Source organism: Shewanella sp. MTB7 (genome assembly GCF_027571385.1).
GTDB lineage: Bacteria > Pseudomonadota > Gammaproteobacteria > Enterobacterales > Shewanellaceae > Shewanella.
In genome coordinates, this window is sequence record NZ_CP085636.1 from 2,594,790 (window position 1) to 2,652,460 (window position 57,671).

Genomic DNA, 57,671 nt, shown 5'->3' on the forward strand with positions numbered 1-57,671 from the left:
CATGGGTATATGCTCGCGCTCTTGATCCTGTAACATTACTACCAGTTGCTGATGGTGAACAAGGATTATTGAGTTACATGGATGCATCATCAACAGGATATCCAGCTTTTATTGTAACAGATGATATTGGCATCATTCATCATGTTAAAAGCCCTGATCCTTACCCTGGAACAAAAGTTGAAATAGTGAGGAGATTAAATACACGTGCACAGAAGGGATGTGCACTCTCTATGACGAAGGCTATTAAAGTAAATGGTTAATGCGATATGGTGGATATATGAAGATGAAATGTAACATATCAAGGATAGAGTCAACAAATAACAATATATATAAAATATATATTAAACTTCAACAACCTATTAGTTTTAAAGCTGGACAGTATATATATGTTTATTTAAATGATAGCAAGAAACAACCATTCTCGATTGCTAGCTGTCCTACAGACAATAGTATGATTGAATTACATATTGGTAGTTCTAATAAAAACTGCTCTTTAGATACGATGGAATTCTTCGTTGATGCTTTAATGCACAATAGTACTATTGTAATTGATGCTCCACATGGAGAAGCATGGCTACGTGATGACAGTAACAAACCAATATTATTAATTGCTGGTGGCACTGGCTTATCTTATATCAACAGTATTCTTAGAAACTGTTTAAATCGAAGCTTCACTCAACCTATTTATGTTTATTGGGGGGTAAAAAATAGTGGTTTTCTGTATGCTGACGATGAACTGCAAGCATTATCTTACAAATACAGTAACTTAAAATATGTACCTGTGGTTTTAGAAGATGATGAAGATACGTGGTTAGGCAAGAAAGGAACCGTCATTGATGCCGTAATGGATGATTTTACCGTTCTTACTCTTTTTGATATATATGTCTGTGGGCCTAATCTGATGACAAAGGCGGCAAAAGAGCAATTAGTTGCAAAAAGAAATGCGAATTTAGATCAAATGTTTTCCGATGCTTTTGCATATATGTAGTATTTTTGAACTGAGTATAGCGTCATTAAATCGCGGATTATATCCTAAGAAAAATAGATTTAATCAATGTGAATCTTAGAACTTAAGGATTTGCTAAATACAAACTCCTCTTCATTATCGAGCCAGAGTGGATATTTCATCATTATGTTGATAAAAGAGGTACTTGATAGATGTTTGGCAAGCCACCTTCGCACATTTGGGCAAGGAGATGCGTCGAACCAGGTTTTATCCACATGGGCAAACTGTCGTACGAATGGGTAGATAGCATAGTCGGCGATACACGCTGTATGACTAAGTAAGTTATTGTGTTTCGTCAAAAAGTTTTCCAGTTGGGAGATAAACATCATGCCCTGATCGCGATAATGAGTTTGAGTGAATTCAGGGTATCTGTCAGCATATTTGTACCTGTCTAACCAAGGCTTAAACTCATGATCATTATTGCTGATTAAGCTCATGGCCACCGCTTGTAACTCCGGCTGCTTGGCGAGTAATAGGTCCCTAGGGTCGTTTTGCATTAAAGCCCAACGCATAATATCGATACTCTCATCAATCACTTGGTTATCTGCAGTGATGAGTATCGGCACGGTCCCCTTTGGAGATGCATTTAACAGGTGTGGAGGTTTATTTTTAAGCATAATCTCCCTTAACATGACTTGAGTGCTGGATAGATAAATAGCAAGTCGAGCACGCATGGCATAGGGACAGCGTCTAAAAGAGTAGAGAGTGGCTAAAGACATGGTTTTCTCTGGTGAGCAGCTTGAATTCGATACTATGTTGTGGTTTTTTTTATCAAAAAACAATTAAGATTTAATAACCTTACTTTTTATCTCTGTTTATTTTATGGTGACCCATGTAAGATTCTCGCTGTTTTTTGCGAGCCAGCTCACTATTTGGGTTGGTTTACCATTGAGTCAATATGCACTGGAGATTAAGCTCCAGCAAGCAGTAGAGGTTAGTATGTCCCAAGTTGTTGTTTGTGCCCTTTATAAGTTTGTTTCCCTTCCTGGTTTTGAATTGATCCAGAAGCCCCTATTAACCGAAATGGAAAAATCAGGCATTAAAGGCACCTTGTTGTTGGCTAACGAAGGGATAAATGGTACGGTTGCAGGCTCACAAAAGGCAATTGATAACTTGCTTAGTTGGCTGGCCGAACAACCAAGTCTTGATAATATAGTGCATAAGTTTTCGTTTGATGCAACCATGCCTTTTTACCGTACTAAGGTAAAACTAAAAAAAGAGATCGTGACCATGGGAGTAGAGGGAATTGATCCCCTGAAAGTGGTTGGCACTTATGTTAAGCCCAAAGATTGGAATGCGCTCATTTCAGATCCAGAGGTGTTACTGGTCGACACCCGTAATGAATATGAAGTGAAGATAGGGACCTTTAAAAATGCTGTCGATCCTAAGACCGACACATTTCGTGAATTTCCAGCTTATGTAAAAGAACATCTCGATCCTGCGAAACATAAAAAAGTGGCCATGTTTTGTACTGGCGGGATCCGCTGTGAAAAATCCACCGCTTACCTTAAGGAGCAGGGTTTTGATGAGGTTTATCACCTTGAAGGTGGCGTGCTTAAGTATCTTGAAGAGGTTAAGCAGGAAGAGAGCTTGTGGCAAGGTGAGTGTTTCGTGTTTGATAATAGGGTTGCCGTTAACCATAATCTGGAAAAAGGTCAATATGATCAATGTAACGCGTGTCGTATGCCGATAACAGAGATTGAGCAAACCAGTGAGGCATTTGTTCAGGGTGTGAGTTGTCCTTATTGTATCGATACTATTTCAGATAAACAGCGTCAACGCTTTGAAGAACGCGAGCGCCAAATGCAACTGGCAGATATACGTGGTGAGGCTCATATCGGTAGCGATGTCGGTGTGGTGATTCAAAACCGCCGAGAGTACAAAGAAAACCTTAAGAAAGCACAGCTTAAGGTTAATATAAAAAATAGAAATTAGTGAGTTGGATGTTGAAATGGCGTCTATACTCATTTGGTAATAAGAGATTTATTGATCCTGTATCGGGCGATTAATACTTCAATGCTGTTGAAAAAGCCGTCTTTGACGGCTTTTTTTTGTTTCTGTCATTGAATAATTTTCTCTTTATTTTATCCATTTTCAAGCTCATCAATTTACTTCCCAATTGAGTATTCTTAGTTATTAATATTTAACTATTTATATTTTTGTCATGGGTATCTTTTTTATTTTTACTCTTTGCGTTCTATTTTTCAGAATATTCTAAATAGTATTTGTGAATTTACAAATTTAATAATGGATGTAGTTTTGTTCAAAGAAACAACAAAAATAATTAAATAGGAATAGATAATGAAACAGTGCAAAGAAAAGTTAATAGTATCAATATTATTTGGATGTTCTGCTGGTATCGCCAGTTATGGCGCACAAGCGATAGAAATACAAGTCGATCCATGGACGTTAAATATAAATGGCAATGTTAATGGCCATCTGTCTTATGTGCAGTGTGATGACAGTACTAATGTCGTCGCGGGTAACCCATTATTATGTACAGGCGATGATGCAACCTCTGTTGCAAATGGATATTTACCAACAGGTATCGATTTCGGAATTTCCAGAACGGTTAATGATTATCATGTTGCCGTGCACTTTGCTTATGAAGGAGGAACAGTGACAAATGGACCATTTAATTCTGGGGGCACAACAGAGTCTTTTAGAGGATATTTAACCATTGAAAATGAACATTATGGTGAGGTTAAAATTGGACGAGATTACGGTGTATTCGGAATAGACGTCATTTTGTCTGATATGTCTTTATTGGGCGTAGGAGCCTCAGCCATCATAAAATCCCCATTAAATACCACATTGGGTAGTTCAGGATATGGTTACATATTTGTCGACCGTTTAGCACAAATTAACTATTCGTTTCCTACCAAAAATAGTGTGAGTGCAACTGTCGGTGTATATCAACCGCTTGATCCATCAACCCTTGGAGCTGAAAATACCTATGTAGGAGACTCTGGCTCTAAAACACCAGGTTTCCATGGAAGATTAAAGTATGAGTTTGATCAAGGCTTTATATCTAGCACCTGGTTAGTTCAGAAGGTTGATAACGAAGATATTAGTGAGACGGCTTTTGCGTGGGATGTCACGGGTAAAATGAATTTTGGGGCGCTTTCTCTTGTGGCATCTTACCATGATGCGAAAGGTGTTGGTCACTCTGGGTTGTTTTTCGATGGCATCGATGCTCAAGGTAATGCGAGAAATTCTAATGGTTACTTTGTGCAAGCCATGTATAGCTTTACAGATACTCGTTTAGGTATTAATTATGGAATATCAACATTAGACAGAAATGCCAACGACCCGTTGATTAATCTTAAACAAAGTGAAAAAGTGACATTTGGTGCCTATCATAGCTTGTTTGAAGGCCTAACTTTGGTGGCTGAGGTTTCTCTGTATGAATCTGAAAATAATAAAAATCAAAGCATTGATAACCTAGGGGTAAATTTAGGCGCTGTGTATTTTTTCTAATATAGAACATTAAACTAAATGTAATATTATTAATAACCACTTAGTGATATCAATCAATGTGACTAAGTGGTTCTTTGTGAGGTTTTTATGGATTCAATTAGAGGTAGAGCTATTTCAAACGTTCAAATTGATAATGACAGAGTATTGGTCACAAAGTGGTGTTTTTCTGCTGGTGCAGAAACTCGTTGGCATCATCACCGTTTAGATTATATTGTGGTTCCTGGTATGGATGGGCGTTTGTTATTAGAAACAAGTAGTGGCAATGATATTATTGAATTAGAAGCGGGTAAAGCATACTCACGGCTATCAGGTGTTGAGCATAATGTGGTTAACATTAATGATTTTGACTTTTCATTTGTAGAGATAGAACTTAAATAAACATCGCTTATATTTAACCGTTGTTTATCTTGCTTGTCCTGAATTATATTCCATCCTACAGAACTCGATAAAGGCTTGAGTTAACTCAGGAAGCTCTTTTTGTGTCAGCCACATAAGACCAACATCCATACTTGGTATATCATCGATAATACTACGTGATTCTATTCTTTCACCTTCTAAAGACCAAGGTCGATAAACCATATCAGACAGAATGGTTATACCTTCACCGGTTGCAACCATGCTTCTTACTGCTTCTATCACACTGGTTTCAAATACTATATTGGGTTTTAAGTTAAACATATCCCAATAATTCATATGGCTCTTAGCGGCTTCATCAATGGTTAATTGTATATAGGGATATGACGCTATATCGTTGAGGGTGATTGATTTTTTTTGTAGTAAAGGGTGATCGGTTGCTGTCCATACCTTGCGCTTAGAACTGACTAATATTTCTCTGGACAACTGGTCACTAGCTTGAGCATTGGAGACTAATAATATTGCAATATCAATTTGATTATTCGTTATTTTGGATTCTGCTACTTGTCGTTTTAATTCTAATATTTCGACATCCACATTAGGAAATGCGCGTCCAAACCGAGAGAGAAGCGGGGTTAAAAAGTAACCAGAAACCGTCGGACTTACACCGAGCTTTAGCTTTCCTGAATATTGTTTTCGATCTTTGAATGTGTGCATCGCGGTAGAGACGGCAGAGAGAATGTTTTGGCAATGCTGTAAAAAGTGGTAGCCGTTATAAGTCAGTTTTAAGCCTTTATGATGTCGATCAAATAGAGAAACACCTAACATAGATTCAAGTTCTTGAATTGCGCTAGTGACTGCTGATGCCGAAATCCCAATTGAGGCTGCAGCTTCGGTGACTTTGCCGCTTTCTGCTGCCGCAACAAAATACCTTATTTGTCTCAGTGTGATGGACACGAATATTCTCCTGTTAATTTACAAAATAATTTCACTTATTAATCAGTCTATTAAAAGCATAGTTTTTATATTTTTATGATTCTGAAAATCAGAATTTAATGAGCTGAAATTCTAAATTTACAAATGTTTGCGTAGGGTTAAAGATAAAACAAGTTTTTAACAAAGTCAGTTTTATTTTGGATTAATTCAATACCACTACAAATTTTAATAACAATAATGATGGAGATTAAAATGAAATTTACACATTTAATATTTATTTTCATGGCCTTAGTTTTATCGACTAACCCAAGTTATGGATCTGAAAGTAAAGATGTAAATTGGTACCCCTATGAAGTCGATGTACTCAACCCACCTTTTGATATGAAAAGTGAAAAAACCAGTTTGAACTACGTTCCTCTTAAAAGAGCGAAACAAAAATGGCAGTTATGTGTGTCATTTCCACACATGAAAGACGCTTATTGGACCGCGGTTAATTACGGAATTATTGATGAAGCTAAACGTTTAGGCGTCAACATAAATTTAGTTGAGGCAGGAGGGTATACCAATCTGAGTAAGCAGATTTCACAGATTGAAGATTGTATCTCCTCCGGTGCTAATGCAGTCATTGTCGGTGCTATCTCTTACCAAGGATTGAATAACGTTATAAGTGAGGCGCGTAATAAAAACATTCCTGTCATTGATGTTATTAACGGTGTCTCATCAACGGATATTGTCGCTAAATCATTGGTCTCTTTTGGCGAAATGGGTGGAAAAACCGGCGAGTACCTAGTGTCGATGCATCCAAAAGGATCGAAAAAAATGAAGGTTGCTTGGTTTCCCGGACCTTCAGGTGCTGGTTGGGTAGAGGCGGGTCATAAAGGCTTTTCAGCAGCCGTTGCCAATGGCGCTATTGAGCTGCTTGAAACCAAATACGGTGATACTGGAAAAGAGGTTCAAACTAAATTGGTTGAAGACACCTTACAGGCTCACCCTGATGTCGACTACATCGTTGGAACCGCGGTTACAGCTGAAGCGGCTGCGAGTATTTTACGAAGCCGAGGGCTTGATAAGAAAATAAAAGTCATCTCTTACTATTTTACCCCCGGTGTTGAAAGTGGCATTAAGTCTGGAAGGATCATGGCGGCTCCCACTGACTCAACGGTGATACAGGGCCGAATAGCGGTTGATCAGGCTGTTCGCGTTCTAGAGGGGATTCCATATCGTATGCATGTAGGGCCACAGCTTTTTATGGTCGATAAAAGCAACATCAACACGTTCAATCGTGATGGTGCATTAGCGCCTGTGAATTTTAAACCTACTTTTAATCTTGATTAAAAGGTGGAGTCAATCATGAATTTAGCGTTGAACAAGGATAATGACATTGTTATGTCATTATCTAATATAGGCAAGAATTATGGACAAAACACAGCTCTTCATCCTATTAATTTTGAATTAAAAAGAGGTGAAGTGCATGTTTTGTTTGGTGAGAATGGTGCGGGGAAATCAACGTTAATCTCATTAATAGCCGGTGCGAATAAACCAAGTTCAGGTCAGATTAATTACGATGGCAAGAATGTGGCTTTTTCGTCAGTGAAAGAAGCGAGGTTATTAGGAATATGTGCTGTGTTTCAAGAGTTTTCTTTAGTTCCGCAATTAACTGTCGCGGACAACATGTTTCTCGGTAATGAGTTATCTAGTGGTTATATGTTAGATAAAGCGGCAATGAACAATAAAGCCAATGCAGTGCTTAATGAGTTGGAATTCGATTTAACAGCGAATAAAATCGTTGGTGAGTTACCTCGTGCAGGCCAACAGATGGTGGAAATTGCAAAAGCATTTTGTGCCAACGTTTCAGTGCTTATTTTAGATGAACCTACAGCGTCGTTAACTGAACATGAAACGGCGCAGTTATTTAGGTTAGTGAATAAGCTTAAGTCACAAGGCGTTGGGATTATCTATATTACCCACCGCATGGCTGAAATTCGCCAAATATCAGATCGAGTCACAGTGCTAAGGGATGGGCATTTAATTGGACGTTTAAACACCCGAGATCTTGATGAAAACAGTTTAGTCGAGATGATGACCGGAGGTTCTGCATCTGATGTGTTTCCTCATGTTGAGTCCACTGCCGGAAACATCATGTTTGAAGTGACCAATTTATCCTCAAATCTTGGGATTAATGACATAAGTCTGCATGTAAAGCAGGGGGAAATTGTGGGTTTAGCCGGACTTATTGGTTCTGGCAAGTCGGAGTTTGCCCAAGTCTGCTATGGGTTAGCACCTAAAACCCATGGTCAAATCAAGGTTTGTGCTAAAGATATTTCAGCTGCTAGCCCTAGCGTGTTGATTGAGGCTGGATTGTATTACTGCTCACCCGATCGCCATGACTCAGGTTTAGTGCTTGATGCCAGTATTGGCCATAACTTGACCCTGAGCGCCTTAAAAACCGCTGAGTTCAGTTTTGATTATAGCTATGTTTTAAAAACAAATAATGAACGACAACGTATCAACAAATTAATGAAAAGGCTGGGTATTAAAGCGGATGATTCTCATCATCTGGTTAACAGTTTAAGTGGCGGGAATCAGCAGAAAGTTATGCTAGCTAAAGCGCTTTCTCGACAATTTGAGGTGTTTATTTTTGATGAACCAACGGTAGGTGTTGATGTTGCGACTCGAAAAGTCATCTACCAATTTATAGCTGAGCTATGTCAACAAGGGGCTGCAATTTTACTTATCTCCTCAGATCTTCCTGAAATAATCCATTTAACACACAGAGCCTATGTTTTTTGTGAAGGGCAAATAGCTGTGCATTTAGAGCAAGAACACATTACTGAGCAAAAAGTACTTAGCCACTTTTTTGCTAAAGGAGAGGCCGCATGATTTCTAACCTGCACAGCAACATTCGCCATATTGGTTTAGGAGGAATAAATAAGGCGATGAAAGTCATTAGTCATATATTTTATCGGTTGGGTGTTTTGCCATTTTTGTTATTAATTGCGGTGGTGACGTTTAGTTTACTTTCTGGAAACTTCTTAACCACAGACAATTTGCTCAATGTTGCAAGGCAATCAACGTATTTAATGTTAGTCGCGATGGGACAAATGTTTGCCTTGCTCACCGGAGGTTTTGATTTGTCTGTCGGCGTTATTATTGCGTTGACATCCGTTATCGCTGCAATGGTGATGGCTTGGGCTCACTTACAATGGCCTGAACAAGTGGGGTTATCCATTTCTGTTGGTTCTGTTGCTGGGCTACTAGCAGGCATGATGATAGGTGTGGTTAATGGACTTGGGGTGGCTTATGGTCGAGTCTCTCCGTTTATGATGACCTTAGGTATGTCCTCAATCGGTTTAGGCCTTGCTTTATATTTAACAGGAGGAACGCCGGTTTATGGCATGCCAGAAAGTTTTAGTGATCTGTTTGGTTTTGGTCAGATATTGGGGATACCAACACCTGTTGTTATCACATTAATTATCGCTATTTTCTTATGGTTCTTTCTCAATTATACCGTGGGTGGTCGTTACTTTTATGCTGTTGGCGGTAATGTTAAAGCCGCAAGACTTTCAGGCATCAATACCAAGTTGGTGTTATTTAGCACTTATGTTTTGTGTGCACTATTAGCCGCCATCAGTGGTTTGTTATTAACCGCGCGTTTAGAAACGGGTGAGGCCAATATTGGTGCTTCGTTGCCACTTGAATCTATTGCTGCTTGTGTCATTGCTGGAGTGTCATTGCGTGGTGGTGTTGGACGACTTCCTAGTGTGGTGATGGGCGCTTTGTTTATTGGTTTGATTCAAAACGGCATGAACTTGGCTAAGGTTGGATCATACTTTCAAATTGTCGTCATTGGCGCACTGTTAATTATTGCCGTGCTCGCGGATCAATTTAGACAAAGAATGGGGAATTGATGATGACTGTTGAAATTAATTGCGACATGGGTGAAGGCTTTGGCTTATATAAGTTAGCCAATGACGAAGAGTTAATGGATTTGATTACTGCGGCGAATGTTGCTTGTGGCTTTCATGCATCAGATCCTGTGATTATGCATAAAACCGTTTTATTGGCTAAAGCACATGGTGTAAAAGTTGGTGCTCATCCCTCTTATCCAGATAAACAAGGTTTCGGTCGTCGTTTTATTGAGTTGAGCTGTGAGGAGTTACGTTCAGATCTCATCTACCAAATAGGGGCGCTAAAAGGATTTTTAGAAACGTTAAACATGCCGTTAAACCACATTAAACCCCACGGTGCCTTATATGGTCGAGCAGCGGTTGATGAGGATACAGCTGGTGTACTATGTGATGTAGCACAAAAATTTAATGTTCCCATTTACGGCATGTCAGGCACCGTTTTAGAACGAGCTTGCCGCCAGCATAAAGTTGAGTTTGTTGCTGAGTTCTATGCTGATCTCGATTATGGCGATAAGGGCCAATTAATTATTACTCGAGAACATCATCATATCGATCCAGAACAGGTAAGAGAAAAGATGGAACGGGTTTTACATGATGGGACCGTTAGTTCAATTAACGGCATTGTAATACCGATCAAAATTCAGAGTGTTTGTATTCATTCAGATACCCCAAATGCGAAAGAGATCGGACAGGTGGTTAGTCAGACTGTTAAACATTTTCAATATAATAAGAGTGTCTTATGAAAACAAAAATAAATAAATTACTCGTGGCTAACCGTGGTGAGATTGCTTGTAGAGTCATACGCGCCGCGAAATCAATGGGTATATTGACCGTTGCAATATACTCAGAAGCAGATCTTGGTTCTTTACATTGTGAACTTGCAGATGAAGCCTTTTGTGTTGGACCAGCATCCCCTAAAGAGAGTTACCTGCACCAACAAACGATATTGGATGTGGCGTTGTCGGCAAATGTAGATGCTATTCATCCAGGCTACGGCTTTTTAGCAGAAAACAGTGGCTTTGCTCGTAAAGTTGTCGGCGAGAACATGTTGTGGATTGGTCCGAGCCCTGATTGTATAGATGCGATGGGTGATAAAGACAGCGCACGTCAGTTAGCCAAAGCGGCTAATGTTCCGGTGCTGCCAGGTACCGATAGATTCACCATTGATGAGCATCCCGATTTACTTGGGCTTGCGAGTGAGATTGGCTTTCCATTACTTGTCAAAGCAACGGCTGGGGGGGGAGGGATTGGAATGAAGCTAGTGACCGATCCTACCAAGTTAACAGAAGTGGTCGAATCAACGGCTAATCTAGCAGAACAAGCATTCGGAGATGGAACCTTGTACCTTGAACGCTATGTGGCTAATGCAAGGCATATAGAGATTCAAATATTCGGTTTCGGTCATGGTAAAGCAATTCATCTACATGAACGAGAGTGCAGCATTCAGAGACGATTTCAAAAAATTATCGAAGAGTCTCCAGCCCCAAATCTAAGGGTTGATGTTGTTGCGAATATGGCTATTGCGGCAGTAAGTTTAGCTCAGCATCAAAACTATCAAGGGGCTGGCACGGTTGAATTTGTACTGGATGCTGATACGCAAAAGTTTTATTTCTTGGAGATGAATACACGTATTCAAGTCGAACACCCTGTGACTGAAATGGTGACCGGTCGTGATTTAGTCAAAATGCAGATCAGCCAATCAGAGGGAACACAAGTCGTTATCACACAAGATGAGATAATCACCACTGGGGCTGCAATTGAATGCCGTTTGTATGCCGAAGACCCAAGCTTTCATTTTATCCCCTCACCAGGAGAACTGTGTGAATTTACTATTGGCGTGAATGAAAATGCCCGTATTGATACCGGTTATAGGGTCGGTGATAGCGTCACGATTCATTATGATCCTATGTTAGCTAAATTGGTTGTCTGGGGAGTAGATCGTAGTCAAGCCATTAATGAAATGAAGAGCTTGCTTAAACAATCTACTGTTAAGGGAGTTAAAAATAATATTGCTTTTCTACTGGCAACACTGAAACACCCCCAGTTTATTGATGGCATGATTTCAACTCACTTTGTAGATGAACATTTAAATGATCTTATTTAGGAGATGAAGATGATATACCCAGAAGCAAAATTTTCTCCAGGTGGAGATCGCTATATTCTTGTGGAATTTGGCAATGAAATGAATTTAGAGTTGAATTTTTTAGGCCAAGGCTTGGGTGCCGTGATCAAGCAATCTACTATCAAGGGGGTCATAGAAACAGCGCCAGCATTCGCTTCAATTCTAGTGTACTACGATCCAGATTTGATTGGTTATCACGATTTAGTCAGAGAATTATCATCACTGATTAATGGGCTCGGCTCAATTGAAGAGATAGAACTGCCCAGTCGGCTGTTTTATTTGCCTTGCTGTTATCTAGACCCTTGGACTCGTGAGTGTGTTGAAGACTACCAAGAAAAAATTCATGCTAAGCAATTAGATCCAGAGTTGGTGGCAGAGTTAAATGGCCTGAGTGACGTGGATGAACTGGTGCGGGTTCATTCAGGTACTGAATATTGGGTAGCCTCTTTAGGTTTCTGGCCAGGACTGCCCTTTATGATGCCTCTGGATCCAAGATGTCGCTTAACGGCGCCTAAGTACAATCCTCCACGGACTTGGACACCGCAAGGAGCGGTTGGAATGGGAGGGGCATCGACAGCCATTTATCCCGTTTCAACCCCTGGCGGCTATCAAATTTTTGGACGAACTCCTGTGCCTATTTGGGACACACAAGCTAGTTTCCCTGAGTTTGAACAGAGTATCTGTTTATTTAAGCCTGGAGATCGAGTCAAGTTTGTGCCAATTAGTGAGCAAGAGTTTATTGATATAGAGAAAAGAGTGGCTGATAAAAGTTATGTATACAACGTAGTGGATTATCAAAAATTTTCTGTGAGTCAGTATAAAAATTGGTTGAACTCCATTGATACAGATAAACGATTCTAGGGGCGAATGATGATTGAAGTTATAAAAGGTGGTTTAGAAACGTCTATTCAAGATTATCCTGGGCGAATTGGTTTTTGGAACCAAGGATTTCCACAGTCTGGTCCGATGGATTCCTGGTCGTTTAGGTTAGCCAATTTATTGGTGGGTAATGATGTTGGGGTTGCAGGGTTAGAGTGTCAATTGATTGGGCCAAGCTTAAAGTTTACAGATGACCGGGTTATCGCTGTGACGGGAGCCAATATGTCACCAACGGTTAATGGTGTTGCGGTTGCAATGTGGCAAAGCATTCAAGTTAAGTCTGGCGATGTGCTTACTTTGCCATTTGCCTCTAGTGGAGCACGCAGCTATATCGCCATTTCAGGAGGCATCGACAGTAAACCTTGGTTGGGATCTCAATCTACGTTCACTAAAGCAGGAGTGGGTGGCATTACTGGTTATGCGATAAAGGATGGAGACTGCTTGCCTTTGGCTGACAAAGCAGAAGTGATCCCTTGTCAGGTTAAACCAGAATGTATGCCAGCGTTATCGAAAGATAAAACATGGGAGATAGAGGTGGTAGCGGGCCCTAATGATGATTGGATTGATCAAGCGGGCCAGCAACGATTTTTAGACATTGAATGGGTGCTTTCAGCTAAAAGCGATCGCACTGGCTTTCGCTTAGATGGACCTGATTGGACCTTTACGAATAAAGCACATAACAAAGCCCCTGAACATGGTAGTGAACCGTCCAATATTATTGATCATGGTTATCCTTTAGGGGCGATAAACCTTGCAGGGCAAACACCGATAATTCTAGTGAGTGATGGCCCAAGTATGGGAGGATTTATTAATCCTTATACGGTTATTTCGGCGGCATTCTGGAAGTTGGCGCAATCGCGACCAGGTGATCGATATCGATTCAAACAGGTGAGTGTCGAAGAAGCGCAAGATTTACGTCGAGTATTAGATAAGAAGTGCCAAATGAGCAGTTTAACCCATTTAATATAAAACGATCCGTTAACGGCTTAAAATATTGGTAAGTCTGTAAATTTAAGGAGATAAATAATGGCACAACAAGTTGAAGTTAAGATCCCTGGCAGTGTATGGAAAGTGCTGGTGGAAGTTGGAGATAAAGTCGAGGCGGGAGATGTACTGTTTATTCTCGAGGTGATGAAAACTGAAGTGCCTCATGAGGCGCCTATTGCTGGCGAAATAACCAAAATATTTATTGGGGAAGGCAGTATTGTTGATGCTCAAGATCCAGCTATAGAGATCAGTTAGCGCTAGTGTAGAGCATATTTTTGTAAGCCTTATTAATCTTCTAAAAGTGAATATAATAAAAATCGTTAACAGATGAAAGAGCAAGCCGTCGCCTAAGTGTTCAGACTAACAAATAGGCATTTGTTCTTTGATTGATTAACCTCTTCAGTCTCTTCCCCCTAGAACCTATCAGGTCTGATGCCATTTTGTACATTAAAGAGCTTAAATTTGCCTGTTTGTTATATAGATCTGTATTACTCTGTTTACTCATTTGAATGTGTGTTATTTTTCACGGCTTTTTATTTGGCTATTTCACTTTGAGGCACTTTAATGTTTGTTGGTTTTGATTATGGTAGTGCAAATTGCGCCATTGGTGTCATGGAAGATAATGAGGTGAGATTACTGCCCTTGGCAGCTGGCTCTAACTATTTAACGTCGACTCTCTATGCCTTAGACAGGGAGTTGATCGCTGAGGCTGTGTATCAACAGATGCCAAGCGAGCTAAAAGCGGATTACGCAAAGGCTCGTGCAGCACAGCTTACGCGCGCTCGAAATGCCCGTAGGGAATTAGATTTAGAGCCAAACGAACAAGTGGTCTTTGTTGGAGAACAGGCGGTTAACGCGTATTTGGAGATGCCGGAAGAGGGGTTTTATGTCCGTTCACCTAAATCTTTTTTAGGGGCGACAGGACTTAGAGCTGAGCAAGTTGCCCTGTTTGAAGATATTGTCACCATGATGATGTTGCATATCAAGCAGCAGGCTGAATCTATTGATGGTTTAAACCGTAAAGGAGCTATCACGCATGCAGTGATTGGTCGTCCGGTCAACTTTCAAGGGATCGGCGGTGAAGAGAGTAATCAACAGGCCGAAACGATATTGCGACTCGCTGCCAAGCGTGCGGGTTTTATTGATGTCGATTTTCTGTTTGAACCGTTAGCTGCAGGTATGGATTTTGAGTCAAGCTTGACCGAAGACAAGATTGTGTTGGTGGTCGATGTCGGCGGTGGTACAACGGATTGCTCTGTGGTTAAAATGGGACCATCCCATGTAGCATCAAAGGATAGAAGCCAAGATTTTCTCGGCCATAGCGGTCAACGGGTCGGTGGTAACGATCTTGATATCGCTTTATCGATGAAGGCTTTTATGTCACATTTAGGCCTAGGTTGTCATATGCTCAATGGATTGCCGGTTCCGAGTAAACCTTTCTGGAACGCGGTGGCAGTCAATGATATCAGTGCACAACGTGATTTTTCATCACTCAATTCTCGCAGGACAATTGAAGCGCTAATTAAAGAGGCTAAGCGTCCAGAGTTGCTCGAACGTCTGCTAAAAGTGCAGAAAGAGCAATTGGGTTACCGTATTGTACGCAGTGCTGAGCAGATAAAAATTAGCTTATCAGAGGTGGAGTCAGTGACGACAAACCTAGATTATGTTTGTCCACATCTTGATGCTGAAGTTACTCAAGCGCTATTTAAAGAGGCGATTGAATTGCCGAGCGCCAAAATAGAGGCTTTGATGAAACAGGCATTGGCAACAGCTGGCGTGATGCCTGATGTTATTTATGTCACTGGCGGCACAGCAAGAAGCCCTGCTATATACGATAAGATTGCCGCTATGCATCCCGAAACGCCTATTGTCGTCGGAGATCACTTTGGTAGTGTTACAGCAGGACTAACGCGTTGGGCACAAAAGGTGTTTGCTTAGCCTTTGTTTGAACAGGATGTTAGCTCGCTTTTGGGCTAAATGATAACAATTCACTTTATTAAGGACGAGAGATGAAAGGTCTTAAATGGGTAACAAAGCTGTCGCTAGCCGTTTTAGTGTTAATGGGCCTTAGTGCCTGCGGTGGCGACGATGTGGGTAAAATCAGCCTAGGTCTGTTCACCACTAAAGATGTGATTATCGATGCCAAACACGATCCTAAAATCCCGGGGGTAACCTGCCATATTAGTCGCATTGAAGCCAATCTAAGCTTGGCAGATCCTTCTGACATGAGTATCTCTTGTCGTCAAACAGCTCCTATTACCGCTGCTGAAATTGCCAATATTGATAAAAGTAAGAATGGTGAGATAGTCTTTAAGCAGTCACTGAGTGTGCTATTTAAAAGCTTAAAAGTTCGCCGTATTTATGATGCAGAAAATCAAACCTTACTTTATCTTTCTTACTCGACCAAAGAGACTAATGGCAGTCATAAACACGCGTTATCAACTGTTCCTCTTTATGGAACTGGAGCTTGGATAAAAGGAGGAGTGCCTGAAGGCGTTAACTAATCTTTTAGAATCACTCTTTTTGTCACTCATCAACATCGAGTTTTATATGAATAATAAAATAAGGTGAGTCGATGAAGCGTATTTTGATCATAGGTTAAAGTTGCAGCAGAGCGTTGGATTATCGATGGCAACGACTCTATTGCTTGAGATATATTTTAGCCTCGTACTACGATCATTATTTAGCAGAGCTACTCGTTTTTTCTTGTACTGTACTGCGCTTTTACTCGATTAACTTATCGAGCATTGACGATAAAATTTTGTTTGCGAGAAACATTGCACCAATAAGTATCGTTATAGAATTCCCATTCATTTTTTTAATGGTCATATAAATCCCTAAATAATATATTAGGGAAGTATGAATGACTATTCATTCATTACTTTATCCATATTATCTACTAACCAAAGAGCAAATTCAGGTTCGTGAGGACATATTACAACGATACTTTTCATAAATTCATTTTGTGATATTTCATTCTGTATAAAACGATGAACTACTCGATCAATTGAGGTTTTTCTCTGTTCGTTTTTAATACAGTCTATGTCGTATTTAGCATCTACAGCTGAATAATCAATATCTGCAGTAGGTAATATCGTCGAACAACCTAGCACTGTCATGCTTGAAAAAAGTACAGCTATTGCTTTCATTAACACTATTCCTAATCATTGCTCACAATGTTAAACAGGCGACAGTTTTCATTTTTTCTAAAATGTATATACATACATTCAGTATTTAGAATAAAGAAAACAGATAGACTGTTTCAATCCATTAATGAATTTCCTTATTTTTACATAAAAATATACTTCAGACTAGAAAATTAAATATTTATTACAAGTTGACATCTTTGTTGGCTATTTGTCGCGCCTTATCTCGATGCTGTCAATTCATTAACATTGTTGGTGTTGTGTCAGTAAGTGGTTGAGGTAAATAAAAATACAATCAGTGATATATTTATAATAGATGTCGAGTTTTAGAAGAGATAAATACTAGTAATAGATATGTTGGTGGTCATTAAGTTTAAATATGAAAAAGCCAGTAGTTTTTCGTTACTGGCTTTAGACTATTAATCAGATGTAATTAAATAGTGATTTATTTTACTCGCATACCAGGTTGTGCACCTTCATGTGGCTCTAAGATCCATAGATCTTTATTACCAGGTCCAGCAGCAAGTACCATGCCTTCAGACATACCAAAACGCATCTTACGTGGGGCAAGGTTTGCCACCATGACGGTCAGTTTGCCTTCTAGATCTTCTGGAGCATAAGCAGACTTAATGCCAGCAAAGACCTGTTTGGTCTCGCCGCCTAAATCCAGCTGAAGTTTAAGCAGCTTGTTGGCTTCTGGTACATGTTCAGCTTTGGCGATACGCGCGATACGAAGATCGATTTTTGCGAAATCTTCAAAGCTTATCTCTGCTGAGATAGGATCGCTCTCAAGCGGGCTACGAGTATCAACCGGTGTGTCAGTTTGCACTGATGCACTGTCAGCTTTTACCGTTTTCTTGCCGTCAACTTGATGGGTATCTGTGGTGACAAGTAAGTTGTCTTTCGAGGCTTCGATGATCGCTTCAATGTTCTTCATATCGACGCGTTGCATCAAGGCCTTGAACTTGGCAATTCCGTGACCCGCTAGATCTGCATCCAAATTGTCCCAAGTTAATGGGAATTGCAGGAATGCTTCAACATCGTCAGCAAGCTTAGGAAGAACAGGTTTTAGGTAAGTGACTAAAATGCGGAACAGGTTAAGCGCATTAGAGCAAACCTGATGCGCTTCCTCTTGCTTAGCTTCGTCTTTGATCAACTGCCATGGCGCTGCGTCAGCAACATAAGCGTTGGCCAAATCGGCAAGCGCCATGATTTCACGCATCGCTTTACCAAACTCTCGATTTTCATATAACTCTTCGATCAAGACCTTTTTACCCAAGAATGTCTGTTCAAGCGTGGTATCGGCAACCTTAGCGAGCTTGCCATCGAAACGCTTGCTGATAAAGCCTGCGGTACGTGACGCTAGGTTAACCAATTTTCCGACGAGATCAGAGTTCACACGTTGGGCAAAATCTTCAAGGTTAAGATCAAGATCGTCAATACGATTACTGAGCTTAGCCGCATAGTAATAACGGAGATATTCAGGGTCCAGATTATCCAGGTAAGTACGTGCCTTAATAAAGGTGCCTTTAGATTTTGACATCTTAGCGCCGTTCACTGTCACATAACCGTGAGCGAAAACACTGGTAGGCTTGCGGTAACCCGCGCCTTCAAGCATAGCTGGCCAGAATAAACTGTGGAAGTTAACGATATCTTTACCGATAAAGTGATACACCTCAGCGGTTGAATCTTTGGCCCAGAAATCGTCAAAATTAAGATCTTCACGTCTGTCGCATAGGTTTTTAAATGACCCCATGTATCCGATAGGCGCATCTAGCCACACATAGAAATATTTACCAGGTGCATCAGGGATCTCAAAACCGAAGTAAGGCGCATCACGACTGATGTCCCACTGTTGTAAGCCTTGATCGAACCATTCTGCAAGTTTGTTGGCGATCTCTTCTTGAATCGCACCAGAGCGAGTCCACTCACTTAGCATGGTTTCAAATGCTGGTAGGTCAAAGAAGAAGTGTTCAGAATCCTTCATCACTGGCGTTGCGCCCGACACGGCCGATTTTGGGTTAATCAGATCCGTTGGGTTATAGGTTGCGCCACAGTTGTCGCAGTTATCGCCGTACTGATCTTCACTCTTACATTTAGGGCAAGTGCCTTTAACAAAGCGATCTGGAAGAAACATTGATTTTTCTGGATCAAATAGCTGCGAGATAATACGAGTCTTGATAAAGCCTGCATCACGTAACTTGAGGTAGATTTCACTCGAAAGTTCGCGGTTCTCTACACTGTGTGTGCTGTGAAAGTTATCAAACTGAATATTGAAATCAGCAAAATCCTGCTGATGCTCTTTATTCACTTGAGCAATCATCTCTTCAGGCTCAATACCCATCTGTTGAGCTTTCAACATGATCGGTGTGCCATGGGCATCATCTGCACAGATATAGTGACATTCATGTCCACGAAGCTTTTGGAATCGTGACCAAATATCAGTTTGAATATATTCCAGCATGTGGCCTAAATGGATAGGTCCGTTAGCGTATGGAAGTGCGCTTGTCACTAAGATTTTACGTTGTGAATTTGCCATCTTGTCTCAAAATCAGTTAGGTGCCCAAAAAGATTGGCGTAGATACTAACCGATCCCTGTAAGAGTTTCATTAAAATAGGCGTTAAGTGAGTTAAATGTACGCGAATATTATTGGCTTTTTCTGGTACACTTGGGCAAATTATTTATAGGGGGTTGCACCTTTGTCTTCAGCTTCTCAGAATTATCATCTTAGTGACGAACTTCTCGGGCCTGTTTTGGCCATTTTGGACGCGTATCAAGATCCGTATTTAGCACAAGGATTGGTCAGTGCTGGTTGTGTTAGTAAATTATCAATCGATGGTAAGCGCCTCCAATTAGGACTGTGTTACCCCTATCCCTGTATGACGCAGTATCGCGACACTGTGATGGCAATAACCAAGAAATTGGCCGTTCTTGATGCGATTGATGAAGTTGAATGTGAAATTGATTTCCAGCCTGCCAGTTTCTCTGCTATCGGCAGTGTTAAGCCGCTTGCTAACGTTAAGCAAGTGATTGCCGTTGCGTCTGGTAAAGGCGGCGTGGGTAAATCGACAACGGCGGTTAACTTGGCACTCGCTTTGGCTGCTGAAGGGGCCAAAGTGGGGATCTTGGATGCGGATATTTACGGCCCGTCTATTCCCATTATGTTAGGTGTAACCGATTTTAAACCGGTATCAGCAGATGGTAAGATGATGTCTGCGGCAACCGCCCATGGAATCTCCGCTCAATCTATTGGTTTTATGTTAGCCGATGACGAAGCAGCTGTATGGCGTGGTCCTATGGCGGCAGGTGCTTTGGCTCAGCTGTTAAATGAGACATTGTGGCCAGAGCTAGATTATTTGGTTATTGATATGCCACCGGGAACCGGTGACATTCAGTTAACCCTATCTCAAAAAGTGCCTGTGACAGGCGCTGTGGTGGTTACTACTCCTCAGGATATCGCGCTTGCTGATGCCAAGAAGGGGATCAGTATGTTCCAGAAGGTCAATATTCCAGTATTAGGCATTGTTGAAAACATGAGTTTTCATATGTGCAGTGAATGTGGACATAAAGAACATCCATTTGGTAGTCATGGTGGCAGCAAGATGGCTGAGCGTTATCAAGTTCCGCTGTTAGGGGAGCTACCACTTAAACTTAATATTCGTGAAGATGTCGACAAAGGTATTCCTACCGTTGTAGCTTCACCAGATAGTGAAGTGGCTGCTCTTTATCGTGAGATCGCGAGAAAAGTAGGCGCGCAACTTGCGTTAACACAAGTACAATCCAGTGTATCAATCAGCATTTCAGAAGACGAATAAGGTAACATCAGCATGAACTCTCAGTGTGTCATTATCGGTATCGCAGGTGCATCTGCATCAGGTAAAAGTTTAATTGCAAAGACGATATTCGAGGAGTTGTGCCGTGATTTAGGTACCGATCAGATTGGTGTTATCGCTGAAGATGCCTATTACAAAGATCAGAGTCATTTGTCGATGAAAGAGCGAGTGCTAACCAATTATGATCATCCAAGCGCGCTAGATCATAAGTTGTTATGTCGTCATCTTCAAGCACTTAAAACCGGCGAAGCCGTTGAGATCCCAACATATAGCTATAACGAACATACGCGTATGACAGATACCATTAAGATGACGCCTAAGAAAGTGATCATCTTAGAGGGGATTTTGTTGTTGACGGATCCTTCCCTTAGGGGGTTGATGGATGCAAGTGTGTTTATGGATACCCCGCTGGATATCTGCTTTATGCGTCGCCTGACTCGTGATGTTGCAGAGCGCGGTCGTACAATGGAGTCAGTTATGGCTCAATACACTGAAACTGTCCGTCCTATGTTCCTTCAGTTTATCGACCCATCAAAGCAATATGCGGATATTATCGTGCCTCGCGGTGGTAAAAATCGTATTGCGACGGATATTTTAAAAGCGCGAATTCAGCACCTCTTAGCCAAGTAATATTGATTAGGTCTCTTAATTTTGTGCTGTCTATTTACTTAACGAGTTAAGCAAATAGACAGCCACTTAGTTCGAATAGACTCTGGAGAGTAAGCGTAATGCGTTTGAAGCATGTTTAGGTGATGGCAAGATAGTTAATCACGGGACTATATGTGATAGACATGATAAAAGTGCCGATGGATAAGGAACTTGAGAATTAATGACACAAGTCTGGGTTAATGGCGTTCTCGCCACAAAGATAGATCCCATGGATAGGGGACTCGCTTACGGTGATGGTTTATTCGCCACTATGCGGATCGTGAAAGGCGAGGTACAGTTTTTACCCGCTCATTTTGCCAGATTGACTCAAGGTGCTAAACGGCTAGGTTTTGCATGGAGCGCATCACCAACATTAGCTGAACAACTGAAGCAACTGGCGTTAACTCAAAGGAACGCATGCGTTAAACTACTGCTCAGCCGTGGTGTCGGTGGCCGTGGTTATGCGGCGCCGAGTCCTTGTTTAGTTAATGAAGTCGTCTTCCTTTCTGCTTTCCCGCAGCACTATTGTCTGTGGCAACGAGAGGGGATCTCACTGGCTTTAAGTGATATTTTGTTGGCTAAGCAACCTAGACTTGCTGGCATTAAACATCTTAATCGTCTCGAACAAGTGCTGATAAAGTCCATTCAACTACCAGAGGGATTTGATGATTGGTTAGTACTTGATAATGACGGTAGTATCATTGAGTCATCGATAGCTAATCTGTTTTTCATCAAAGAGAGAACGATTTTCACACCTGCTATTACTCATTGTGGTGTCGCTGGGATGATGAGGGAACAAGTGATCTATGCCCTTATTGATTTAGGCTACAACCTTGATATTAAACCGATCCACCATAATGATTTAGCTCAGTTTGAACACTGCTTTATGACCAATAGTCTACTTGGGCTGGTGGATATAAAGCAAATCGATAGCATTGCCTATTCCAAATCGTCTTTTTCAGACACATTGAGACAAACTCTACACCTTAGCTTATGAAAAAATTAATTATTACCTTTTTCGTCACTCTATTTACCTTGTTAACGCTTGCTGCAGGGGTTAGTTTATGGACTTATAATACTGTGGTCGATTTTAGTCAGTCGACACTGCACCTTGAACAAACTCAAGATCTTGAGTTGAAAAGAGGGACCTCTTTTTACCAATTAATAACCCTACTAGAGCAGCGGCAGTTAATTACCGATGGTTGGAAACTGAAAATACTCGTTAAAATTCACCCTGAACTGGCTAAGATCCGCACCGGTCTCTATGAGTTGACTCCAGGTGAGACGGTGGCTGGCTTACTGGATAAATTAACTCAAGGTAAAGAGAAAGTTTTTGTTGTCACATTAGTCGAAGGCCAGAGTATTAAAGAGTGGACAGCTGTACTTAATGCCCTTCCTCACAGTGAGTTTTCTGCTGATGTGTTTAATTCGGTGTTAATTGAACAAGGTGATGACTCTGGTTTACCGGAAGGTAAGTTTTATCCGGATACTTACCATTATCAGGCTGGGGATAACATCAGGTTATTAGTTACTCAAAGTTACAAGAAGATGCAGCAAGAACTTGAGGCTGCTTGGGCGAGTCGTGCTGATAATTTGCCACTCAAGTCTCCCTATGAATTACTGATAATGGCATCTATTATCGAAAAGGAGACGGGCAAAGCCAGCGAGCGTCCTTGGATCTCGGCAGTTTTTATGAATCGTCTTAATAAAAGAATGCGTTTGCAAACTGATCCTACTGTTATCTACGGGATGGGGGATTCCTATAAAGGGGATATTACCTACAAAGCGCTGCGAGAAAAGACACCATTTAATACCTATAGAATAAATGGACTCACGCCAACGCCTATTGCAGCTCCCAGTGGTGCGGCTCTGTTAGCAGCAGCGCATCCTGCAGATGTGAACTACCTTTATTTTGTATCAAAGAATGATGGTAGTCATATATTTTCCAGAACATTAGTCGAGCACAATCGTGCCGTGAACAAATATCAGAGAAATTGATGAACAAGCAAGTAAAGAGCAAATTTATCGTTATAGAAGGATTAGAGGGCGCAGGTAAGTCGAGCGCTATCTCATTAGTGCGAGATTTTATCGAAAAATATACCGGTGTGGTGCCTGTGTGCACTCGTGAACCAGGTGGAACGCCGCTGGCTGAGCGTATTCGAGATCTGGTTAAGATAGCTGATGATACAGATCCCTTGTGTGATGAAGCGGAATGTTTACTCTTTTATGCCGCAAGGGCACAGTTGGTTGCCAACGTGATTAAACCAGCATTGAGTCGTGGTAAGTGGGTGCTAGGTGATAGGCATAATCTTTCATCTTTGGCTTATCAAGGTGGTGGCAGAGGGTTAATGCCCTTAGTTGAATCAGTAAGTCGCGCTACGTTAGGTGACTTTAAACCCGATTTGACCATCTATCTGGACATTGATCCTAAGCTTGGTCTAACCCGAGCCGCTAATCGTGGCGAGTTGGATAGAATAGAGGTTGAGGAGATTCACTTTTTTGAACGTGCTAGGCAAACTTTTTTATCTTATGCCCAACAAGATGACTCTATTGAAGTGATTGATGCCGGTCAGAGCATGGCTGAGGTCCACAAAGATATTCTGGCGCTACTGCAGGAACAGGATTGGTAATATGTTGGATATTCCTTGGCTTAAACCTATTGTTAAAGACTTTTGTGTACAGCTTCAATCCCAACATGTGGGACATGCTTATTTGATTGGTGTGCACATAGGCTATGGTGGAGAATCATTGACGTTAGCAATGGCTAAAGCGGCACTGTGTCAAGCTCTTACCATAGAAGGTGCCTGTGGATTTTGTAAAGGCTGTCAGCTGATTGAAGCGAATAACCACCCTGACTTTTACCATGTTGTGGCCGATGGAAATCAGATAAAGGTTGATCAGATAAGAGAACTTTGTCAAAAATTGACCTCTACTTCACAGCAGGGGGGGCGAAGAGTCGTTGTGATTAGCCAATGTGAAAAACTTAACTTGGCTGCAGCAAATGCGCTGCTTAAAACACTTGAGGAGCCAGGTAAAGAGACCTTGCTACTGCTACAATCGAATACTCCCTCGCGATTAATGGCAACGATTAACAGTCGCTGTCAACGGGTTCACTTTCAGTCTCCTAGTACTGATGAGATTAAAACTTGGTTGGGGCAAAGTCTTGAGGTCAGCTCCGATGTTACTTGGTGTTTACCTGTGATGGGAGGGCCTCTAGAATTAGCCAGCGCCCTGCAGGATCAGCGGTATGAACACTTGCTTCAGCTGAGGAAAGACTGGACTCAAAGTTTGTCCTCTGGTCACCTGTGTGCTAATTTAATAAATATAAACGAAAAGCAAGTTTCTGATGCAATTAAAGTTTTATATTTAATTTTAAGACAGAAGCTGGTAAAACAAACTCAATTAGACGCTCTATTGAGGGTTAAAGTTTCAGCGTTAGCGGCTAAAATCATGAACACTTATCACAAATTAAGTGTTATGCCGAACGTGAACTCTTTGGCGCTTTTTCAAGGGTTTATCTTAGAATATAAAACGCTAACTTAAAGATAACCACTTTATGATAGATCTCGTTGTAAATTTTGACACATTGCATCATCTATATCGTGCATATATGCCCTTTATACAACCTGCTGGTTTATTTGTAGCGACATGTGAGAGTCATTTTCTCGGTCAAGAGTTGACGATAGCTTATCAATTACCGGGATCTACCACTAAGTTAGAATTTAAAGGTGCGGTTGTGTGGATAAATCCCTTGGGGGCTTCCGGTGGACGTCCGGCGGGGATTGGAGTTAAGATCATGACCGATGCTGAAACACACAAACATCACATCGAAAACCTATTATCACGAGAACTCGCTTCTGGCGATCAAACTTGTACCATGTAGTCTTTGCTGATCTCTATTGGCTCTGAATTATTGCCCCCCATTTGACCTACACTTGCTAGACTTGTATCCTTCACCTCCTTTTAGTCCCCATCATTGCTGGATAACCAAGTGCTCATCGATTCCCATTGCCATCTAGACCGTTTAAAAGCAGCGCCCGATCAACAGAGTCTTAGAGAGATCCTTGCTCAGGCCAAGACCTGCGGCGTGGATTATTTCCTATGCGTTAATGTGCGGCAGCAAGGTTTCCTTTCAATGCGTGATAAAATGGCAGAGTTTGATCAAGTATTTCTGTCAGCTGGGGTGCATCCGCTTGATGTGCAAGATGGTCTGAATAGACTTGAACTTAATGAGTTTGTAAAAGAACCCAAAGTCGTGGCGATAGGTGAAACGGGTTTAGATTACTTTTATGCCAACGAAACAAAAGCACTGCAGCAAAGCTGTTTCGAACAACAGATTGAATTAGCTGTTGAAGTCAATAAACCTTTGATCATTCATACTCGCGATGCCCGTGAAGATACGCTTAATTTTTTAAAGAATGGTCACGCTGATAAAGTGGGTGGAGTGCTGCACTGTTTTACTGAGAACTGGGAGATGGCGAAAGCGGCAATCGATTTAGGCTTTTATATTTCAGTGTCAGGTATTGCGACATTTAAGAATGCCGGTGATCTTAGAACTGTAATGCGTAAAGTGCCTAGAGAAAGACTGCTGGTAGAAACGGATTCTCCCTATTTAGCCCCAGTTCCCCACCGAGGTAAAGAAAATCAACCTGCCTATGTCAGAGATGTAGCTGAGTTTATTGCTGAGCTTAGGGGAGAGAGTTATGAGGAGTTGGCTGAGTATACGACCAATAACTTCTTTAACTTATTCACTGATGCAGCAAAGCTAGCGGGACGCTAGTTATACCTATGGCTATATAAGATAAAAAAAGACCCAAAACTATTCCGATTGTTTTGGGTCTAGGGGAATGGCTCTGTTTAAAGAGCCGTGCGCTACTGGTGAGTCCCTTGTGGGAATTAACTCTCTGGCTAATAGTGTAGTTCAAAGAGATCACTCGGTGCGCCGTTCCTGTTTGTTTTTAATCTGATTTTGTAACTAAACATTTCAAAGAACTATATTTGCTTGTGAGTTGGCGATTCTGTCACGCACCAATTCTCTAGGAAGGTTGTTCTTTAAACGCTTGCCTAAGTGTTTAGCAACACCAAGTGCACAAGCATGGTAGGTCAGAATGACCTCGCCTTGAGGTTGACCGCCATCTTGAAGCGGAATATCCCGTCCCATCAGATACTCAGTGGCTTGCGCTGCATTTAATTCAAAAGATGTATGCTTGTTAGATAAAGCCATAATCGCTTCATGGCGTACCTTAAAGCCTTTTTTTAACCCATCAGCTAATTTTATTCCGATACGTTGAAAGCGCATTTTTCCAATGAGGTTTGCCATCTTGGCTGGAAATAACCAATATTCCAGCTCACGAACCATGATTAACCCATCATGGGGAAGGGTAATATTGAAAGTGTGTTTGAAATAGTGTTGTAGTTCAGCTTTTACTTTGGTGTTGGCTGGAACAAATGGAAAGTTTTTCTGCTGTTTGGGGATGGGCTTCTGGCGTTCAACATCGCTAATTTTACGGATCTTGGCGATAAAGAACCCTTCGCTATCATAAATTTGTGGCCAAACATGCAAGAACCCTTCTGAGGTGCAGGATTTATCAGCGTCAGGAAATAGCTGATGTAAGGATTGGAACTCCACAGCATCAGGAAAACACGACTTTAGGTGTTCACACACCTCTTGGTTTTCTGCCCGACTCAGTGCACAGGTTGAATAGACTAAACAACCACCTGTCTTAAGCGCAAGAAATGCAGACTCAATTAATGCTTTTTGTGTGTCGATAATGGAGGCATTTTCTGCTTGGCTCCAGTTTTTTAACGCCTGAGGATCTTTTCGTATGGTACCTTCACCGCTACAAGGTGCATCGAGTAAGATTGCATCAAATTGATTATAAAGATACTCACCAAACACGCGTGCATCGAAATGAGTCAGAGCGGTATTAGACACGCCCATGCGCAGTACGTTTGCATGAAGCACTTTTACTCTACTTGAAGAGTATTCGTTAGCAATAAGCAGTCCTGAATTTCTCATTAAAGCGGCCATTTGTGTCGTTTTCGATCCTGGCGCGGAAGCCATATCAAGTATGGTGTACTCGACAGTGTCATCAAGATCATCAAACAGAGCTGTGGGTGGCAGCATGGAGCTGGCTTCTTGAATATAAAATAGTCCTTGGATATGTTCAATGGTGTTACCCAGTTGTATTTCGCTATCTAAGGCAACCCAAAAACCGTCACTGCACCAAGGGATAGGATCGAGTGTCCACCCCTTAGGTTTCATCAAATCGACAAAATCTTTAGCAGCGATCTTTAACGTATTAATACGAATAGAGGGGCGAAGAGGTTGACTACTGTAGCTGATAAAATCATCCATAGTCAGATGAGAGGGCATATCTTTAGCAATGCTATTGATAAAATCTTGATTTAATTGAACCATAGGACAGAAACAGTTACCGAGCAGCATGTTATTTTGCGCGATTATAACATAGCATGACCCTGTAAGTGTCAACGAGTGAGACTAAGGATATGATGTGTTAAATCGGGTGTGGTTATTTTTCTTTGTGACAGCGATGTTTGCTATTGTTATTCAACTTCTCAATGGCCATGTTGAGGTGTTATCAACATCAGTGAAGGCGTTGTTTGATAGTTCAAAACTTGCCGCGGAAATCGCATTGGGTTTAATCGGTGTACTGTCATTGTGGATGGGGCTGATGCGGGTTGGTGAGAAAGCTGGTGTCGTCGGTTTTTTTGCAAAATTGTTTGAACCTCTGTTGTCTAGACTAATGCCTGATGTGCCTAGAGGCCATCCCGCTTATGGCAGTGTCACTATGAACTTAACTGCTAACATTCTCGGGCTAGATAATGCAGCCACTCCTCTTGGGTTAAAAGCGATGCAAGATCTGCAAAGCCTAAATCCAGACAAAGCTGTTGCTACTAATGCTCAAATTCTATTTTTAGTGCTGAACACCTCATCGGTCACACTCGTTCCCGTAACAGTATTTCTTTATCGTGCTCAACAAGGCGCAGCGGCGCCGGCTGATATTTTTTTACCAATACTGTTGGCGACAACAGCTTCCACTTTAGCTGGAGTAACAATCGTGTCGCTATTTCAGCGTATCTCATTGTTTAATACTGTGGTACTAGGTTATGGCGCGTTGATATTTGGTTCTATAACGGCTTTAGTTTTTTATCTAGGAACCTTAAGCATATCGGCAATAGGCACTTTGTCGACAACGATGGGCAATGGAATATTACTGCTGTTGGTGTTCAGTTTTATACTAGTGGCAGGCTTACGAAAAGTCGCTGTGTATGATGAGTTTATTGTGGGCGCGAAAGAGGGCTTTGCTCAATCGATAAAGCTTATCCCATATCTGCTTGCTATGCTATTGGCCATCGCATTACTGCGTGCTTCGGGGGCGTTAGATTATCTCTTGCATCTTATCTCTTTGATTGTTTCTGTGCTTGGAGGAGACACGCGTTTTGTTGATGCTTTGCCAACAGCGATAATGAAACCTTTTAGTGGCTCTGGAGCTAGAGGTATGATGTTAGAAACCATGGAGCACCATGGTGTTGATTCATTTGCTGGGCGTTTAGCGGCCATTTTTCAGGGGAGTACAGAAACTACATTTTATGTTCTGGCAGTTTATTTCGGAGCTGTGGGCATTAAGAATGGACGGCATGCGTTAGTTTGCGGCTTATCAGCTGATTTAGCGGGGATTATCGCGGCTATTTTTGTTTGCTACTATTTTTATGGGTAAGTCATTGTTTATATTTTCTAACGAAATATTTAAAAATGGTAACTGACTGAGAGCATCGGGCCTATAAAGCTGTAATAAAGATTGTAGTTGGCAACATCAAGGTTAGCCTGAGTCGCTTTTTGAGCATAATCTATGTCAACTTCATAAAAATTGAATGCTGCGCTTATATGCCAATTTTCGGTTATCTCTGCTTCGACTCCTGCGCGAACATCGATTAATCCACCTTTGAGATCGTCGAGTTTGATATAAAAATATTGCGCATGGGCTGTAAATTTAAAACCGGGATAAAACTCATAATCACCATACAATCCAACATCAGGCAGCGGGGCGGTGACACTCTCTTCTATCATTCTATTGGTTGGGGTTGCACCACAGCCATCAAAAGCTTTGCTATCGATACAGGCGCCTATATTGCCCTCAAACCCTGTCTCAATAAACATGGCATGAAGTCCAAGTGACAGGCCTAAGTTGTAGTTATTCCCTTGCATAAAATTATAGCCGTAACCGATACGGGCGATATCGATATTGAGAGTCGTTTTAATTTTTGCACCTAGCTGGATATCATAAACTTGATCATCTAGATTTACCTGAAAAGGGGTCGTGATTTGCTGCACTTCAGCGTTACGATGTAACTGTTTCCAGTCAAAATAAACGATGTGCTTATCATTGAAATGATAAAATACTTCGAAGAAAGGCAAGAATTGTGACTTTTCAAGCTTAAGATCTTCTTCAAAATCAATTTTGAAGTCATTACCTAAAATAGGGTTGGTGACATCCATACTTGAATTAGAATTCGAGTAAAAGCCACCGATCCGAATAACAGTCTTACTATCGTTATTCTGTGAACGGGTATCTGTATCTTGGGCCCAACAAGGTACAGATACTAATAGACTTAATACGGAAATGCCTATTTTTTCTAACATTGAGGCGACTCCAATCATTACATTATCATTATTTCTTTTTTAAGTCATTGATTCTATTGGTTTGAATCTTAACTGTCGTACTATGGTATCAGATTTTACTCGCTTGTGAGTGATTTGTGTAAAAAAGTGTTAATGAGTTTGTTTTCATGAGGATCGAGCACGGAAGTCATACTGAGTTAGCTTATTTTAATGGGCAACACAGTATGCGCTTGTGGCTTTGTGGTTAAAGTGTGTTTGAAAGGATGCTAAATGAAATTAAAGATAGCGCGTCCCGAGCACTACAGCCCACGTAATGACGCACAGAGCAAGGCTCATAAAAACGGCCGCCGATGCAATATCTTTGGCTTGTCCGCTTAGCACATGAATCTCATCGCCAACTCTGTCTACAACAGCCTCAACAGCTGAATTTAACAGCTCAACAATTAAAACGATGAACAGGGTTAATATCAATAGCAAGCGCTCTACAGTACTAATATCAACAAAAAGAGCGATAGGCAGCATTAAAAATGCCAGTACTAGCTCTTGTCTAAATGCTGCTTCATGTATCCAGGCGGATTTAAGCCCTTTCATTGAGAAGCCCGTCGCTCTAAATACGCGTTTAATACCGTGATTATTTTCAGGTTTCATATTGGTCCAAAGTCAATTTGTTAGCTATTTTGTTTTTTTGCAGTGAATTTTCGCAAGAGTATAACACTGTGAAAATATGAGACCAATTTCAAATAGTTTGGTTCATGTTCTACACTCATCTTTATTGAGCCATGTTTCAGGTTAATGGAATTAATCTGACGGTATTATACGAAGGAACGTTTTATGAAAAAGCATTTTTATCAGTTATTTGTAATTCTATTATTTCCCCTGATGATATTTCCAACACTAGCAGGCATCCAATTAGATGAAATAGCTAAGTATCAAGATCCGTTGCACTCAGCAGCTAAGCCTGTAAAACATCGGATACAACTCGCGACGAATGCCAAAATAGAGGGGGATATAAATGACTATCTTGTGAGTGAAAAGCTTGATGGTGTCAGAGGGTACTGGGATGGAGAGCAGCTGTTTACTCGTGGGGACAACGCCATTTCAGCCCCAAAATGGTTTACCCAAGGTTTCCCTGACTACCCGTTAGAAGGTGAGTTATGGATGGGGAGAGGGACCTTTGAGCAGATGTCTGGCTTAGTTAGGCGGAAAATTGCGGTGGATAATGACTGGAGAACGGTTAAGTTTATGGTGTTTGATCTCCCTGAAAGTTCATTATCTTTTGGACTTCGATATCAACATTTTGTTAAAACATTAGCCAATAAATCGGCCTACTTGTCTGTTATTGAACAGAAGCACGTCACCACTTTAGATGAATTAGATACCTGGTTGGCACGCGTCGTTAATCAAGGCGGAGAGGGGCTTATGCTGCATCATCAAACTTCGCTCTATATTGCAGGTCGTAATAAAGATTTAATCAAACTTAAGCCATTTTTTGATGCCGAAGCAACAGTGATTAGTCATATACAGGGGAAGGGGCAATTTGAGGGCATACTTGGCTCAATACTGGTTGAAACTCCAGCAGGGATCCGCTTTAAGATTGGTACGGGTTTTACGTTAGAAGAGCGTCGAAATCCACCTGAGGTGGGGGTTATGGTGACGTATAAATATTCTGGATTAACCCAGAAGGGAACCCCTAGATTTGCCAGCTTTTTGCGGGTAAGGTTGAAAGAGTAAACATTAAATGTGTGTAACCTTTTTTGATTGAACAGAGCTGTGATAACTTGATTATTAAACTAACAGAAAATACGATTTGAATTGGATCTGAGCTTTATGCTCTTACATGACAAGTTGATGCTCTCATAAAAGCCAATATGCAAACTATTGGCTTTTATGTTTATGAGCAATCATTCTCTAGAAACTATTTACTTATGTCGTTTACCCGAACGTTTGAGCATTTCTGCTTCATCTTTAGCGAGTTGTATCGCCTCTTTTTTCGCTTTTAAGATCGCCACTTCGGCTTTTTCAATCTCTGCCATCTCAGGTGTTTCTAAAGACAGTTGCCCCATTTTTCCTGAGCGGAACTCATGAAGTATGAGCTCTGATACTTTGTGTAGGTCAATACGTCCGCCTGGACGCAGGGCGCCTCGACTACGACCTATAGCTTCTAAAAGTTCAATATCTGTTTTAGGAAGCTCTTTTAACTTGTAGCGCTCAGCTATTGCTTCGGGATATGCGTGAAGAAAATACTCAGCAGCAAACATGGCGACATCTTCATATTCCATTGCCGTATCTTTAATTGCGCCCGTGACCGCTAAGCGATAGCTACTTTTGTCATTATCGACCTTCGGCCATAAAATGCCAGGCGTGTCAGAGAGTACAATGCCATTTCTAAGGTTTATGCGCTGCTGAACTTTAGTGACAGCAGGCTCGTTACCTGTTTTCGCTATGGTTCTACCTGCTAGCGTATTGATGATGGTGGATTTACCTACGTTAGGGATCCCCATTATCATGGTACGGATATCTTTTTCCATCTTGTCTCGGCTTGGCACAAACTTACGACAAAGTTCAGGAATTTTTCTAACTTGACCGGCTTGTAAGGTGGTGATGGCCATTGCCTTTACCCCTTGCTCACGCTCTAAGTATTCAATCCAACGCTGAGTAACTTCAGGATCGGCAAGATCTGATTTATTCAACAGTTTGATACAGGGTTTATCACCACGTAATATCGATATGACAGGGTTTTCACTACTATAAGGGATCCTTGCATCCAGCACTTCAATAACCAGATCGACTTGAGGCATTACCTCTTCGATCTCTTTACGTGCCTTATGCATATGTCCTGGGTACCACTGAATTGCCATGTAAACGCCCTGTCTCTCAAAATCTTAATGGGGGAGATTTTACCTTGTTAAGGTAAATTTTAACAAATAAAAAGCGCCTTTTGGCGCTTTTATTAGAGGGAAAGGGTTAAATAACGCCCAATTCTCTTAATCGCTCCATCAAGTAACTATCTGCTGTGTATCTGTCAGACAAAACGACGTCAGGACTGGGGTGTAAAAATAGTGGTAACGATACACGTGATTTTGATTTATCAACGCCTTTGGGGTTAATCACCCTATGACATGTTGATGGATAATATCCACCAGAGGCTTCTTGCAACATATCACCGATATTGATAATGATATTGCCAAAATCACTGGGGACATCTACCCAGGAACCGTCTTTAACTTGTACTTGTAATCCAGGTTCATTCGCTGCAGGCAGTACAGTGATTAAATTAATATCTTCATGGGCGGCAGCGCGGATAGCCCCCATCTCTTCATCACCTGACATAGGAGGGTAATGAAGTACCCTGAGTAAGGTTTTTTGACTATTTTCGATCATCTGTGGAAGCGCCATAGAGAATCTCTCTTTGACATCATCGGGTGCGTAAGATTCGATCCAACCTAGGAGTTCTTGTGCTAATGTATTGGCTTTTTTATAATAGGTAAGGATATTTTCTCTTAACGAATCTGGAATGCGCCCCCAAGGATAAACATGATAATACTCTTTAATGTCCTTAACCGTATGTCCTTTTGCGGTTTCAGAGATCTCAGCAGGAAAGAAGCCATCTTGTGTTTCAGGTTTAAAGAGGTAGTCGCGCTTCTCTTGTGTATTGAAAAATGCTTGCCACTCTACATAAATCGCCTGAACTAATGCTTTGTCGATGGGGTGGTTACTCAACACACCAAAGCCAGTTTCTCTTAGTGATTTTACAAACTTTTCAGCATTGTCTTGTGCTTGGTAATCTATGGTTTCTAGTTTCATCTCTGTTCACTTTTAGTTAGTCTGGCGCTAGTTTAACGAGGCTAAAGCGGTAGAGCAAATAAGTGTGACTAAAATCACTGAATGATTGTTCACTGCTTGGACTTGTATCAAGTTGATACTATTGAAGATAAATAGGAGCAATAAAAAAGGCGAACCATAGGTTCACCTTTTTTATTGCTATATTGCCATAGCAATATTAATCAAGCTTATCATCTGCAATTTTGTAATGTGGATCTTCAATTAAATTAACCTCAACCAAGTCACCTGCTTTATGAAGTAACTTTTTACAGTCGTTACTCAGGTGTCTAAGGTGCAGTTTTTTACCACTAGAACCATAGCGCTCGGCTAAGGTATCAATTGCATCCAATGCCGAGTGATCACACACTCGAGAATTTTGGAAATCAACAATTACATCATCTGGATCGGTATTTGAATTAAAGAGGTCTAAGAAGTCTGCGACAGAGCCGAAGAAAAGCGGTCCATTTAATTTGTAAACTTTCCAACCATTGGCATCAACGCTGACTTCAACATTGATGTGCTTGGCATGTTCCCAGGCAAATACGAGGGCAGATACAATCACACCGACGAATACAGCAAAGGCTAGATCGGTAAACACAGTCACTATGGTTACGAGCACAATAACGAAAGCATCATGCTTAGGCACTTTACTCATGACTTTAAAGCTAGCCCATTCGAATGTGCCAAGTACAACCATAAACATCACACCGACAAGGGCTGCCAATGGGATCATCTCTATTAGTGCAGAGCCAAAAAGAATAAAGCCTAGCAGAGCAAGTGCCGCGGTAATACCCGATAAACGTCCACGTCCACCTGAGTTTATGTTGATCATAGACTGACCAATCATGGCGCAACCACCCATGGCACCAAAGAAACCACTGGTGATATTACCTACGCCTTGTCCTATGCACTCTTTGTTACCTTTACCACGGGTATTGGTCATCTCATCTATCACCGTTAAGGTTAATAGTGATTCGATTAGGCCAACGGCGGCAAGAATAAGAGAATAGGGCAGAATGATATATAAGGTTTCTAAACTAAAGGAGACTGCTGGAATTGAAAAGGTTGGTAAACTTCCTGCAATTGTCGCATTTTCATCACCACTCATGGATTTCAGAAAGTCTAATACAGTACGTGTATCGAGGTCTAAGAACACGACTAATAAAGTCACTGTCACAATAGCGGCAAGTGAAGAGGGGATTGCTGTGGTTAGCTTAGGTAAAAACTGAATAATCGCCATTGTCAGTAGGACAAGGCCGAGCATTAAAGCGAGTTGGTCCATGGGGAGCCAGCTTAAAAGACCATTTGCATCCGGTGCTTTAAATTGGCCGAGTTGAGCAAGAAAAATCACAATGGCTAAACCGTTAACAAAACCTATCATTACTGGATAGGGAACGATACGAATAAACTTCCCTAATTTGAACAAACCGAACGTTACTTGAATAAGACCCGCAAGTACAACTGCTGCGAACAAGTATGGAACACCATGTTCAGCAACAAGCGCAACCATAACAACGGCCATAGCCCCTGTTGCACCAGAGATCATACCCGGCCGTCCACCGATAACTGCGGTTATTAATCCCATAATAAATGCAGCGTATAAACCTACCATAGGCTCAACACCTGCGACAAAAGCAAATGCCACTGCCTCAGGAACGAGCGCGAGTGCAACTGTTAATCCAGAGAGAATATCTGCTTTACTGCTGGCAGTTTTGTGACGAATAAGATCAAACATTTAGCCCCTGTTATTAGTATGTTGTGTACATTGAATTACGGTGGCGAATACTAACAAATTATCCGCAATATACCTATTGATATGACATGAAAAAGCCATGCATTGCTGCATGGCTTTTTGAAATACAGCTAAATGATTAGATTATGGCTTAATCATTTCAGAGTTTGCTGTATTTACATTTTTAGCTGCTCTAACTGGTTGTGAGCCTTCAGTCGTCTCATATTGACGGCCCATTGGGGTCGCAATATTTTCTCGGCTCTGAACAACAGGTTTCGTCATATCAGAGGTCACCATAGTACCGAAGCGACTACCGCTAGCTGGTTTTACTTTTACAGCTGGTGCAGTAACAATTTGAGGAGCTACTTGTGGAGCTACTTGTGGAGCTACTTGTGGAGCTACTTGTGGAGCTACTTGTGGAGCTACTTGTGGAGCTACAGGGAGAACAGCTTCCACTTTAGTTGGCATCTCTGGTTTAGTTGGTGCTGCTGATGCAGTAGCTTCTACTTTAGCAGACACTTCAGGCTTAGCAGGTGCTGCAGTCGCAACCGATACAGTGGTTTCTACTTTAGCTGGCACTTCAGGTTTAGCTGGTACAGTAGCTTCGACTTTAGCTGCTACTTCAGGTTTAGCTGGTGCAACTGATACAGAGGCTTCTACTTTAGCAGGCACTTCAGACTTTGCAGGTGCAGCTGCTGCAACTGATACCGTGGCTTTTACTTTAGCAGGCACTTCAGGCTTAGCTGGTGCAACTGATACACTGGCTTCAGCTTTAACTGGTACTTCAGGCTTAGCAGGTGCAGCTGTTGGAACAGATACATTGGCTTCAGTTTTAACTGGTACTTCAGGCTTAGCAGGTGCTGCAGTTGCAACCGATACAGAAGACTCTGAAGCTACAGATGCAGACATTGACGCTGCTTTAGATTCATTAGCTTGATTTTCAACTTCAGTTTCATTGGTAATAAAAACAGGAGCTGAGTCAGTAGACATTTCTGTTGAATCTTCATCACGACGACGACGTTGACCCGCGGCTCGAAGATGACGCGGACTACGACGGCTACGACGTTGACCATCACGAGAGTCAGCTTCTTTGTCTTCAACAAGCTGGGGAGCAGAGCTATCGATAGTGTCTTCAGTCATCTCCTTGATGTCTGACTCTTTCTCAGTCGCATCTGCAGGTACGCTGCTAACTTCAATTGACTTAGCTTCTGGTGAACTAGCTGCAATAGACTCTACTTCAACAGAGAGTGTATCAGTCGTTATTGGAGATGTTTCAACTTCAGTTTTGACGACTTCAACTTGAGATGTGCTTTCTAGAGTTTGTTCAGTTGCAGTCACCTCGTCAGTTTCTGTTTTTGACTTCACTTTTCTTGGCTGACGCTTAGGACGTGCCAGCTTCTCTTCAGTCGCTTTAGGCTGTGCTTGCTCTAGCTCTTGTGGAGCGGCAGATACTTCTAGACTAGCTTCATTATCTACGCGAACTTTACGACGCATATTACGACGTTGACGACGCTCTCTTGCTACTTCTTCCTTTGGCGGCTCAATTGATTCGCCATCAGTATTTTTTTGATTACGTGTCGGTTTCGTGTCCTGACGAACTTGACGTTTAACTTGCTCATCTTTTTCTTTGTTAACTGGAGTCTCTTTATTCGAATCAACACTCTTGTTACGGCTGTTACGTGGATTACGCTCTCTCTTATCGTTAGACTGATCTTTGTCGTCACGCGGACGGCGGTCATTACGGCGAGTATTGCGTCGTGCATTCTTGTTTTGAGCATTTTGCTCTGATTGCTGAGGCTTCTTAGTTTCTGCCTCTTTTTTCTCTTCAGACTTGAATAGTGCACCAATGGCTGAGAAGAATTTAGCCATTAAGCTTGGTTCAGAATCTTTTTTCGGCGTTACTTTTACAGCAGCCTTAGGAGATAAGTCTGCTGCCGTTTTAATTGGAGCTGAGAAACCTTTTAGTGCCGGCTCCGGCGAAGCAGTACGCTCTAGCTTACGTGGCTCGTAAAGTTTAGCTTCAGGTTGTTCAAGCAGTTTGTAGCTAGACTCACTGATCTGATCATCTTTACGGTGACGTGAAACGCGATAATCTGGTGTGGTCATATTTGGATCTGGGATCACATAGATTTCAACATTATGACGTTGTTCTGTTATACGAATAGCTTTACGCTTCTCGTTAAGCAGGAAGGCGGCAACATCAACTGGAACAACAGCTTCTATTTGTGACGTGTTCTCTTTTATAGCTTCTTCTTCCATCAAACGCAAAATGGAAAGCGCTAAAGATTCAGTTCCACGAATAGTACCTTGACCATGACAGCGTGGACATAAGTGCGCGGCTGATTCTTCAAGAGAAGGGCGAAGACGCTGACGTGACATCTCCATCAGACCAAATCGAGAGATACGCCCTAGTTGAACACGTGCTCTGTCGTGATGTACAGCATCGCGCATTCTGTTCTCAACTTCACGTTGATGACGTACAGGCGTCATGTCGATGAAATCAATAACCACAAGACCACCTAAATCTCGTAGGCGTAGTTGACGTGCAATCTCGTCTGCAGCTTCAAGGTTGGTATTGAGTGCAGTTTCTTCAATATCACTGCCTTTCGTTGCACGGGCAGAGTTAATATCGATAGAAGTTAGTGCTTCAGTTGGATCAATAACAATTGAACCACCAGACGGAAGACGTACTTCACGTTGGAAAGCAGATTCAATTTGAGTTTCAATTTGGTAATGAGTAAACAGTGGAACTTCAGCTTCATACTGCTTAATACGATCAACAAAATCAGGACGAACCAGAGATACGTGCTGTTTAGCATCTTCAAAGACACGAGGATGATCAATAAGTACTTCGCCTACGTCACGACGTAAATAGTCACGAATAGCACGAACGATAACATTACTTTCCTGATGAATTAAGAAAGGTGCAGGACGACTGTCTGCCGCTTCTCTAATCGCAGTCCAATGATGCTCTAGAACTTTAAGATCCCATTTAAGTTCAGTTGAATCTTTGCCAACACCAGCAGTACGAACAATTAAGCCCATTCCATGTGGCACTTCAAGCTCAGACAAAGCGGTCTTTAATTCAGTACGCTCATCCCCTTCGATGCGACGGGAAATACCACCTGCACGAGGGTTATTTGGCATAAGAACCAAGTAAGAGCCAGCAAGACTAATAAAGGTTGTTAACGCAGCTCCTTTGTTGCCACGCTCTTCTTTATCTATCTGAATAACTACTTCCTGTCCCTCTTTAATCACCTCTTTAATATTTGGACGACCTTGGAAAGAGTAGCCTTTTGGAAAATATTCTCTGGCGATCTCTTTAAGGGGTAAAAAGCCGTGACGTTCTGCACCGTAGTCAACAAACGCGGCTTCGAGAGAGGGTTCTACACGGGTAATTTTACCTTTGTAAATGTTGGCTTTTTTCTGCTCATGACCAGGACTTTCAATATCGAGATCGTACAGTTGTTGCCCATCAACAAGGGCAACGCGCAACTCTTCAGATTGAGTTGCATTAATTAACATCCGTTTCATTATGACTTAATTCTTCTAAAATAAGGTCATCAAACGACTTTTCGTTGCATTACGGGCCTAGCATTCGTAACTGAGCCTCACGGCTAGTGTCTAGGCAAGGTGCGCATTTCTGTAAGACGCATTCGCTGCGTGTCGCATCCATTTATGGCTTATTTTTTAATGTTTACAAAAACAAGGAATTCGTTGTAAAACGTCAACCAACCCCATAAATTATTCAATACTTTCCAGTAATGCCAAAATCGAATCGTGTTCATTTGATGATGAGTTAAAATTAATCTTCGAATTTGGGGCGCGATTCTTGGAGAAACCACGTTAAAACGTGGACTTGTTACTCTGTTTAGTCGTTAAAACTCATTTTCGGTTTTATATTTAAAAAACGACTTGCAAATCAATTATTTACTACAAAGAAAAAAGCATTTTAGTCTCCGCTTCTTGCGCGAGTGTGGTGGATATTGTGAACATATTTTTCACTATTTATCCCCAACCACGGATGGAATATAGCAATAATCAATAAATTCAGCAAATGGAAAGGCACAAAATTCTTATAACTTGTTGTACAATACGCTCCTTGATGTACATATAGGCGCACCATGAATACCGAACTTCCAAAAGTAAAAGTCCAGCTTGTTACAATCGATGAAGATCATGTTGGTCAACGTATAGACAATTATTTACTGGCTAAACTGAAAGGTGTGCCAAAAAGCATGATTTATCGGATCGTGCGTAAAGGTGAAGTCAGGGTTAATAAAAAGCGAATTAAACCTGAATATAAACTGCAAGACGGCGATATTGTCAGAATTCCGCCAGTGCGGGTATCGGACAATGCAGAGCGTCCGGGGCCGTCAGCCAACTTAAGTAAAGTGTCGCAGTTAGAAGAACGTATTCTGTTTGAAGATAAACATCTCATCGTGTTAAATAAACCCGCTGGGCTTGCGGTTCATGGTGGTAGTGGTATCGATTTTGGTATTATCGAAGCCATGCGTTCGTTACGTCCGACTCAGAAATTCTTGGAGTTAGCTCATCGTCTGGATAAAGATACGTCAGGCGTTTTACTTATTGCCAAGAAGCGTAGTGCTCTGAGACACCTGCATGATCAACTTAGATTTAAGAAAATGCAGAAAGATTATCAAGCGTTGGTAAAAGGGACTTGGCAAGCTAAAGATAAGGCGATTAAAGCGCCATTATTGAAGCTCACCTTAAAGTCTGGTGAGCGTATTGTGCGAGTCAATCAAGAAGGTAAAGAGTGTGAGACTCGTTTTAAGATTTTACAGCGTTACCAGGGAAGTACTCTTGTGCAAGCCAGTCCTGTAACCGGCCGAACTCATCAAATTCGAGTACATTGTCAATATACGGGACATCCTATTGCGTGTGACGATAAGTACAGTGAGCAAAAGTATGATGACAGTTTAAGAGCGCTCGGGCTAAATCGACTCTTCCTTCATGCTGCACAATTAAGGTTTATTCATCCAGGGACTGAAGAGGTGATGATTGTTAAAGCGCCTTTAGATCCTATTTTGATCCAGACCTTAGATAGACTGGTAAAAGTATGATGCATTATGAGTTGGTGATATTCGATTGGGATGGAACCCTGATGGACTCTGTGGGTAAAATCGTCGCCTGTATGCAACAAACTGCAAGGGTACTCGAGTTACCTGTACCATTAGAGATGGCAGTGCGTGATATTATAGGTCTCTCAATGGGGGAAGCGTTAAGCATATTACACCCAGATGGTGATGACAGTGTTTATAGCCTGATGAAGGATATGTATCGACAACAGTATCTCGAACTCAACGATACGCCTAGCCCTCTGTTTGAAGGGGCTGAATCTCTCGTTCAGCAACTTAATGTTTCAGGTTATCAGTTGGCTGTTGCAACAGGGAAAGCCAGAGCGGGATTAAATCGGGTATTGAATGAAACTGGACTTGGTGTGCACTTTGTTGCTAGTCGCTGTGCCGATGAAGCGATGAGTAAACCTAATCCTGGGATGATTCTTCAATTATTAGCTGAACTGAATGTTGCACCAGACAAAGCGGTGATGATTGGTGATTCTGTTCATGACCTTAATATGGCTAACAATGCAGGTATTGATGCCATTGGTGTCAGTTATGGTGCTCATGATGCAGATAAGTTACGTAGTGCGAATCCAAAGGCTATTATTAACTCACCGCTGGAGTTACTGAGTTATTTAGGTCACTAGATTAGGTCACTAGAATTAACACGTTTGAGATTGACACTGTTAAATTTGGTTTGTATAAAGGGCTGCATATGCGGGCCCTTTGTGTCCATTCTTAGTGCTATATTCAGTGTAAACTATACCAGTGGCTTAAACTGGATGTTTATTGCGAGGGAGGCTGACGTATATATGCTGTTTTCCATGAAATGAATTCTAGCTTTTCATTACGTTTGTTATCATACATATCTTTATCAGCCTTACAGATGATAGAGGAAAGATCCATATTAACGTCATTCACTAAATAATGACCAATACTGGCAGACATGGGTAAACTTTGTCCTTTTATATCAATATCGATAAAAAGTTGGTTGGAGAATCTGTCACACAGATCTTCGACCTGTAGTTGATAATCTTCAAATAACGCCCCATGTGATAAGCTTGCCAGTACGATAAATTCATCGCCGCCAATGCGAGCAACAATCTCATTGTCTCCTGCCGCATCTTCAATTCTAGCAGCAACATACCTTAGTACTTCGTCACCCTGATGGTGACCATATTGATCGTTGATCTGTTGAAATCCATCTAGATCAATATAGAGGACAGCAAGTTGCATTTGGCCCATTTCTTGTGATCTTAATTTATTTTCCATAACTTCAAATAGTGCTCGTCGATTTAACAAGCCTGTTAATGGGTCATGATTTGCCAAGTGTTGGCTCTTCTCTTTTGCTGCGTGAATGTCAGTAATATTGTGGGCCGAAACAATAACACCGACAATCTGTCCTTTTTCATTGTAGTAAGGATTGTGAAGTATATTTATGTACTGCGGACTTGTAAGGTGGGGAGGGTGGATCCATTCTTGTGTCCGTATGGTTTCTCCTTTTAGGGTGCGATCAATTAGTGGTTTGAGCTGTTCATTAAATACTTGTGCACCATGCACCTGTTCGACAGTCTTGCCGACAATATCCTTTCCAAGCTTATTGAATAAGCTTTCGTAACCTTTGGAAACAATATGGTAAGTATAAGAATCATCGACAAACGACATTAAGTGTTCTGTCACTGCAATCATCTGTTTATGGAGCGCGAGCTCTCGAGAAATGAGTAGACGTTTATATTCCACTCCAATCCGTTGTGCAAGTAACCTAAAAAACTCTTTAGACTTCATACTTTCAGTTTGTGGCAATGTGTCCATGACTAAAATATGGCCAACTGGGTTGCCATCATCATCTAGAATCAGTTCGGCTTGGTAGCTGTTAGCTCCAAGATCTTTGATGAGTTGAAAGTTAGGAAAGCGAGTCTGCAGATCTTTGGCATAAAGTAGATGAGTATCGGGGTACCTTTGTTGATAAATATGTTCACAAGGGGAGCCATCTAGATTTAACTCGAACCCAGGTACATTGTGTTTCAGATCACAAAAGGCAACCACTTCGGCTTTTCCAATGATTTCTGAGGGTCTGCCAAAGGCAGCCCAGCGGCATTGGGTTACAAGTGCAAGTGCTTTTAATGCGCGTTGAAAAAAACGTTCGTCAGTACAGGGGGCAGCGAGTAGTGCCAGTGCTTCTTCAATATCAGTCATCGACCATTCCCAAAAATAACAGTGTTCAGACTTCCGTGTCTAAAGAGGTGAATTAGTGTGTTTTTTGATTGGAAAATGGGGCGTTATAATGTCGACCTTCTCGCCCCTTGTAATATATTGTAGTTGTGATTTCGGTAAATGCAGTTTTTCTGACTGAACTCAGAGTTTTTATTTGCGGATAGTGAGTTTTTAGACTAGCGGTTTTGAAGTCAGTACCTCATAACCTTGGGTTGCTAGCATGTCAATTAGAGTGATTAGAGGTAAGCCAACCAAGGTATTAGGATCTTTACCTTCTAATTGTGTAAAAAGAGCGATGCCTAAACCTTCACATTTAAAACTTCCTGCACAGAAGTAAGGTCGTTCAGTTTGCAGGTAATATTCGATCTGTTCTGGAGTGAGCTTTCTAAAGTGTACATTAAAAGTTTCAACACGAGTGTCACTCTGACCAGTACTTATATTGTGTAATGTCAGCCCTGTATAAAAAGTGATGATTTGATTAGACGCGCGTGTCAGCTGCTCTACTGCTTTTTCATGTGTGTGTGGTTTACCTACAATAGTCCCATTAATAACGGCGACTTGATCAGATCCGATAACCAGTCCTTGAGTGTATTGTGAAGCGCCCTCAATGGCTTTTTCTTGAGCGAGACGCATCACTAAATTTTCTGGAGACTCACCTTCATAAGGGGATTCATTAATATCGGGCGAACAAGTATCGAAGGGAATATTTAATTTCGCCAATAGTTGCTTTCTAAATGGGGAGGTTGAAGCGAGAATTAGACGGGGTGACATAATGTGGTTCCATGTTAGTATCAGTAAAAGAGACGCTATGAAAGTCAAAACGTAAACGTTGAGCCTAATTGAGCTTCGAAGTTTAGCTCTGTTTGTTCTCAAAACCTCACTCTTTTTGTTTATCTAGCAAAAAAAGGTGCGTTCGCTTCTATTTTGAGCGTGAGTAGCTTGAGTAAATCTTCTAGCTTGGGTAAAATTTACTATCCATTAATTTATGTTTTTAGAGCTCGAAAATTCGGTAAATCAACGTTCTTATTACAAGAAGGCTAATTTTCCTTTGACTCTAAGGATTTCAAACTATAATATGCGCGCCTTATGCAAACAGTAAAGATACCGGTTTCAATTGATCCAACACGCGCTGCTGCGAGTCAGCTTTCTTATGAAGGTGCGATTCCTAGTAAGCAGTTAAAGCGATTAAATGAGTTAAGTGCCGGCGACTGTTCCGATGTGGTAGTGTCGATTGAATGTGGCGAAGATATACAGGGGATAGTCTACCTTAGAGGGAAGGCTGTGACGGAGCTCACTCTGAACTGTCAACGTTGCATGACACTATATACTACAAAGGTTACGGTCGACTTCAATTTTACTCCTTATGGGAATGGAAATGAAATCGATGAGCTCCCGGATGCGTATGACCCTATTGAGTGTAATGAAATAGGCGAGGTTCGTCTGCATCAATTGATTGAAGATGAATTGATAATTGCTATGCCCTTGATACCAATGCATTCTGACGAAAGTTGTAGTAAAGGTGATCAAGACATAGTTGTAGGCGAGATTGAACCTTCTCAAGAGGAACGTCCAAATCCGTTTGCAGTGTTAGAAAAACTGAAGAGCAAGTAACCTAGGAGACAGGTCAAAATGGCTGTACAAAAGAATAAAAAATCTCGTTCAAAGCGCGGAATGCGCCGTTCACATGATTCATTGAGTACTCCTCAATTGTCAGTGGATTCAACGAGTGGTGAACTACACCGTCGTCACAACGTGACTGCGGATGGTTTTTATCGCGGTGTAAAGGTTATTAACAAGTAATTGTTGATACCTTTATGACAAATCTGACGCTTGCGTTAGATGTGATGGGGGGCGATTATGGCCCCCGTGTCACAGTGCCTGCAACTTTGCAGGCACTTCATTTATATCCTTTTCTACATGTTGTCCTTGTTGGCAACCAGCCTGAAATAGAATTCTTTCTCATCAAGGCTGAATTCAGTATTCGTCAAAGAATTGAGATTATCCATACGACAGAAGTTGTCAGTATGTCGGATCGTCCTGTTCATGCCCTCAGAAATCGTAAACAAAGCTCTATGCGTTTAGCCATTGAGCAAGTTCGTGATGGAAAAGCACAGGCGTGTTTGAGTGCCGGGAATACCGGTGCATTGATGGCAATTGCTAAAGTGCTGCTTAAGACGTTACCTGGTATTGATAGACCCGCACTGGTCTGTTGTTTACCCGCTGTGAACAATACTCCTGTGTATCTACTCGATCTTGGAGCCAATGTGTCTTGTTGTTCTGAAACTCTTTTCCAATTCGCAGTCATGGGCTCAGTATTGTGTGAAGCTGTTGATAAGGAAAGTTACCCTAAAGTTGCCCTGTTAAATGTGGGTATTGAAGAGATAAAGGGTAACGATCAAGTACAACAAGCGGGGCAGCTTTTACAACAATGCCCACAAATTAACTATGTGGGCTTTATTGAAGGTAATGATATTTATTCCGGAAATGTTGATGTCATTGTATGTGATGGTTTTGTGGGTAATATTACCTTGAAAACGTCTGAAGGAATCGCAAAATTGTTAGTTAGTCAGTTGGAACAAGGATTAACTAAAGGTTTTTTTGTGCGATTAATGGCCAAACTGATCGCCCCTCGAATAAATTCTGTCCTTAAACAGATGAACCCCGACCACTACAATGGTGCAAGTTTGATAGGATTGCGCGGAATAGTCGTAAAAAGTCATGGCAGCGCTGATGAATCTGCTTATTTGCAAGCGATAACACTTGCAGTGACCGAGGCGCAACGTAGACTCCCAAAGATGATTGAAGAACGTCTTGAGTCGATTCTTTTAGATATTAATAACTGATACCTCCTTAATATGCATACAAAAATTCTTGGAACTGGTAGCTATCTACCAGCACAAGTGCGCAGCAATCAAGATCTGGAAAAGATGGTAGAAACCAATGACCAGTGGATTGTTGAACGTACAGGTATCTCTGAGCGCAGGATTGCTGCTTCTGATGAGTCGGTATCGACTATGGGTTTTGAAGCGGCGAAGAGAGCACTAGAGATGGCCGGAATCGAGGCGAGTGAACTCGATATGATCGTTTGCGGTACCACGAGTGCAAGTAATGCATTTCCTGCTGCAGCGTGTGAAATTCAAGCTATGCTTGGCGTCCATACTATTCCTGCTTTTGATATTGCAGCCGCTTGTTCGGGCTTTGTATATGCGCTATCAATTGCCGATCAGTATGTTAAATCTGGCATGGCTAAAAAAGTGCTAGTGATTGGTGCCGACGTCTTATCGCGTTTGTGCGCACCAGAAGATCGCAGCACTATAATTTTGTTTGGTGATGGCGCTGGTGCGGTTGTTATCGGAGCATCAAGCGAACCGGGTATTTTGTCGACACATATTTATGCTGATGGTAGACAGGGTGATCTTCTTAAATGTTTATTCCCTTCACGAACAGGGGAATCAACAGCAGCTCTTGGGTACATGACCATGAAAGGCAATGATGTCTTCAAAGTGGCTGTGACCCAACTTTCCCATGTTGTGACCGAAACGTTACGTATTAACCAGATTGATAAATCAGAAATCGATTGGTTAGTACCACATCAAGCCAACTTCCGTATTATTAAGGCTACCGCTAAAAAACTTAATATGAGCTTAGACAAAGTGGTACTGACGCTAGCGAAGCATGGTAATACGTCAGCGGCATCTGTGCCGATAGCCCTTGATGAAGCTGTTCGTGATGGTCGTATTCAACGTGGTCATTTAGTGATGTTAGAAGCATTTGGCGCAGGCTTTGCCTGGGGCAGTGCATTAGTTCGTTTTTAATTACTGTTAAAGCAGCAATTAATTTTTATCTTGAATGTGATAGGTAGAATTCATGGAAAATTCAGCTTTTATCTTCCCTGGCCAAGGATCTCAAGCCATTGGGATGTTGGCAGAACTTGCTACTGAGCACGACATTGTGGCTCAAACTTTCTCTCAAGCAAGTGATGTATTGGGCTATGACCTCTGGGAACTGGTACAGCAAGGGCCTGTCGAAACACTCAATGAAACCGACAAAACACAACCTGCACTATTGGTAGCCAGCGTGGCAATATGGCGTGTGTTTGCAGCCAGTGGCAAGCCACTACCGAGCGTACTCGCAGGTCATAGCTTAGGTGAGTACTCAGCGTTAGTGTGCGCAGGTGTCATCGATTTTACTGAGGCAGTTAAGTTAGTCCAATTGCGTGGTCAGTTGATGCAGCAAGCGGTACCAGCTGGTAGCGGCGCTATGTTTGCCATCATAGGTTTAGATAATGATGTCATTGCCAAGGCTTGTGAACAAGCTTCACAAGGCGAAGTGGTGAGCCCTGTTAACTATAATAGTCCTGGACAGGTGGTCATCGCTGGCAGTAAAGCGGCGGTTGAACGTGCAGCCGCTCTATGCAAAGAGGCGGGGGCTAAAATGGTTGTGGCTTTGCCTGTTAGTGTGCCTTCTCACTGTGAGTTGATGCGACCAGCGGCGGATAAATTAGCCCTTGCGTTAGCGTCTATAGAATTTAACGTGCCAAAGATTAATGTGATTAATAATGTTGATGTTGCTGCACCTACATCAGGCGAAGATATCAAAAATGCGCTTGTAAGGCAGTTATACTGTCCGGTACTTTGGGCTGACACCGTGACAACTATTGCGAACATGGGTGTGACTAACTTATATGAAATCGGACCAGGAAAAGTGCTTACTGGACTTGCAAAACGCATTGATCGCTCGCTTACTGCCAAAGCAGTTAACGATGTGGCATCACTCGCAGCATTGACCGCATAGGAGATTTAAATGAGCGTAAGTATAGATTTAACTGGAAAAGTGGCTTTAGTTACTGGTGCGAGTCGTGGTATTGGTCGTGCGGTTGCAGAAACACTAGTAGCAGCAGGTGCAAGAGTTATTGGCACCGCGACGAGTGAGCGTGGCGCAGCTGCGATTCAAGAGTACTTAGGTGATAATGGTCTAGGCTTAGTTTTGAATGTAACAGATAGCCAATCTGTTACTGATTTGTTTGCTGCAATAAAAGAGAAAGAGGGCGATGTTAGTATTCTTGTTAACAACGCTGGTATTACTCGTGATAATTTACTGATGCGGATGAAAGAAGATGAGTGGGGTGATATTATAGATACCAACTTAACATCGATATTTCGCACCTCAAAAGCCGTTATGCGTTCTATGATGAAAAAACGTCATGGTCGCATTATCAATATAGGCTCTGTTGTAGGCTCTATGGGAAATCCAGGCCAAACAAACTACTGCGCAGCTAAAGCTGGATTGATAGGATTTACAAAATCTCTTGCAAGAGAGGTTGCATCTCGTCAAATAACAGTGAATGCTATTGCTCCTGGATTTATCCAGACAGACATGACTGATGAGCTGACTGAAGAGCAGCAGCAAGGTATCATGTCGCAGGTGCCGATGGCGAGACTTGGACAAGCACAAGAGATCGCCAGTGCTGTACTATTTTTAGCTTCGGACTCTGCTGCATACATTACTGGAGAAACTCTCCATGTAAATGGTGGCATGTACATGGTTTAAAGGGTGATATAAAAGCGGCAGCACTTTATTTTATTGATATTTAGTGTCAATATAGAGCCATTTTCGTGGTTAGACCACGAAAGTTAAGCTTGCAATGTGTGTCAAATTGAATAAACTACTCGCAATCTTACGCAAGTGCGTAATTTGAATAGGAAAGAAACTAATGAGCAACATCGAAGAACGTGTAAAGAAAATCATTATTGAGCAACTAGGTGTTAAAGAGGAAGACGTTAAGTCTGCTGCATCTTTCGTTGACGACTTGGGTGCAGATTCTCTGGACACGGTTGAGTTGGTTATGGCTCTAGAAGAAGAGTTTGATACCGAGATCCCTGATGAAGAAGCTGAAAAGATCACTACTGTTCAAGCAGCAGTTGATTACGTTTCAAAGAATCAGTAATCCTGAATTCTAGAAAACAGGCAGCATTTATGCTGCCTGTTTTTGTTTCTGGCTCTTGGAAATTGCGTGTTCCCTTCACTAGTATTTTAATTTCTAACGGCTCAGAACTCACATTATTTAGAAGTAAATAGATACTTCAATCATGTTTAACTCAGTACATAAAGGTGAAAACGTGTCTAAACGTCGTGTAGTCGTAACAGGCCTTGGCCTGATCACCCCAGTAGGTAATACCGTTGATTCAAGTTGGGAAGCGCTGCTTGCTGGCAAAAGCGGTATCACCTCGATAACCAAATTTGATGCTAGCGAGTTCACTACTCGTTTTAGCGGCTCAGTCAAAGATTTTGATGCTGAGCAATACATGTCCCGTAAAGATGCCCGTAAGATGGATCTCTTTATTCAATACGGCATGGCAGCAGGAATACAAGCTGTGACTGATTCAGGTCTGGATATGGATAAGATAGATCCTGCCAGAGTCGGTGTTGCTATTGGTTCTGGTATGGGTGGTATGCCATTGATTGAGCAAGGACACAGCGCTTTATTAAAAGGTGGTCCTCGTAAAATATCTCCATTTTTCGTACCCAGTACCATTATTAACATGATCTCAGGTCACATTTCTATCAAATATGGTATGACAGGTCCTAATTTTGCCGTAACAACAGCCTGTACTACAGGTGTGCATAATATTGGGTTTGCAGCTAGAACTATCGCTTACGGTGATGCAGACGTGATGGTGGCAGGCGGCGCTGAAGATGTAACTTGCCCACTCGCCGTTGGAGGTTTTGCCTCGGCGAAAGCGTTGTCGACTCGTAATGATGATCCACAAGCGGCTTCCCGTCCTTGGGATAAAGACCGTGATGGTTTTGTTATTGGTGACGGCGCTGGTGTGATGATTTTGGAAGAGTATGAACATGCCAAAGCCCGCGGTGCAACCATTTATGGTGAGCTTGTCGGTTTTGGTATGAGTGGTGATGCATTTCATATGACATCGCCTCCAGCCGATGGTGCAGGTGCTGCGGCTGCTATGGTCAATGCCATCAATGATGCAAAGCTTGCTAGAGAGCAGATTGGCTATATCAATGCTCATGGTACTTCGACGCCAGCAGGTGATAAAGCTGAAGTGGCGGCGATCAAGTCAGTATTTGGCGAACATGCACATAATCTGTTGGTTAGTTCAACTAAGTCTATGACAGGTCATTTATTAGGTGCAGCGGGTTCAGTTGAGGCCATTATTACTTTGCTTGCCCTTAGAGACCAAATTATTCCACCGACCTTGAACTTAGACAATCCAGATGAGGGTTTTGATCTCGACTTTGTGCCTCATTCTGCACGTAAACATGAATTCGAGTATGCCTTATGTAACTCATTTGGCTTTGGTGGTACTAACGGCTCTCTTCTATTTAAGAAAGCCTGAAGTTAATATTCGTTAATACTGATTTTTAAGAGAAAAAGCGCCTATATGGCGCTTTTTTATGTTAGATCTGTTTTTAGATTAACGCTAAATATCCTTTTGATTAACCTTAGTTCATATTCGATTAATCTCTTGGAAGCCTTATGAGATAGGCAGATACTGTGATTCTTAAAATATAGCCTCAGGACAGATCTAACATGTTAAACCTAATCGTTGTTCCATTAATGCCATTGGTCGGCGCTTTAACTGCTAATTTGAATGAATTGATCCGAGGTGAATCTGCTCAACAGCACCCTAAAATGTCGATTGGAGTAAAAACGTTTAGCTTAGCAGTGGCTGGGTTTGCCGTGGTTTGGTTTGCCCTGTTGATCACAGCTATATATACAAGTGGAAATATTAGTACACGTGCCGGTGTGGAAGTGTTGATGCTTTTTCTTGTTGGTTTTGGCTTAACAGTTGTTTTCAAAGCATCACGTTTTATCAGTGATAGCGCTCAGTTGTGGATCTATCGATTGGCATTACCTATCATCCTACTCTCAAGCGCGTTAGTGATACAATTTGGCTGATCTGATACTCATCAATAGATAACTTGTACTGTCTATTCAATTTTTGTCGTACAATTAATATTATTCTAAATGAATTTGAGATAGTTATGGCTGGAATAGAGCGCCAAGTAACCCTAAGATTTCTTGCTGAACCCGCAGATGTAAATTTTGGTGGCAAAGTTCACGGCGGCGCAGTGATGAAATGGATCGATCTCGCGGCTTATGCTTGCGCTGCTGCGTGGAGCGGTAAATACTGCATCACAGCTTATGCTGGCGGAATACGGTTTGTAAAACCTATTCATGTGGGTAATATTGTCGAGACCAGTGCCAAAGTTATTTACACCGGTCGTTCCTCAATGCATCTGGCAATCGATGTGAAAGCGGGAGATCCTAAGCATCCTGAACGTTATTTAACAACACACTGTATTGTTATTATGGTTGCTGTCGATGACGAAGGTAAACCTACCGATGTTCCTGAGTGGAAACCGCTGTTCGATGAAGATATTGCCCTTAGGGATTCGGCAATACGCTTGATGGAGATGCGCAAAAAAATAGGCGCGGAGATGGAAGCTCACATTAAATAATCGTTTATGTTAATCAGTTTATATAAAAAAGACGCGTTTACGCGTCTTTTTTTATGTCTCAAATTAGGTTCTCTAATCAAGGGTATATTTGACATTTTCATAGGATAAAACAGCATATTATTGTGTTGCCCATTTAGGTATGATTAATAAAAATTAACTCGAAAAGTTACGTCGTTAAAAATTGTATCCAACTCAATAGGAATAAAAATGGCAAAAGTAGCATTTATTGGCTTAGGCGTAATGGGTTATCCGATGGCGGGACACTTAGTTAACTATGGCCATGAAGTGACGGTCTATAACCGCACTCAAGCACGAGCCGATGCTTGGGAAGCTGAGTTTGGTGGGACATCTGAACTGTCACCATATGAAGCAGCTAAAGATAAAGAGTTTGTTTTTGTTTGCGTGGGCAATGATGACGATCTTCGTCAAGTCATCTTAGGTGAGACTGGGGTGTTGAATGGAATGAGCATCGGGACTATTTTGGTTGATCACACCACCGCATCTGCTGATGTAGCCAGAGAGATAGGTGCATTAGCAGCCACTAAACAGATTGGCTTTCTTGATGCACCAGTATCTGGTGGACAAGCTGGTGCTGAAAAAGGCAAGTTAACGGTAATGACTGGCGGAGATGAAGTCATTTTCGCAAGGACGAAACCTGTCATAGAAGCCTATGCTCTTTGTGTTGAGTTACTGGGCGAAATAGGCGCAGGTCAGTTGACTAAGATGGTTAACCAAATCTGTATTGCAGGTGTGGTGCAAGGCTTGGCAGAAGGGCTTCATTTTGCCCGTAATGCTGGACTCGATGGCGAGAAAGTCGTTGCGGTGATAAGTAAAGGTGCTGCGCAGTCTTGGCAGATGGAAAACCGCTATCAAACCATGTGGCAGGGAGAGTATAACTTAGGATTTGCTGTCGATTGGATGCGAAAAGATCTCAATATTGCACTAAATGAAGCCCGTAAAAATGGTTCACGATTACCACTTACTGCACTGGTTGATCAATTTTACTCTGAAGTTCAGGCAAGCGGAGGTAACCGATGGGATACCTCAAGTTTATTGGCTAGGCTTGAAAAGAATCGATAATAATGAATATCGAAAAGGACTGAAAATACAGTCCTTTTGTTAAACATCAAGCGAGAGCTAGGCTGCAGGCTCTAAAACAATATGTTCTAACTGTACCGCAGCTACCGCATGTAATGCGTCCATCGTAGCCCCAACTAAAGAGATTTTGCCATGAGCTGATTCGATCAGCACCGCGCGGTTTATTTCACTGAACTCTCGATTATGTCTTGCCATGGTTGAGAGTGCCATCTGCATCGGTAACATCGAAGGATTAAAAGCTGCATTTTCAGCATAGCGACCACAGTAAGTTGCACCATCTTTAGTTTCCAACACTACGGCTGCGTAGCAGTTGGTATAGGGTGCATAGCTTAAACCTGCATGATCCAAAGCTTCGATAATCATTGGATCTGAACTATCTAAGCTGAGTTCATGTTGCTGCTTAGATAACAATGGTTCTGTGACATTGAGATCACTCGGACCAAATGCATAGGGAAGGTAATGGGATAAGGGTTGAGCCTTTTGCTCTGGTAGGTGGATCACGACCTTTTGTCCTTCTACCATCTCATTCATAAACTGGCGGCAGTGACCACATGGAGAGAAGTTCACAATGACATCTAAAATCTGACGTTCGCCGTTGAGCCAAGCATGACTGATGGCACTTTGCTCCGCATGAACAGAGTGAAACAGCGCTTCACCGCAAAGTTCTAGGTTCGCGCCCATGTAGATATCGCCGCTTTTGCCTTTGGCGATAGCACCAACATGAAATTCACTGATAGGTGGCTTAGCAAGTGCTGCTGCAATCGGCAGTAGCGCCAGAAGAAGTTCATTCTCCTCTAATTGACTTTTACTCGCTAGCATAGTGAGTTGTTGAGCATCAATATGTCCTGCAAAGTCAGTATTAAGCAGAGGTATTAATGCATCTGATAACGATTTTGGTAACTGAGCTATGCACTTTATAAATCTATCTTGCATATTCTAGATCCTATAATTGTTAAGCTAATGAACCACAGTTTAGTAATGGGTGTGCATTCTTAATGAGATCGCTATCTCATTTAGCGATTTACACCTTATAAGTTACTAAGGTAATGACATAAAGCTGTCAGTAGTTTCTGTTTGTCTTCATTTTGTGATGTTTCATTAACCAAATTTTCTAGCTTGAACATATAGTCAGGATCATTAAGCCTGTTTTGACAGAACTCTCTCCATCTCATCGACTCTGAATCATCAAAGAGTTCAGGGTAATTACGGCCACGATACCTAAAGAGCATCTCTTTAAGTCGACTATCATCGAAGTGTAGTTCAAGGGCGGCTAAGTTTTGCGGTAACGTATGACGGATGATTTCCATCTTAGCTTTGTCGGCTGAGCTAAAGAATCCACCGCTATAAAGTTGTAGATCAGGATCTGTCGAACTAGATTCATATTCAACGTCAAATACGGACACTAGCTTTTCCCTTAATTCAGGGTGTTGCTTAAGTAATTTATACTGCTCTCTGGCAAAGACTTTATCGATATCGAGTCGCTGTGCGTTCTCATCGGTTAATATTTTTGTCGACGCAATAAAAGGACATTTATTGATATGTACTTGCTTAACACTGATGGGGAGCTCATCGGGAGCAAGATCAGCACGTCTGGTATACATGCGTTCTCTTATTTGCTCTACATCCAGTTCAATCAGAGGCGTGATATCCATGGCCAAGTTTACGCAGATGATGGCATTTTTATTGGTTGAATGATGGGCTACTGGCGCAATGATGGTGGTGCAGCCATGAAGTGAGCTGATCTTTGAACTGACATGGATAAGAGGTTGCATGTTGAGCACATCAATTAGCTTTGATACTTCTTGTTTTTTTCTTAGTCCAAAGAAGTAATCAAATAGCTTTGGTTGTTTCTCTTTAATCAGCTTTGCCATATCGATAGTGGCGTAAACATCTGACATGGCATCATGGGCCTTCTCGTGACTCAAACCATTCGCTTGTGTCAGGTGCTCGAGTTTAAAGCTAGGAGAACCATCCTCTTTTTGAGGCCATTCAATGCCTTCAGGCCTGAAGGCATAACAAGCTCTGACGAGGTCTATTATATCCCATCGGGAGTTACCTTGTTGCCACTCTCGAGCGTAGGGATCATAAAAGTTTCGATAGAAACCATAGCGAGATACTTCATCGTCAAATCGAATAGAGTTATAGCCGGCAACACAGGTATTAGCTTGAGAAAATAGAGTGTGAATTTTGCCAATAAATTCAGCTTCTGGTATCCCTTTTAAATTAGCTAATTGAGGAGTGATCCCTGTGATTAAGATTGCTTCAGGTGATGGCAGGTAATCATTGGCGACTTTGCAATAAAATGTTTCAGGCTCACCAATAATATTGAGATCATAATCGGTTCGGATCCCTGCAAACTGTGAAGGTCTGTCTTTAGCCGGATTGGCACCGAATGTTTCATAATCGTGCCAGAAGATAGTGGGGGTCGCGCTTGAAGACATAGATGAAGGCTTTTGGAGGTTATTTTGGCTAATCATAGCATTGTATTTAGTGGTTTGTCCTTAGTCATCAATAGGGAGGTAAGGCCGATTTCAGATACTATGGTTTAGATTTTTTTGAATTGAACTGTCAGCCATATGAAATGGTGGACTTACAATGGATATAGAACGAAATGTAGTGGCTGATGATGAATGGACATAACGCGAATATGTGAAGGTGTCGGTGGCTTTTCCTTAAATGAAGATTTCATACTAAGTCTTAAGTTTGAATTAGTTAGATGGCTGGTGCAAGTATTAGAAGCAAGGTACAATCTTTCCTCAATTAGAGGTGTAGTATGTTTGAACCCTTATTAACTCAACCAGAGATTATCACCATAGATAAAAGGTGTCGGTTGAAAGTGAGTTTGCATGAAAGTACCGCCGATTTTTGTCTGCTTCAAGTGATGAGTGGACATATTGGTGAGTTTATTGTTGTGTCAATAACACCTGATGCTCTGTCTATCATGGTGAGATTGCATCCATTCTTGTCTGTCAATGTCGAATCATATCCTTTAGATGAACATAAAGCTCTGTCGGTTTTATCCCGCGGAGTAGGGCAAGGATGGCGACTATTTCCTGGCTTAGGAGTATCACCAATTATGTGTGCTCAAGATTTAAAAGCAGGGGTAGATATTACAGTTTCATTTACTGAGCATGCCGATGTAGCACTTGAAAACGAGCCTCAATGGCAGTTGGTACCGCTAGAGAAAGATAGGCGTTTGTTTCATGGCCCCAAAGAGTTATTAATCGCAGAGGCTTTGGTGGCAAAAGATGTCAGTTATGAACTCTCAAGTCAGCAATTACTGCTAGAAATTTGTGATGTGGAGAATGTTAGAAGAAAGCTCTTACGTTTTAGTGTCAGTGCTGAAGTTTGTGGTCATCCAGAATTGAATGACAAAATCTCTGATATAGATGCCCAGCTTATTAAGAAAAAACAATGGTTGTCTCAGCGTTATCATCATTCTGTCGAACGCCTAAATTGGCAAACATCCGCTAACCATGAGCAAAAACATGATCTGCAATCCAGACAGTTAGAGTATTATAGGCTGCTATCAACGACGGCAATTAATGAGATGGTTCAACAGCTCATTAAAGATGAAGATTGATTAGCCTAGTTTATCTACAATTCGATGGAAGAGATAATGAAATACCTGTGCCCAATATGTAAGCAAACCTTAACGTTACAAGAGAATACTTGGTATTGTCCAAGTAACCATAGGTTTGATTGTGCTAAAGAGGGGTATGTTAATTTGTTGCCCGTGCAGAATAAGGGCTCTAAGGATCCTGGTGACAATAAAGAGATGATGTTTGCTCGAAGAGAGTTTTTAAACAAGGGGCATTATCAGGGGTTAAGCGATCGAATTAATGAACTTGCATGTTCACATGGTAAGGATGCACGAATCGGTTTAGATATCGGTTGTGGGGAAGGCTATTACAGTCATCGTTTGCAAGAGGCTTTGTCAGAGTTAGGTGAATTTAAACTGTTGGGGTTAGATATCTCTAAGTCGGCATTAAAGTATGCTTCTAAGCGATATAAAGCGATCGATTTTTGTGTTGCCAGTGCCTTTGAAATGCCGTTTGCAGATGAAAGTTTCGATCTTATGTTGCGTATTTATGCGCCCTCTTTAGATGAAGAGCTTAGGCGTGTCATCAACAAGGGTGGGATATTGATTACCGCTTCAGCAGGTAAGCATCACCATTTTGCGCTGAAACAGTTAATTTATGCTGATCCTAAACCGCACATGAGTGAGAGCAGTCATATTCAAGGATTTGAGCTATTGCACCGTGAAAATTTGGAATCGATAATGATTTTAGAAAATGAAATCGATATCAGTCACTTTCTCAACATGACGCCCTACAGTTGGAAGCTCACCGACGAACAGAAATCCAAGCTGGTGACTGAAGGGCTTAAATGTGAATTAGACTTTAAAATTGAGGTCTTTAGGGCGGTTTAAAAGACCGTTTTTTTTGTTACTGAGCGCTATTTTTTGCTTTGAAGTAAATCAATCCCAAGCTTCAGATAACTCAGTAAAAAGATAATTCACCGTTGACATACCCCCAGAATGATTTATAGTAGTTGCAGCTCGAAATTTGCATTTATTTCATGTTCCAATACGATTTGTTCGTCCTGTTAACATAAGAAATGTCGGCATTTTCAAGCTCTACTGCCGTTATAGGCTATATTTTATTAAGTTACAGGATTTATATCATGTCTCAAGTTACTGGCGTTGTTAAGTGGTTCAACTCTGATAAAGGTTTTGGATTTATCGAGCAAGAGTCTGGTCCAGATGTTTTTGTTCACTTCCGTGCAATCAACTCTGACGGTTTCAAAACTCTTGACGAAGGTCAGAAAGTACAATTCACTGTGACTCAAGGTCAGAAAGGTCCACAAGCTGAGAACGTTACTGTCGTTTAAGCTTATGCCTTTGATTAGCTTATAGTTAATCCTAAAGAATTCTTAAGAGCTGCGATTTATCGCAGCTTTTTTTTGTGTCAAATAAACTGATATTTTTCTTCACTTAACCTCTTCATATTATACCAATTATATTAAGTATCTGTTCATTCAGCGGGAATTCAAAGCGCTGAATGTCAGGTCTATTTATTGCTCCTCGGTATTTGTTCCTGACAATGCTCTACCTCCTATATCCCTATAATCGTGCAATATAGACATGTACCACATCTGACCTTCATGGACGGAGGAAATGTCTCATTTTGTATGGAACAAAATAAACCATGTAGTCGTATATCTAAATCATTCAACGCAGTATCCAGGACTTTGAAACCCGCCCTGCGGGAGGCTCTCAAATATTCCACTT

The 57,671-nt window shown here is 41.6% G+C and carries 56 protein-coding genes (1 of these 56 only partly in view); 41 read left to right on the forward strand and 15 right to left on the reverse strand.

What is annotated here, in order from left to right; all coding sequences use genetic code 11:
* Positions 1 to 260, forward strand: partial view of a long-chain-fatty-acid--protein ligase LuxE gene (gene luxE / locus HWQ47_RS10985; protein ID WP_269971157.1) — the final stretch only. 871 nt of this gene lie to the left of the window's left edge; only the last 260 of its 1,131 coding nucleotides appear in the window; its start codon lies beyond the left edge, outside the window; the stop codon is at positions 258 to 260.
* A 17-nt stretch (positions 261 to 277) separates the two neighbouring features.
* Entirely contained in the window at positions 278 to 988 is a 711-nt protein-coding gene (gene luxG / locus HWQ47_RS10990; protein ID WP_269971158.1) for a flavin mononucleotide reductase LuxG, read from the forward strand.
* A 59-nt stretch (positions 989 to 1,047) separates the two neighbouring features.
* On the opposite strand, the gene HWQ47_RS10995 is transcribed toward luxG, so the two are convergent.
* Entirely contained in the window at positions 1,048 to 1,725 is a 678-nt protein-coding gene (locus HWQ47_RS10995) for a glutathione S-transferase (RefSeq protein ID WP_269971159.1), read from the reverse strand.
* A 220-nt stretch (positions 1,726 to 1,945) separates the two neighbouring features.
* On the opposite strand from HWQ47_RS10995, the gene trhO reads away from it, so the two are divergent.
* From trhO to HWQ47_RS11010, 3 genes are all read left to right on the forward strand, one after another.
* Entirely contained in the window at positions 1,946 to 2,941 is a 996-nt protein-coding gene (gene trhO, locus HWQ47_RS11000; RefSeq protein ID WP_269971724.1) for an oxygen-dependent tRNA uridine(34) hydroxylase TrhO, read from the forward strand.
* Between the two features lie 366 nt (positions 2,942 to 3,307).
* Positions 3,308 to 4,486, forward strand: a complete 1,179-nt coding sequence (locus HWQ47_RS11005; protein ID WP_269971160.1) for a porin — start codon at positions 3,308 to 3,310, stop codon at positions 4,484 to 4,486.
* A gap of 87 nt (positions 4,487 to 4,573) precedes the next feature.
* Positions 4,574 to 4,864, forward strand: coding sequence for a hypothetical protein (locus HWQ47_RS11010; RefSeq protein WP_269971161.1), 291 nt, complete (start codon positions 4,574 to 4,576; stop codon positions 4,862 to 4,864).
* Between the two features lie 24 nt (positions 4,865 to 4,888).
* Here the strand turns inward: HWQ47_RS11010 and HWQ47_RS11015 are convergent, their stop codons facing one another.
* Positions 4,889 to 5,797, reverse strand: a complete 909-nt coding sequence (locus HWQ47_RS11015; protein ID WP_269971162.1) for a LysR family transcriptional regulator — start codon at positions 5,795 to 5,797, stop codon at positions 4,889 to 4,891.
* Positions 5,798 to 6,028: 231 nt separating this feature from the next.
* Here HWQ47_RS11015 and torT point away from each other — a divergent pair, with 231 nt between their 5' ends.
* The 10 genes from torT (at position 6,029) to HWQ47_RS11065 (ending at position 16,176) form a co-directional block, all read left to right on the forward strand.
* A complete protein-coding gene (gene torT / locus HWQ47_RS11020; RefSeq protein ID WP_269971163.1) occupies positions 6,029 to 7,111 on the forward strand; it encodes a TMAO reductase system periplasmic protein TorT in 1,083 nt (360 codons plus the stop codon).
* A gap of 15 nt (positions 7,112 to 7,126) precedes the next feature.
* Entirely contained in the window at positions 7,127 to 8,656 is a 1,530-nt protein-coding gene (locus HWQ47_RS11025) for a sugar ABC transporter ATP-binding protein (protein WP_269971164.1), read from the forward strand.
* On the forward strand, positions 8,653 to 9,684 hold the full coding sequence (locus HWQ47_RS11030; protein WP_269971165.1) for an ABC transporter permease: 1,032 nt from the start codon (positions 8,653 to 8,655) through the stop codon (positions 9,682 to 9,684). Before HWQ47_RS11025 ends, HWQ47_RS11030 begins: the two co-directional genes overlap by 4 nt.
* Positions 9,684 to 10,427, forward strand: coding sequence for a 5-oxoprolinase subunit PxpA (pxpA, locus tag HWQ47_RS11035; protein WP_269971166.1), 744 nt, complete (start codon positions 9,684 to 9,686; stop codon positions 10,425 to 10,427). The genes HWQ47_RS11030 and pxpA overlap by 1 nt, the downstream gene beginning before the upstream one ends.
* Positions 10,424 to 11,788 (forward strand): acetyl-CoA carboxylase biotin carboxylase subunit, encoded by a 1,365-nt coding sequence (locus tag HWQ47_RS11040; protein WP_269971167.1) that lies wholly within the window; start codon positions 10,424 to 10,426, stop codon positions 11,786 to 11,788. The genes pxpA and HWQ47_RS11040 overlap by 4 nt, the downstream gene beginning before the upstream one ends.
* Positions 11,789 to 11,797: 9 nt before the next feature.
* Positions 11,798 to 12,667, forward strand: coding sequence for a 5-oxoprolinase subunit B family protein (locus HWQ47_RS11045; protein WP_269971168.1), 870 nt, complete (start codon positions 11,798 to 11,800; stop codon positions 12,665 to 12,667).
* Between the two features lie 6 nt (positions 12,668 to 12,673).
* Entirely contained in the window at positions 12,674 to 13,654 is a 981-nt protein-coding gene (locus HWQ47_RS11050) for a biotin-dependent carboxyltransferase family protein (protein WP_269971169.1), read from the forward strand.
* A gap of 57 nt (positions 13,655 to 13,711) precedes the next feature.
* On the forward strand, positions 13,712 to 13,927 hold the full coding sequence (locus HWQ47_RS11055) for an acetyl-CoA carboxylase biotin carboxyl carrier protein subunit (RefSeq protein WP_269971170.1): 216 nt from the start codon (positions 13,712 to 13,714) through the stop codon (positions 13,925 to 13,927).
* Between the two features lie 309 nt (positions 13,928 to 14,236).
* Positions 14,237 to 15,610 (forward strand): molecular chaperone, encoded by a 1,374-nt coding sequence (yegD, locus tag HWQ47_RS11060; protein WP_269971171.1) that lies wholly within the window; start codon positions 14,237 to 14,239, stop codon positions 15,608 to 15,610.
* Positions 15,611 to 15,732: 122 nt separating this feature from the next.
* Complete coding sequence (locus tag HWQ47_RS11065; protein ID WP_442802048.1) at positions 15,733 to 16,176, forward strand: CreA family protein; 444 nt, start codon at positions 15,733 to 15,735, stop codon at positions 16,174 to 16,176.
* Between the two features lie 363 nt (positions 16,177 to 16,539).
* On the opposite strand, the gene HWQ47_RS11070 is transcribed toward HWQ47_RS11065, so the two are convergent.
* Both HWQ47_RS11070 and metG read right to left on the reverse strand, forming a co-directional pair.
* Positions 16,540 to 16,821 (reverse strand): hypothetical protein, encoded by a 282-nt coding sequence (locus HWQ47_RS11070; RefSeq protein ID WP_269971173.1) that lies wholly within the window; start codon positions 16,819 to 16,821, stop codon positions 16,540 to 16,542.
* Positions 16,822 to 17,263: 442 nt separating this feature from the next.
* Positions 17,264 to 19,357 carry a methionine--tRNA ligase gene (metG, locus tag HWQ47_RS11075; protein ID WP_269971174.1) on the reverse strand — a complete coding sequence of 698 codons (2,094 nt, stop codon included), beginning with the start codon at positions 19,355 to 19,357 and terminating at the stop codon, positions 17,264 to 17,266.
* A gap of 161 nt (positions 19,358 to 19,518) precedes the next feature.
* Here metG and apbC point away from each other — a divergent pair, with 161 nt between their 5' ends.
* From apbC to HWQ47_RS11115, 8 genes are all read left to right on the forward strand, one after another.
* Positions 19,519 to 20,634, forward strand: a complete 1,116-nt coding sequence (gene apbC, locus HWQ47_RS11080) for an iron-sulfur cluster carrier protein ApbC (RefSeq protein WP_269971175.1) — start codon at positions 19,519 to 19,521, stop codon at positions 20,632 to 20,634.
* Between the two features lie 12 nt (positions 20,635 to 20,646).
* Complete coding sequence (gene udk, locus HWQ47_RS11085; protein ID WP_269971176.1) at positions 20,647 to 21,282, forward strand: uridine kinase; 636 nt, start codon at positions 20,647 to 20,649, stop codon at positions 21,280 to 21,282.
* 199 nt (positions 21,283 to 21,481) lie between these two features.
* Complete coding sequence (gene pabC / locus HWQ47_RS11090; RefSeq protein ID WP_269971177.1) at positions 21,482 to 22,297, forward strand: aminodeoxychorismate lyase; 816 nt, start codon at positions 21,482 to 21,484, stop codon at positions 22,295 to 22,297.
* The gene (gene mltG, locus HWQ47_RS11095; RefSeq protein ID WP_269971178.1) at positions 22,294 to 23,298 is read left to right on the forward strand and encodes an endolytic transglycosylase MltG; all 1,005 of its coding nucleotides are present in this window, start codon (positions 22,294 to 22,296) and stop codon (positions 23,296 to 23,298) included. Before pabC ends, mltG begins: the two co-directional genes overlap by 4 nt.
* Complete coding sequence (gene tmk, locus HWQ47_RS11100; RefSeq protein WP_269971179.1) at positions 23,298 to 23,930, forward strand: dTMP kinase; 633 nt, start codon at positions 23,298 to 23,300, stop codon at positions 23,928 to 23,930. The genes mltG and tmk overlap by 1 nt, the downstream gene beginning before the upstream one ends.
* A gap of 1 nt (position 23,931) precedes the next feature.
* Positions 23,932 to 24,843, forward strand: a complete 912-nt coding sequence (gene holB / locus HWQ47_RS11105) for a DNA polymerase III subunit delta' (protein ID WP_269971180.1) — start codon at positions 23,932 to 23,934, stop codon at positions 24,841 to 24,843.
* A 13-nt stretch (positions 24,844 to 24,856) separates the two neighbouring features.
* Positions 24,857 to 25,183, forward strand: coding sequence for a PilZ domain-containing protein (locus tag HWQ47_RS11110; protein ID WP_269971181.1), 327 nt, complete (start codon positions 24,857 to 24,859; stop codon positions 25,181 to 25,183).
* Between the two features lie 108 nt (positions 25,184 to 25,291).
* Complete coding sequence (locus HWQ47_RS11115; RefSeq protein ID WP_269971182.1) at positions 25,292 to 26,080, forward strand: TatD family hydrolase; 789 nt, start codon at positions 25,292 to 25,294, stop codon at positions 26,078 to 26,080.
* 204 nt (positions 26,081 to 26,284) lie between these two features.
* Here the strand turns inward: HWQ47_RS11115 and rsmF are convergent, their stop codons facing one another.
* Positions 26,285 to 27,721, reverse strand: coding sequence for a 16S rRNA (cytosine(1407)-C(5))-methyltransferase RsmF (gene rsmF, locus HWQ47_RS11120; protein WP_269971725.1), 1,437 nt, complete (start codon positions 27,719 to 27,721; stop codon positions 26,285 to 26,287).
* A gap of 94 nt (positions 27,722 to 27,815) precedes the next feature.
* Here rsmF and HWQ47_RS11125 point away from each other — a divergent pair, with 94 nt between their 5' ends.
* Positions 27,816 to 29,042 carry a nucleoside recognition domain-containing protein gene (locus HWQ47_RS11125; RefSeq protein ID WP_269971183.1) on the forward strand — a complete coding sequence of 409 codons (1,227 nt, stop codon included), beginning with the start codon at positions 27,816 to 27,818 and terminating at the stop codon, positions 29,040 to 29,042.
* Between the two features lie 29 nt (positions 29,043 to 29,071).
* Here HWQ47_RS11125 and HWQ47_RS11130 read toward each other — a convergent pair whose 3' ends face one another.
* On the reverse strand, positions 29,072 to 29,965 hold the full coding sequence (locus HWQ47_RS11130; RefSeq protein WP_269971184.1) for a hypothetical protein: 894 nt from the start codon (positions 29,963 to 29,965) through the stop codon (positions 29,072 to 29,074).
* 255 nt (positions 29,966 to 30,220) lie between these two features.
* The gene (locus tag HWQ47_RS11135; protein WP_269971185.1) at positions 30,221 to 30,592 is read right to left on the reverse strand and encodes a diacylglycerol kinase; all 372 of its coding nucleotides are present in this window, start codon (positions 30,590 to 30,592) and stop codon (positions 30,221 to 30,223) included.
* Positions 30,593 to 30,775: 183 nt separating this feature from the next.
* Here HWQ47_RS11135 and HWQ47_RS11140 point away from each other — a divergent pair, with 183 nt between their 5' ends.
* The gene (locus HWQ47_RS11140; RefSeq protein WP_269971186.1) at positions 30,776 to 31,675 is read left to right on the forward strand and encodes a DNA ligase; all 900 of its coding nucleotides are present in this window, start codon (positions 30,776 to 30,778) and stop codon (positions 31,673 to 31,675) included.
* Between the two features lie 188 nt (positions 31,676 to 31,863).
* On the opposite strand, the gene ylqF is transcribed toward HWQ47_RS11140, so the two are convergent.
* From ylqF to rne, 4 genes are all read right to left on the reverse strand, one after another.
* A complete protein-coding gene (gene ylqF / locus HWQ47_RS11145) occupies positions 31,864 to 32,802 on the reverse strand; it encodes a ribosome biogenesis GTPase YlqF (RefSeq protein WP_269971187.1) in 939 nt (312 codons plus the stop codon).
* Between the two features lie 106 nt (positions 32,803 to 32,908).
* Positions 32,909 to 33,748: an isopenicillin N synthase family dioxygenase gene (locus HWQ47_RS11150; RefSeq protein ID WP_269971188.1), complete on the reverse strand. Its 840-nt coding sequence runs from the start codon at positions 33,746 to 33,748 to the stop codon at positions 32,909 to 32,911.
* Between the two features lie 196 nt (positions 33,749 to 33,944).
* Entirely contained in the window at positions 33,945 to 35,501 is a 1,557-nt protein-coding gene (locus HWQ47_RS11155; RefSeq protein ID WP_269971189.1) for a SulP family inorganic anion transporter, read from the reverse strand.
* Positions 35,502 to 35,642: 141 nt separating this feature from the next.
* Positions 35,643 to 39,032, reverse strand: coding sequence for a ribonuclease E (gene rne, locus HWQ47_RS11160; protein WP_269971190.1), 3,390 nt, complete (start codon positions 39,030 to 39,032; stop codon positions 35,643 to 35,645).
* 590 nt (positions 39,033 to 39,622) lie between these two features.
* Between rne and rluC the strand changes: the two genes are divergently transcribed.
* Positions 39,623 to 40,582 carry a 23S rRNA pseudouridine(955/2504/2580) synthase RluC gene (rluC, locus tag HWQ47_RS11165; protein ID WP_269971191.1) on the forward strand — a complete coding sequence of 320 codons (960 nt, stop codon included), beginning with the start codon at positions 39,623 to 39,625 and terminating at the stop codon, positions 40,580 to 40,582.
* Positions 40,579 to 41,229, forward strand: a complete 651-nt coding sequence (locus HWQ47_RS11170; protein ID WP_269971192.1) for an HAD family hydrolase — start codon at positions 40,579 to 40,581, stop codon at positions 41,227 to 41,229. The genes rluC and HWQ47_RS11170 overlap by 4 nt, the downstream gene beginning before the upstream one ends.
* A 139-nt stretch (positions 41,230 to 41,368) precedes the next feature.
* On the opposite strand, the gene HWQ47_RS11175 is transcribed toward HWQ47_RS11170, so the two are convergent.
* Complete coding sequence (locus HWQ47_RS11175) at positions 41,369 to 42,778, reverse strand: sensor domain-containing diguanylate cyclase (protein WP_269971193.1); 1,410 nt, start codon at positions 42,776 to 42,778, stop codon at positions 41,369 to 41,371.
* Positions 42,779 to 42,967: 189 nt separating this feature from the next.
* On the reverse strand, positions 42,968 to 43,567 hold the full coding sequence (locus HWQ47_RS11180; protein WP_269971194.1) for a Maf family protein: 600 nt from the start codon (positions 43,565 to 43,567) through the stop codon (positions 42,968 to 42,970).
* A gap of 315 nt (positions 43,568 to 43,882) precedes the next feature.
* On the opposite strand from HWQ47_RS11180, the gene yceD reads away from it, so the two are divergent.
* From yceD to HWQ47_RS11235, 11 genes are all read left to right on the forward strand, one after another.
* Positions 43,883 to 44,407 carry a 23S rRNA accumulation protein YceD gene (gene yceD / locus HWQ47_RS11185; RefSeq protein ID WP_269971195.1) on the forward strand — a complete coding sequence of 175 codons (525 nt, stop codon included), beginning with the start codon at positions 43,883 to 43,885 and terminating at the stop codon, positions 44,405 to 44,407.
* An 18-nt stretch (positions 44,408 to 44,425) separates the two neighbouring features.
* Positions 44,426 to 44,596, forward strand: coding sequence for a 50S ribosomal protein L32 (gene rpmF / locus HWQ47_RS11190; RefSeq protein WP_143563628.1), 171 nt, complete (start codon positions 44,426 to 44,428; stop codon positions 44,594 to 44,596).
* A 14-nt stretch (positions 44,597 to 44,610) separates the two neighbouring features.
* Positions 44,611 to 45,639, forward strand: a complete 1,029-nt coding sequence (gene plsX / locus HWQ47_RS11195; RefSeq protein ID WP_269971196.1) for a phosphate acyltransferase PlsX — start codon at positions 44,611 to 44,613, stop codon at positions 45,637 to 45,639.
* A 12-nt stretch (positions 45,640 to 45,651) separates the two neighbouring features.
* The gene (locus HWQ47_RS11200) at positions 45,652 to 46,611 is read left to right on the forward strand and encodes a beta-ketoacyl-ACP synthase III (protein WP_269971197.1); all 960 of its coding nucleotides are present in this window, start codon (positions 45,652 to 45,654) and stop codon (positions 46,609 to 46,611) included.
* A gap of 52 nt (positions 46,612 to 46,663) precedes the next feature.
* On the forward strand, positions 46,664 to 47,590 hold the full coding sequence (gene fabD / locus HWQ47_RS11205) for an ACP S-malonyltransferase (RefSeq protein WP_269971198.1): 927 nt from the start codon (positions 46,664 to 46,666) through the stop codon (positions 47,588 to 47,590).
* Positions 47,591 to 47,599: 9 nt separating this feature from the next.
* Positions 47,600 to 48,346 (forward strand): 3-oxoacyl-ACP reductase FabG, encoded by a 747-nt coding sequence (fabG, locus tag HWQ47_RS11210; RefSeq protein WP_269971199.1) that lies wholly within the window; start codon positions 47,600 to 47,602, stop codon positions 48,344 to 48,346.
* Positions 48,347 to 48,509: 163 nt separating this feature from the next.
* Positions 48,510 to 48,743, forward strand: coding sequence for an acyl carrier protein (acpP, locus tag HWQ47_RS11215; protein ID WP_012324673.1), 234 nt, complete (start codon positions 48,510 to 48,512; stop codon positions 48,741 to 48,743).
* Between the two features lie 172 nt (positions 48,744 to 48,915).
* A complete protein-coding gene (gene fabF / locus HWQ47_RS11220) occupies positions 48,916 to 50,154 on the forward strand; it encodes a beta-ketoacyl-ACP synthase II (RefSeq protein WP_269971200.1) in 1,239 nt (412 codons plus the stop codon).
* Between the two features lie 194 nt (positions 50,155 to 50,348).
* Complete coding sequence (locus HWQ47_RS11225) at positions 50,349 to 50,717, forward strand: hypothetical protein (protein WP_269971201.1); 369 nt, start codon at positions 50,349 to 50,351, stop codon at positions 50,715 to 50,717.
* An 86-nt stretch (positions 50,718 to 50,803) separates the two neighbouring features.
* A complete protein-coding gene (locus HWQ47_RS11230) occupies positions 50,804 to 51,280 on the forward strand; it encodes an acyl-CoA thioesterase (protein WP_269971202.1) in 477 nt (158 codons plus the stop codon).
* A gap of 207 nt (positions 51,281 to 51,487) precedes the next feature.
* Positions 51,488 to 52,360, forward strand: a complete 873-nt coding sequence (locus tag HWQ47_RS11235) for an NAD(P)-dependent oxidoreductase (RefSeq protein ID WP_269971203.1) — start codon at positions 51,488 to 51,490, stop codon at positions 52,358 to 52,360.
* A 57-nt stretch (positions 52,361 to 52,417) separates the two neighbouring features.
* Here HWQ47_RS11235 and cdd read toward each other — a convergent pair whose 3' ends face one another.
* Positions 52,418 to 53,311: a cytidine deaminase gene (cdd, locus tag HWQ47_RS11240; RefSeq protein ID WP_269971204.1), complete on the reverse strand. Its 894-nt coding sequence runs from the start codon at positions 53,309 to 53,311 to the stop codon at positions 52,418 to 52,420.
* Between the two features lie 95 nt (positions 53,312 to 53,406).
* Positions 53,407 to 54,819, reverse strand: coding sequence for an exodeoxyribonuclease I (gene sbcB, locus HWQ47_RS11245; protein WP_269971205.1), 1,413 nt, complete (start codon positions 54,817 to 54,819; stop codon positions 53,407 to 53,409).
* Between the two features lie 332 nt (positions 54,820 to 55,151).
* Between sbcB and HWQ47_RS11250 the strand changes: the two genes are divergently transcribed.
* The 3 genes from HWQ47_RS11250 (at position 55,152) to HWQ47_RS11260 (ending at position 57,271) form a co-directional block, all read left to right on the forward strand.
* Complete coding sequence (locus tag HWQ47_RS11250) at positions 55,152 to 55,961, forward strand: hypothetical protein (protein ID WP_269971206.1); 810 nt, start codon at positions 55,152 to 55,154, stop codon at positions 55,959 to 55,961.
* Positions 55,962 to 55,997: 36 nt separating this feature from the next.
* On the forward strand, positions 55,998 to 56,810 hold the full coding sequence (gene rlmA / locus HWQ47_RS11255; protein ID WP_269971207.1) for a 23S rRNA (guanine(745)-N(1))-methyltransferase: 813 nt from the start codon (positions 55,998 to 56,000) through the stop codon (positions 56,808 to 56,810).
* A 254-nt stretch (positions 56,811 to 57,064) separates the two neighbouring features.
* The gene (locus HWQ47_RS11260; RefSeq protein WP_012155714.1) at positions 57,065 to 57,271 is read left to right on the forward strand and encodes a cold-shock protein; all 207 of its coding nucleotides are present in this window, start codon (positions 57,065 to 57,067) and stop codon (positions 57,269 to 57,271) included.
* Positions 57,272 to 57,671 lie beyond the last annotated feature (400 nt).

Bases quoted from the DNA above. Each gene is read 5' to 3' on its own strand.
- sbcB (WP_269971205.1), bottom strand. From the start codon at position 54,819: ATGTCTTCAAGCGCGACCCCCACTATCTTCTGGCACGATTATGAAACA.
- HWQ47_RS11225 (WP_269971201.1), top strand. From the start codon at position 50,349: ATGTTAAACCTAATCGTTGTTCCATTAATGCCATTGGTCGGCGCTTTA.
- HWQ47_RS11005 (WP_269971160.1), top strand. From the start codon at position 3,308: ATGAAACAGTGCAAAGAAAAGTTAATAGTATCAATATTATTTGGATGT.
- HWQ47_RS11140 (WP_269971186.1), top strand. From the start codon at position 30,776: ATGAAAAAGCATTTTTATCAGTTATTTGTAATTCTATTATTTCCCCTG.
- HWQ47_RS11055 (WP_269971170.1), top strand. From the start codon at position 13,712: ATGGCACAACAAGTTGAAGTTAAGATCCCTGGCAGTGTATGGAAAGTG.
- HWQ47_RS11150 (WP_269971188.1), bottom strand. From the start codon at position 33,748: ATGAAACTAGAAACCATAGATTACCAAGCACAAGACAATGCTGAAAAG.
- HWQ47_RS11040 (WP_269971167.1), top strand. From the start codon at position 10,424: ATGAAAACAAAAATAAATAAATTACTCGTGGCTAACCGTGGTGAGATT.
- HWQ47_RS11045 (WP_269971168.1), top strand. From the start codon at position 11,798: ATGATATACCCAGAAGCAAAATTTTCTCCAGGTGGAGATCGCTATATT.
- yceD (WP_269971195.1), top strand. From the start codon at position 43,883: ATGCAAACAGTAAAGATACCGGTTTCAATTGATCCAACACGCGCTGCT.
- cdd (WP_269971204.1), bottom strand. From the start codon at position 53,311: ATGCAAGATAGATTTATAAAGTGCATAGCTCAGTTACCAAAATCGTTA.
- HWQ47_RS11180 (WP_269971194.1), bottom strand. From the start codon at position 43,567: ATGTCACCCCGTCTAATTCTCGCTTCAACCTCCCCATTTAGAAAGCAA.
- rne (WP_269971190.1), bottom strand. From the start codon at position 39,032: ATGAAACGGATGTTAATTAATGCAACTCAATCTGAAGAGTTGCGCGTT.
- metG (WP_269971174.1), bottom strand. From the start codon at position 19,357: ATGGCAAATTCACAACGTAAAATCTTAGTGACAAGCGCACTTCCATAC.
- holB (WP_269971180.1), top strand. From the start codon at position 23,932: ATGTTGGATATTCCTTGGCTTAAACCTATTGTTAAAGACTTTTGTGTA.
- luxG (WP_269971158.1), top strand. From the start codon at position 278: ATGAAGATGAAATGTAACATATCAAGGATAGAGTCAACAAATAACAAT.
- pabC (WP_269971177.1), top strand. From the start codon at position 21,482: ATGACACAAGTCTGGGTTAATGGCGTTCTCGCCACAAAGATAGATCCC.
- rsmF (WP_269971725.1), bottom strand. From the start codon at position 27,721: ATGGTTCAATTAAATCAAGATTTTATCAATAGCATTGCTAAAGATATG.
- HWQ47_RS11050 (WP_269971169.1), top strand. From the start codon at position 12,674: ATGATGATTGAAGTTATAAAAGGTGGTTTAGAAACGTCTATTCAAGAT.
- fabG (WP_269971199.1), top strand. From the start codon at position 47,600: ATGAGCGTAAGTATAGATTTAACTGGAAAAGTGGCTTTAGTTACTGGT.
- yegD (WP_269971171.1), top strand. From the start codon at position 14,237: ATGTTTGTTGGTTTTGATTATGGTAGTGCAAATTGCGCCATTGGTGTC.
- HWQ47_RS11170 (WP_269971192.1), top strand. From the start codon at position 40,579: ATGATGCATTATGAGTTGGTGATATTCGATTGGGATGGAACCCTGATG.
- rpmF (WP_143563628.1), top strand. From the start codon at position 44,426: ATGGCTGTACAAAAGAATAAAAAATCTCGTTCAAAGCGCGGAATGCGC.
- HWQ47_RS11110 (WP_269971181.1), top strand. From the start codon at position 24,857: ATGATAGATCTCGTTGTAAATTTTGACACATTGCATCATCTATATCGT.
- torT (WP_269971163.1), top strand. From the start codon at position 6,029: ATGAAATTTACACATTTAATATTTATTTTCATGGCCTTAGTTTTATCG.
- tmk (WP_269971179.1), top strand. From the start codon at position 23,298: ATGAACAAGCAAGTAAAGAGCAAATTTATCGTTATAGAAGGATTAGAG.
- HWQ47_RS11230 (WP_269971202.1), top strand. From the start codon at position 50,804: ATGGCTGGAATAGAGCGCCAAGTAACCCTAAGATTTCTTGCTGAACCC.
- HWQ47_RS11235 (WP_269971203.1), top strand. From the start codon at position 51,488: ATGGCAAAAGTAGCATTTATTGGCTTAGGCGTAATGGGTTATCCGATG.
- HWQ47_RS11130 (WP_269971184.1), bottom strand. From the start codon at position 29,965: ATGTTAGAAAAAATAGGCATTTCCGTATTAAGTCTATTAGTATCTGTA.
- HWQ47_RS11030 (WP_269971165.1), top strand. From the start codon at position 8,653: ATGATTTCTAACCTGCACAGCAACATTCGCCATATTGGTTTAGGAGGA.
- HWQ47_RS11025 (WP_269971164.1), top strand. From the start codon at position 7,127: ATGAATTTAGCGTTGAACAAGGATAATGACATTGTTATGTCATTATCT.
- HWQ47_RS11200 (WP_269971197.1), top strand. From the start codon at position 45,652: ATGCATACAAAAATTCTTGGAACTGGTAGCTATCTACCAGCACAAGTG.
- acpP (WP_012324673.1), top strand. From the start codon at position 48,510: ATGAGCAACATCGAAGAACGTGTAAAGAAAATCATTATTGAGCAACTA.
- HWQ47_RS11070 (WP_269971173.1), bottom strand. From the start codon at position 16,821: ATGAAAGCAATAGCTGTACTTTTTTCAAGCATGACAGTGCTAGGTTGT.
- HWQ47_RS11010 (WP_269971161.1), top strand. From the start codon at position 4,574: ATGGATTCAATTAGAGGTAGAGCTATTTCAAACGTTCAAATTGATAAT.
- HWQ47_RS11175 (WP_269971193.1), bottom strand. From the start codon at position 42,778: ATGACTGATATTGAAGAAGCACTGGCACTACTCGCTGCCCCCTGTACT.
- HWQ47_RS11250 (WP_269971206.1), top strand. From the start codon at position 55,152: ATGTTTGAACCCTTATTAACTCAACCAGAGATTATCACCATAGATAAA.
- rluC (WP_269971191.1), top strand. From the start codon at position 39,623: ATGAATACCGAACTTCCAAAAGTAAAAGTCCAGCTTGTTACAATCGAT.
- rlmA (WP_269971207.1), top strand. From the start codon at position 55,998: ATGAAATACCTGTGCCCAATATGTAAGCAAACCTTAACGTTACAAGAG.
- HWQ47_RS11135 (WP_269971185.1), bottom strand. From the start codon at position 30,592: ATGAAACCTGAAAATAATCACGGTATTAAACGCGTATTTAGAGCGACG.
- plsX (WP_269971196.1), top strand. From the start codon at position 44,611: ATGACAAATCTGACGCTTGCGTTAGATGTGATGGGGGGCGATTATGGC.
- udk (WP_269971176.1), top strand. From the start codon at position 20,647: ATGAACTCTCAGTGTGTCATTATCGGTATCGCAGGTGCATCTGCATCA.
- trhO (WP_269971724.1), top strand. From the start codon at position 1,946: ATGTCCCAAGTTGTTGTTTGTGCCCTTTATAAGTTTGTTTCCCTTCCT.
- HWQ47_RS10995 (WP_269971159.1), bottom strand. From the start codon at position 1,725: ATGTCTTTAGCCACTCTCTACTCTTTTAGACGCTGTCCCTATGCCATG.
- HWQ47_RS11065 (WP_442802048.1), top strand. From the start codon at position 15,733: ATGGGCCTTAGTGCCTGCGGTGGCGACGATGTGGGTAAAATCAGCCTA.
- pxpA (WP_269971166.1), top strand. From the start codon at position 9,684: ATGATGACTGTTGAAATTAATTGCGACATGGGTGAAGGCTTTGGCTTA.
- fabD (WP_269971198.1), top strand. From the start codon at position 46,664: ATGGAAAATTCAGCTTTTATCTTCCCTGGCCAAGGATCTCAAGCCATT.
- HWQ47_RS11155 (WP_269971189.1), bottom strand. From the start codon at position 35,501: ATGTTTGATCTTATTCGTCACAAAACTGCCAGCAGTAAAGCAGATATT.
- HWQ47_RS11260 (WP_012155714.1), top strand. From the start codon at position 57,065: ATGTCTCAAGTTACTGGCGTTGTTAAGTGGTTCAACTCTGATAAAGGT.
- mltG (WP_269971178.1), top strand. From the start codon at position 22,294: ATGAAAAAATTAATTATTACCTTTTTCGTCACTCTATTTACCTTGTTA.
- ylqF (WP_269971187.1), bottom strand. From the start codon at position 32,802: ATGGCAATTCAGTGGTACCCAGGACATATGCATAAGGCACGTAAAGAG.